Origin of the sequence: Anabaena sp. CCY 0017 (assembly GCF_963920885.1) — a bacterium.
Taxonomy (GTDB): domain Bacteria; phylum Cyanobacteriota; class Cyanobacteriia; order Cyanobacteriales; family Nostocaceae; genus Nodularia.
Window position 1 is genome coordinate 1 of the sequence record NZ_CAWUDG010000026.1, and the last position, 57,671, is coordinate 57,671.

The window sequence follows — 57,671 nt, forward strand, 5'->3', positions numbered from 1 at the left end:
CGATTCTGAAAGTTTCTTGAATGAATTCAGCGATGTAGATTCCATCTCTGGTGGACAAGTTACTATCGCTGGTGGTACCGTCGCTACTGGTGCTACCTATGCTGCCAGCAATCCTTTGTCACTCACCAAGTTAGCTGAAGCCTTTGTAACTGTTTATGCCATTGAACACGTAACTATCTTGGCTAAATCCTTCAGCATCACTGGTGTTTACTAATCACTGTGATTAATTACTTCAAATAAATGGCTCTTTGGGGATGCAAGGCATGATTTGATTACCAATAATCCCCAAGAGCCAGACAGATTCAATGCTCTCGATTTTCACTGAAACAAACAAGTCTTCACAAGTCTTTTAGGAGTACATCATGGCTAATATCACTCTTTCTGAATTACACGCTGCTGGTTCTGAATTGTTCAACGATTCTGAAAGTTTCTTGAATGAATTCAGCGATGTAGATTCCATCTCTGGTGGAGCAGCAGTAGCTGCTACAGGTGCAACCTATGCCGCCAGCAATCCTTTCACCTTAACCAAGTTAGCTGAAGCTTTTGTAACTGTATATGCCATTGAACACGTAACTATCTTGGCTAAATCCTTCAGTATAACTGGTGTTTACTAATCGCTCTAGTTAACAACTCAAATAAATGGCTCTTTGGGGATGCAAGGCATTCTTTGATTACCAATCATCCCCAAGAGCTAGACAGATTCAATGCTCTCGATTTTCACTGAAACAAACAAGTCTTCACAAGTCTTTTAGGAGTACATCATGGCTAATATCACTCTTTCTGAATTACACGCTGCTGGTTCTGAATTGTTCAACGATTCTGAAAGTTTCTTGAATGAATTCAGCGATGTAGATTCCATCTCTGGTGGAGCAGCAGTAGCTGCTACAGGTGCAACCTATGCCGCCAGCAATCCTTTCACCTTAACCAAGTTAGCTGAAGCTTTTGTAACTGTATATGCCATTGAACACGTAACTATCTTGGCTAAATCCTTCAGTATAACTGGTGTTTACTAATCGCTCTAGTTAACAACTCAAATAAATGGCTCTTTGGGGATGCAAGGCATTCTTTGATTACCAATCATCCCCAAGAGCCAGACAGATTCATTAATCGAATGGCACTAATTATCACAAGTCTTTTAGGAGTAATTCATGGCAACTATCACTCTTGATCAACTATATGCTACTGGCTCTGAACTGTTCCACGATTCCGAAAGCTTTCTCAATGAACTGAGTGATGTCGATTCTAGCTCTAAGGATCAATATAACGTTGTCGGCGGCATAATTACATTCACTGCATTAGCTGGAACATTTGTCGGTACTTATGCCATTGGTCATGCTACTTATGTGGCCAAGTCATATAGTCAACCGCATTATGGGTATGGGCGGCGCTTCTAGCTTTGTAGTTAATTATTAATCTTGATGGCTGTCTTGAGATTAAAGGTAAAAAATAAGCAATTTTATTTGAGATAAAACCTCACAATGAAAAGTGAAGTGAAACCAAAAAATTCACAAATAATCTACAATTGCGAACTATTATCTTAATCAGGGTTGTGAATACTAAGACACCCTAATAGCCAGCCAGATTGAAAAATATATGCTGTACTTAGACAATAAAATTGAAACTTAATTAAAATAAACATTTCGACAGTCGCCAAAATTGTTCAATCACCTAAATTAGATGCATTTAATTTGGTAGTTGTGAAAGATTGCGAACAAATAACAGTTTGACCTGAGTCGTGATAGCAGATTAGTTGACTAATGATTGAGAAAATTACTGAAAATAGGGTAATTAACTCATTAATCAATAATTTGTCTAGGAATTAAGTAAATGTCCGTAATTATAATTTCCGAACTACACTCTACGAACTCAGAAAGCTTTTTAGTTGAAATAACAGATATGTATTTTCCATCTATATATGGAGGTAATGAATATGCTTTGGACTATGGTTTCCATCAAATGCTGAACTTTACTTATAGGCTGATGGATTTTATGTTATCAGCATTTGCCATCTACAGTATCGTGTCCCTCGCACAGTCATTTATTACTGTGTCTGAGTTTTACCTTGTACCTAATCAGGTTACCCCGTTCTACTTATTTAATTCAAATTGACATGATGACTAAGAAAATGTTGTGTGCAATCAATGCTTGGATCGGAATCCTCTGGTTCTACAGTTTCTTGATTAACCAACAACAAATTTTCACATTACTGAGGAGTATTTAACGCCATGCCATTTTTATTAAGCTATCAAAATGTTTTTGACTACTTAATTCCTCTAGGACTATGTACTGAGGAAGAACGTTCATCAAGTAATATTGAACTTAAACCTGCAAAAAACTTTAACTTATTACTCAGCTTATCAGAAGATAAAAAACTTCTAGTTAAGCAAGAGCGCCACAACCGAGAAGGAAAAACTGCCGGCGAGTTTGTACAGGAATGGCGAATTCATGAGTTTTTGCAAAGAAACCCAGAACTTAGCTATATAAGTCCTTTGCTTTCAGAAGCAGTACATTTTGATGCTGAGAATTCGATCATTATTTTCAACTATCTCAATAATTACCGAGATGTAGCAGATTTCTACACAAAGGAGAATATCTTTCCTACACAGGTGGCGACAAAAATCGGAACTCTTCTGGCTTTAATTCATCGCGTCAGTGTTCAACGTCCAGAGTATCGGGAGTTCTTTGAAAATTCCGAGAATGCACCGAGCCAAGAAGCACCTAAACTAAATCAGAGAATGGATCGGATTACGCCGGAAATCTTCGGTAGTGTTCCATCTGATGGGTTGAAATTCTTTGCCCTATATCAACGTTACGATAGTTTGGGTCAAGCGATCGCAGAGTTGGGTAGTTCTTACACTCCCTACTGTTTGACTCATAACGACATGAAGCTGAACAACATTCTCATTTCCTTAAATTGGGAAGATGTGAATTTAAATAGCTCCTCCTCAGACCAAAGCATGATTCGTTTAATTGACTGGGAACGCTGTTCTTGGGGAGATCCAGCTAGCGATTTAGGCTCATTACTCGGTAGTTACCTGCAATTGTGGCTATACAGCGTAGTTGTTGGTAAAGGGATGGAAATTGAAGAATCTTTACGCCTAGCTACAACGCCTTTGCAAACACTCCGTCCTTCACTTGCTGCACTAGTTAAGGCTTATTTGGCTGAATTTCCCCAAATCTTAGAAGAGCGTCCTGATTTCTTACAACGAGTAGTGCAGTTTTGTGGTTTAGCCTTAATTCAATCTATTCAAGCCACACTCCAGCATGAAAAAACTTTTGGTAATCCGGGTATTAGTATGCTCCAAGTTGCCAAGAGTTTATTGTGTCGTCCAGACGTATCTATACCAACTATTTTCGGTATGGATGCGTCGGATTTGACTCCCACACAATATTCATCGGTACGCTAAAACCTTTGGGAGACGCGATAAATCGCGTCTCTACAAAACATTTGGAAGCCCCCTCATTGCTTGCGGGGTGGGGTTCTTGTACCTTATAACACCGGGAAGACGTGATCAATCGCGTCTCTACAATTTTTGCAACACACTCTCTTATTTACAGGCAATCTCTTATGCAACTATTAGATTCGCTACAAACACAACTAGCTACTATTCCTGAGCCTTTGCAGACATCAATACAAGACATTATTCATAAGGTTGAAATCGTTTCTCATCATTGTATTAAGCACCCAAATTATAAAAGCGTGGAATTAACTGAGCAAGCAGTTTCCCGCTTTCAAAAATTGCCCTTAGACCTCCAGAATAAGTATTTAGCTTTACAGTTGCGTAGTTTTCTTTATGGTGTCTATTACAACGGTTCATTGAAAGAGGATCTCAATCTCGGCTCAGATGGAGAGTCGAACAATATAGCATTGAACCAGGATTTAGAAAATAATAGCTTTTTAGGTGTAGATATTGGTTTTTATGACCGCTTACACGAAAGCAACAGAGGTGAAGGTTACTTTAGCAACGATTGGCTAGTAATCAAAGAAGAAACAGATGGTGCTTTGGCTGTGCATAAGGGTGGTTTAACTCTGCACATTGAGCGTGATGTTCACTTGCGAGCAGAAGATAAAGCTGTAAATATCGGTAGTTTAGTTTCCATTAAATTGCCCAAGAATGTGGTACAAAATGGGTTCTATATGGCAGTGGGCAATGAAGCTGCTCATGGTGATCAAGAAATAGTACGGATCTACTTTAATTTATCCCCAGATGGTGCGGTTGCTGTCATGGATGGTTTGACTACCCAACTCAATGCTCTGCCACTTTCTTTCACATTTAAAGCACTATATAATCCTACAGATTATGGACGTTGTGATTCAGCAGTGCTTTACTTTGATAAACACAACTATGAAGTTGTTCGCCCAGTATTAGAAAGGGTGTATACAGAAAATCAATCTCATTTTGGCGACTCAGTACCTTTATTTACTAAATTACTTGCGCCGGGGTTAGCTCTGGCTGAAGAACCAAATAGCAAATTTACAGAGCGTGAAAGTTTTGGGATGAACCGATGCCAAATTATTGCTAATGCTCTGCTTGATGTTTGGCAGCAAGATAATGATACGCCAGCAGGTAGGTTAGAATCTATTTTGAAACATTTCTCTATGCTGGAAATTGAATTGCAACGTCCTTATCTCAATTCCCAATCTGAAGATATCTTCACTCCTTTGCAGTTCTGATATTGTATAGAACCTCACCCCAACCCTCTCCTTACTAAGGAGAGGGAGCCGGAATTTTTTGTTTGGGAAGTTCCAAGGAATAAAATACTTAATTTGTCAGGTGGGTTAGTGTGTAGGGTGTGTTGTCGCGTAGCGCAACGCACCATCTTAAATCCTCAGTGCTGATATTGTATAGAACCTCACCCCAACCCTCTCCTTAGTAAGGAGAGGGAGCCAGAATTCTTTGTTTGGGAAGTTCCAAGGAATAAAATACTTAATTTGTCAGGTGGGTTAGGATCTTAGTCGAATGGCACGAAGATAAGCCGAAATCTCCTTGGGGCAGGGTGTTGGGTGTAGTGTTTAATAAAATTGAATTTTAGTACGTTCATGTGTTCAACAACTTCTTAATTCCCCACACCCGACACCCGACACCCGACACCCAAAAGCCTTATAAATAATGGATTTGCCGTTATCTTAGTGCCATTCGATCTTATTCTTTAACCCACGATAAACTTAAGCACTTAACGAAAAACCTCACCCTGCTTTTGCTATGCGAAGGTAAGGAGTGGAATTTTTGGAATGATTGTTGTTCGGTTTTGCATAGTGACATCACCTTTGTAGAGACGTTTCATGAAACGTCTCTACATTGTTTGTCGCAACTATCTATGCTGGTGTTACCAAACTAGCTGATGCTTGAGTATGAGGATGTTCTTGCAGATTGGCGACAATTTCGACAGTGGCTATTTGTTGCTGTAACCAATTGCTAAAAAAGTCTCCCATAATTTGAAATCGCAAGTTATCATCTAATTCTGGTTTAATTATTTCCTCTACAGCAATGATATGCGCTCCTTTGGGTGTAATGATTGGTTTGAGTATTTGCGGGGGATTAGCTGCGAACACTGCGGCGGCAATTTCGGCTCTAAAGTCAATCCGGCGGCGGATTCCTTGATAACCACCTGCGCGACGGGTTTCGGGATTTTGGATGTATTGACGAGCGATTTCTTGGAAGCTGATTTCGCCTTCTTGGAGTGAATAAAATAGTTCTAAAGCCAAATCTTCATCATCTAATACCACTTCATAAGTTACAGCGCCAAAATATCTAGGTTGATGAGCATAAAAGAATGGTTCGATTTTATCTGCAAATAAATGATTAGCTAATTTGGAAGAGGTGAGGTTTATTTTAGCTACTTCTTCTAAGTCATCCAGGGAAAGATGATGTTTTTGTAACCAAGCCCAAGTATCTTCGGCTTTGAGTAATCGGTTAGCTAAACGCAGATTATCTGCTGCTGTTTGCAGTTCTTCTGTGGTGATTTCAATCCCTGCTTTATCGGCAGCTTCCGCAATAATCTTTTGCGTAGCGATCGCCTCTAATATTCCAGGGATTTGACAAGCCATCCTGATATAATAAATAATGTCTTCGGTCGAAATTTTTACAATACCTGACATAAGTAAAAGCCTCCATTTAGCAACTAAATAAAATTAGTGTTTTGAGTCTTGATAGCAAGTATCTTATTCATCATCTTTGCTTGATATATTGTTTAACGTCTCTATCTAATGATAGTTTTAATATTTTAATTAACAGTATTTAAAATTATCAGTTTCTCCTAAACTAATTAATTTAATCAAGAAGATATTACCCTATTTTATAAGGTTTAAAACTTTAAAAACAGGGGTATCTATTAATAAAATATATGTGGTGAATAGGGCTGGTAAAGATGTTGGGTTTCCTTGCGTCAACCCAACCTACATTTGTTTGTCTCCAATTAGTTATCTAAAGTTCTAGACCGCCTTGTTGCAATTTCTTAAAGGGATCTAAGATAAAATCAATGACTCGGCGCTGACGGATAACTACCTCTGCGGTGGCTGTCTGTCCGGGGGTTAAAACAACGCGTTGGTTAGCAGCTTGTACATAAGGCTGATCTAGGGTGATATCTAAATCAAAAGTGTCTATACTGCCTTGGCTACTAGACTGAACTCTGGAGTTAGGTGCAATCCAACTCACACGCCCCTCCATCACGCCATAATCTTGGTAGGGATAGGCATCAAACTTGATTTTAACTGGCATTCCCTCTTCTAAGAAACCACTGTTTTGGCTGGGTATTTGCGCTTTCAGAATTAATTTACTATTCTGAGGCGCAATTTGGGCAACGACTTGTCCTGGATCTACCACAGGCCCTGGTTTGGTGATAGGTAACTCAAAAACTATGCCATCAATAGGCGATCGCACTACTCGTTGTTGTAGCTGAATCTGCAAGGACGAAATCTGACTCTTGGTTTGAGCTATTTCTGACGCTAAACTAGTAATTTGCGTTTCCATGTCTTTGAGTTGTTCCTGGCTTCTCAGCACTGCTAATTTACCAGCTTGGACAACGCTTTGATAGCTGCTTTGCTGTTCTTGCAGGCGTAGTTTTGCTTGCTCAATATCCGCTACAACTTGACTCATAGTCGCCTGATAGCGGCTCATTTCTTCTTTTAAACGCAGTTGCGCTTGGGTAATATCAGATTGCGCTTGTAAATGCAAACGTTGGCTTTCCTCTGCTGTCTTTTCTAGTTCCACAAGTTGGATTTGGGGAATTGCACCCTGTTCGTACAGTTCACGAAAGCGATCAACTTCGGAAACATCTCTATTAAAACGACTACTGACTAACTTCTCAGCCGTCTGGGTAGAATTAATATTCTGTTGAGCTTGTTCAACTAAAGCCTGTCTTTCTAACCTTTGTAAATTAGATGCACTTTGTCTCGCATCCAGGGTTTGCTGCGCCTGATTGACTTGAGACATTTTTTCTAATTCTTGGGCTTGATTTTGTTGTTCTTGGATGTTAATCGCCAACATCAATTGGTTTTGCAGCAGCTTTAATTGCGCTTGGCGATCGCTTAATCCTTGCAATTGTGTTTGTCTTTGTTGCAATTCTTTTTCCATTACATCAGAATCCAACTCCAGCAAAACCTGTCCAGCTTTGACGATTGAGCCTTCTTGGACGTTGACAGCTTTCACAGTTCCCGGAACTGAAATACCTAATTGATGCGTCGCTCCTTTGGGTTCTAAACGCCCTCTAGCGCTGCCGGTTTCATCAATTTTGGTAAGCATTGACCAAGGTAAAATAATAGCGGCAAATGCTACCAGGAAGTACAGCAGGGAACGTGTCCAGAGTCTTGGTAAAGCATCTAGCAGTTCTTCTGTACCATAAAACCAATCATTGGCTTCGTTTTCTACCTGTGTCTGATATTTAACAACAGTACTAGAGTTTTCTACCTGGTTATTTTGGTCTTGCTTTGGTACTGCAAGTACGGATGATAAATGTTGAGATGGATTTGGCATAAGTAATTCAACAGTTTACTTTCCTGGACATGGGAGGTAATTCGTAATTCGTAATTTGTAATTCGTAATTGATTCGTCCCTTGTCTTTTGTTCAATTGAAAATTTCCCAGGTTTTCGACGAAGAGGTAGGGGGAAATCATCCCTTTCTTCTAAGTGGAGCATAGGGGATTGAGATGGAGATTTTTCTTCCCCCCTGCCTCTTCTTCAGGCTGTTTGTACTGTTTGAGCTAGTTGTTGCTGGTTGAGATAAAAGTAATGACCTTTTCTGGCTATTAATTCGTCGTGAGTTCCGCTTTCGACGAGTAAGCCTCGATCTAAAACTAGAATCAGGTCAGCATTACGCACTGTGGACAGGCGATGAGCAATAATTAGGCTGGTGCGCCCTTGGAGTATGGTTTTCAGGTTATTTTGAATGATTCGCTCAGATTCGGAATCTAGGTGGCTGGTGGCTTCGTCTAGGAGTAATAAGCGGGGATTTCCGAGTAACGCACGAGCGATCGCAATTCTTTGGCGTTGTCCACCAGATAACATTCCCCCACCTTCACCAATTTGGGTTTCGTAGCCGGTCGGCATAAGTTTGATAAATTCATCGGCTCCTGCTAATCTTGCAGCTTCAATAATTTCCTCTAAGGTGGCTTCTGGGTGAGCAATGTTGATATTTTCGCGGATTGTCCCGCCGAATAAGAAGGTATCTTGATCGACAACTCCAATTTGAGAACGTAGAGATCGCAAGGAAATACTAGTCACATCTTGGGCATCAATTAATACTTTGCCATCTGTCGGTAGGTATAGTCCTAAGATCAGCTTGGCGAGGGTTGTTTTTCCTGAACCACTACGCCCAACTACCGCTACAGTCTGCTCAGGGAGGATTTCAAAGCTGAGATTTTCTAGGACATTAATATCACTCTCTGGGTGATAGCGGAAAGTCACATTGTCAAATTTAATGTGTCCTTCTAATCTTGGTAAAAACTGCCGGGGGTGATGGTGTAAATCTTCCTCTGGTTCGGCTTCCAAGACATCATTAATTCGTTCACTGGAAATAACTACTTCCTGGAATTGATTCCACAAAATAACTAACCTTTGAAAGGGGCGAATAACGTTGCCCAATAACATATTGAAAGCAACTAACTGCCCAATTGTCAGTTCATTTTGAATGACTAACCATGCCCCAAACCACAGCAAACCTGTAGTTACTAACGTTTCAATACCGGAGCTAAAAAGCTGCATTTTATTACTAATAATCTGCCCGGCAAATGTCTTTTTAATCACATTATTTAATAGCTCTTCCCAATGCCAGCGCACTGTTTGTTCAATTGCCATTGAGCGAATTGAGCTAATACCAGTGAGGGATTGAATCAGATAGCTATTTTCGTTAGCTGTGGCATTAAAAGCCTCACGATTAATGCGACGAAAGAAAGGTGTAGCAACTATTGCTAGGATAAAGAATGGTGGGATAATTGTTAAACTCAGTAAAGCCATTGGTGGACTATACCAAAACATCAATCCCACGTAGATAAACACTGTCAGCAAATCTAAGGTGATGGATAAGGCTTCACCAGTGAGGAATCGCTGAATTTTATAGTTTTCTTGGACGCGGGAAATAATATCACCAACGTAGCGGGATTCAAAGAAGGCTAAAGGTAAGCGGAAGGTGTGTTTAATAAACCCTACCAATAAGGCTACGCTGATGCGGTTGGCTGTATGATCTAGTAGATATTGCCGCAATCCATTGATGACGACACTAAACAAGCCAAAAATCAGCAACCCGAAACCTACGGCGTTTAATGTCAAGGTGCTACGCTGCACAAGTACTCGGTCTAATAGCAACTGAGTTAATAAGGGCGTAACTAATCCAAATATCTGAATTAACACCGAAGCCATGAAGACCTCTAGCAGTACTTTGGAATGGGGTTTGACTAAATCAAACAACTGCCAAAATTGTGTACTGTTTTCCTCGGTTTCTTTCAGCAGGGCTGTGGGTTGTAATAACAATGCGTAACCAGTCCAACCCGCTTTAAAGTCTTCATGGGTGAGAGTGCGTTGACCGAAGGCGGGATCACCCACAATCACTTGTTTTTTGCTGACTTCATAGACAACAATGTAATGTCTACCTTCCCAGTGGGCGATCGCAGGTAAGGTCTGTTGTGCTAATTTATCTAAGCTGGCTTTCACCGGACGGGTAGTAAAACCAATACTTTCCGCCGCAGTTGTTAAACCCCGCAATGATGCGCCGGTGCGATTAATATTAGCTAAGTCTCGCAGTCGGTTAACGCTCAGGCGCTTACCCCAATAGCGGCTAATCATCACCAAGCAAGCGGCTCCACAGTCAGCAGCGCTTTGTTGTTCAAAGAACGGATACCTCTTGGTTAATCGTCCCCACCAATGGCCAGCTTTGACTGTAGGGCTGGGAAAATAGGCTTGTTTTCGCTTTTTTTTGGGTTCTGGATCTGGTGGTGGTAACTGTTTAATCAGACTGGGGGGAATTACTGGTGTAGGCGTGTCTTCTGTAATATCTTGGCGTTCTTGTGATAATTCGGCTAATTGCGGCCAGTATTCTAATGCAAGTGGCCAATCAGCATTTTTGAGGCTGTAAACCTTAGTGGGTTGACTTATGCGCCAATTTTCCTGCTGGGGATATACGTAGATGTTTCCCGGTGTTAATCTGCGCCCATCTGTGTGCTGTAGTTCTCCCTGATGCAGTAGCCAAAGTTTGGTATCTTGGAATAAATTGACTGGAAGTGAGTCACCTTCCACAGTGTGGCGCTCAAATAAAGCCAAAGCTCTGAGTATTTCTTCTACAGACCCATTGTGAGGAATTAGGGACGTTTGACAACATAGTAACAGTAAATCCCACAGTTCGGCACGTTGTTTGAGGCGATCGCGAATACTCGGATGTTTGCGGATTACCTCTTGTAAAGATGCTTGCGGAAAATATGCCAGTTTTAACTTCACAGAAGCTCTAGCCACATAAGGACTAAACTGTTCTTCTGTAAATAAAGTCAGTTCGCCAAATGATGCTCCGGTTGTCAGGGTGGTAATTAAGTTATTCGAGCCATCTAAAAGCCTGACTTTACCCCCCAGAACGATATATATCCCATTCGGTGCGTTTGCTGCTTGCCAAAATTGCTTGGCTACAGGTGGTTCGACAATTTCCACCCCAATTAAACATCTTTCAATTTCTTTGTCTGACAACGGCTCACCCAAGCTATGGATAAGTTGTTGCGCTAAGTATTCCGGGGAAAACGCTGATGCCATTTCCTGACCTCCAAGACAGAATTATTTATTGGTCTGAATGAGATTTAACGACCAATGGAAATTAGGTTCGGAGTTAGATTTCAAGTCACCAATTGTAATCCCAGCATCCATTCGGCTTCGCTCAGGACAAGCCTTGGTTTGGTCAGTTTCTGGAGGGCTGGAACTTTTGCGTTTGGTGGACAGTCCCATTTGTTTAAGTAGGCGATTAATGTGGCGATCGCTAATTTGGATGTTAAATTCGTTGGCGAGATGTTTGCTTAACCATTGAGCAGTCCAATAGGTAAACGCGTAACCATAATCACGAGGGCTATGGCTAACCAATTCTTTCAATCGCTCCAGATATTGGTCATTAACAATTTTCGGTCTCCCGATTGGTCGCTCATTCCATTTGTGGGCTAAACCTGCTTCAGCTAAACCAATCCAATAGCGTGCCATTTCCTGAGAACAACCGATGATTTCACAGATTTGGCTTTGAGATTTACCCACATCGGCTAATAACATAATATTAATCCGCCGCCGATATTCTGGCTGTAAATCAGTTTGTAAGCTTTTTAATAAAGCCTTTTTTTGGAAAGATGTTAAAAACTTACCTTCTTGAAAATTTTGGATGTTGTAATTTTCCAAGGTTTCGCTTTGGCTAAGAGAGTGTGACATATTTATTACCAGTTGTCATTTACTGAAAATGTGGGCAATTTTATCCGTTACAGCTATGTCAAGCCTCAATACATCAGGCTCGTAACTGCAAGCGTAATTAGCCTTTTCCAGCTAATTAAATATTTACGGAATATGGGTATAATGCTTGGTAATTTCCCTCTAGTATCGTGACGAAAATGAGGGCATATACCCGTGTTATCTTGGCTTTTTATCCTCAATGTTTCACCATGCTAATTGGTTGTGCATCGAATGAGAGGTGTCATCAAAAAGCTGCCGACACATCACGGAATTTTTCTATTTTTCCCAGTCAACACATTCTTAGTTAAAAGCTGCGCTCTTGTGGTGTGAGCGATAGATTGCGTGGCGTAGCCATAAATAGTCAGTAAGTAGTAGTAAGCAAACCTGACAAAAAATGAAGCAAGCATAGCTGTTGTTTAATCTCATAAACAGCAATTTCTGGTAAGACACCTAAAACCAGTAAGTATTTTACTGGTTAACCCCAATAACTTGACAAACTTCCCTGAAAATCTGGTGTGTTTCGATTACCAAAATTGTGGTTGAAACGTGTTCCATCACAAAATGGAACTTTAGAGGCAGCTAAGGTCAGGTATGAATACAAATCTACTTCCTAGACTAGCCTAATAGTAGCTAATATCTCATCAGCAGATTTTAATAAATCTGGAATTATCTAGAAAAAAAAGTTAAACGCAAAAGTGACAGTTATTTACTCTGTTGTCTTAACCTACTGTTATTCTTTTAGAAAGTTTCCTACATCTAGTCAAGGGTTTTCACAAAAAAGACGAAATCTTTACTCAATATTAATTATATCTTTATTTAAAATTAATAATCAATTTGGTCTGGATGAAATTTGGATATTTATGAAGTTTTGTTGTACGTGATTTTTGAGCATTAAAGTTTACTTGTTAGTTTCTAGTATCGTGGCAAGCTTAAAGTAGTGTATTAGACTAAATGTAGGTTGGGTTAAGCGCAGCGCAACCCAACGCGACCAATGATGTTGGGTTTCCTTACGTCAACCCAACCTACAATTTTTTTGCGACATTTTTAGCTTGCCACGCCACTACATATACTTAGATTTTTTCCATAATTAAATAGTAGTCATATATATGTCTGACAATACTTAAGTTTTTTCGTCCAAATAATTACAATAAAAAATAAATAATGTCTTTGCATCTATCCTCAGCAAGATAAAAAACAAATGTAAGTTGGGATGAATAAATCATCATGGTTTGTAATTGTGCTTTACTGCTGAATCGCAAATAAGAGCAAATTGGGCGAAATTTTACATTTCATTACATAAGTAATTGGACAAAAATATTTACAGTCATTGCGAGACAAGCGACTCAATCACATCACAGTCCTTATGTCTACCCAAATAAACGCTTTTAGATTGTGGGTACACCAGAGGAGACAAAGTAGGGGACATAAAAAAACTGGAAGCTCGAAATAAATAGCTTCCAGTATTAGCTGTATAAATTGTTGATTTATAAAGCGGAGATAATCCTGTTTGGGAGAACAAGGATTATGTTTTTTGAAAAAAAGCGTAACAGCTATAAAATCTATGCGCCATAACGACGATTGAAACGTTACTTTTTCTTTTTCCACGGCTGCTTATGATGCTAAATATTAGTTTTTTAGGCATATATAACACCAAATGCAGTCAAGAAGCTCTATTCAGTTTCTCCACGTCTAGAGACTCAATAGCCAGCATGAAAATTTAAAATTGCGGGGAGACGCGACTCTAATTTTTTTTTGCTCAGACTTCCTGGAAAAAAAGAACCACCAATAGTAACGCGGGAATCATCAGTCTTGGTTTAGGAGTTATTTACTCCCTGAGATCCTGATTACTTCAGCAACAGCAATCAGTTAGATATGATTCATAATCAGATATTCATTTCATGTTTTTAATTGAATTTTTATTTAATCACCTCTTACTCTAGTAGCTATTTATAATCTATATGATTTTTGTAATTAATATTTGCCATTTTGGCAGTTTTTATTAACCAATTTTCTTGTTATAAACTAGGCTTATTTAAGCACATAAGGTAATGGTAAATTACCCAGTTAACAGGTAACAAAAATTTTAACTCTATCCCTAACTTGAGGAATAGAGCCTTTGATTGTAAACATTTAATGGGGTTAATTAATTATCTACACCGCCACCACGTATTTCATTTGTTTGCTTTCCCACTACTTCCATATAAGCAAAGTCTTTAATTTTACTCAAACAACTAGCTGAACCATTGGTATTAGACCTGCTAGTGTTCATATTTTGATTATGCTGTTGCTGTGTTCTGCTAACTTGAGTGTTATCTTTCAGTAATCGATTATAAGTGCGATAGGGGATGTAGTGTAAAGGATTATAACCAACTATGCGTAGCATTAACACACACGCCCAGGAATACTTACCCGCAAGAATCGCTTCTACTATTTGATCGAATTGTTGAGGATTTACTGCTTTATTGAAGTTACTACTAATTCCAGGAATATTGTGATTCATAGTGTTAGTTATCCTTGATAAGACTAGTCTAAGTGCGTTGTTTTTGATGTAAAACTTGAATTACAGTTTATTGAATAGCAAAAAAAATTTTATTAACAATTACATACAGAAAGTTTTGCGGTTCTCTGCGTCTGTCTTAGTTGCTTGAGTTTGGCTAAGAAAAGCAGAACTAAATAGTAGTAAAAATAAAAATCGTAAATTTTCATGTGTAAACTTCTCCCTTGACTTGAGGTTACAACTGCATTTGACCTGAAGATTCTTTCCATTAGCTGACCTTCAATTAAAAGTCTATGTACTGCTTTATATGAATCCTGGTAGATGCAGCTTTGACCCCTGTTGAATGCTGGAAATGCTAATTAAATTAGTTTTCCCTGATAAATTTATTGTATATTTTAGCTCTAAAGTTCAGAGCATTTGTATAAGAAAATTCAGTTTATTCTCGCAAATAAATAATTATTTATCGGAGAACTTTAGGACTAACTTTATTAAGTATACTACTGTCTACTGTTAATGTCATCGCTTGATTTAGGATAGATATCATTAAATTCACTGAGCTTTTTTATCCCTAATTTTCTATTGCTTAGGTCTATTTTATATCATTTAGTCTCTAATCAGTGAGGGGGTCAAACCCCTCGATTAAAATGCATTTGAGACTTGTTTCTTGAGGAACTTACTAGAAAATTTACCACTAAATAGATGAATAAACAACTGACAATTACAGCAATATAAATAACATCAAAAACCTCATAATATCTGCGGCTTCTGTCCTTATTGAAAATATTTTCTAGCTATTGTTGATATTTCTCTGGTTCTATGTAACCGTAATTGCTGACTAGCAATGGATTGTAGGCTAAGTGCATCTGCAAAAAATCCCGAATCTGATCGTTTATTTTCCTGAAGCTCTAGCAACTCAGCACAAAGAATAATTTGTACTTATTAATGCTTCATGGTATTATTACCCAAAATTTGAGATTTGCAGACACTAGTTAAAATAAAACATCCTCAAAAGGATGTGGAAAAACGTATTATGTAGCAGGTTTGGCCTGAACGCCATTGAGATATTTTAAGAAATCGGCGAAGTTTATTTTGTCGAGTTTGTTACTAAGTTGATCCGGAAGAAAATCACCAATCTGATCATTGCAGTTGGGCTAAGTGACGATAAAAACCAGCTTTTGCCATTAATTCTTGGTGAGTACCTTGTTCAAGCAGCACACCTTTGTTAAAGACGAGTATGCAGTCGGCGTGACGCACACTAGATAGACGGTGAGAGATGATAAAGGTGGTCAGATGTTGACTCATTTGGGCTAAGTTTTGCTGAAATCGTCGTTCTGATTCAGCATCTAGGGCGTTAGTTGCTTCATCCAAAATTAAAATAGCTGGGTTCCTAATCAAGGCGCGAGCGATCGCAATTTTTTGTTTTTGTCCAGCAGAAAGCTTGATACCTGTGGCTCCGATTGGGGTGTTATACCCCAAAGGTAATGCTTCGATAAAGTTGTGTGCTTCTGCTAACTGGGCAGATGCGATCGCCTGTTCTGGACTAAACTCAGAACTGTACAGGGTGATATTTTCTAAGATGCTTCCAGAAAACAGAAAACATTCCTGTGGGACAAAACCCAACTGACTCCGCAACGATTGGGGCGAAACTAGGGAAATATCTTGTCCATCAATCAAAATCTGCCCTGCGTCGGGACGATATAAACCAGCCAGCAAATTCACTAAAGTACTCTTACCGGAGCCACTCTCACCGATAATGCCAATAGTTTGCTGTGGTTTCACCTGAAAAGAGATATTTTGTAAAATCTCGTGATCTTCATCGGGGTTGTAAGCAAAGGAAACATTTTCAAATTGCACTTCCCCCCGAATCGGAGGTATGGCTGGGAGAGGTGTTTGATGAAAATTTTCTTCTGGTTGGGAAGCTAAAACTTCTTCTAACCTTTCTACAGAATCCTGGATCTCTGGGAACTCATCCCACAACTCTAGCAACGCCACAACTGCGATCGCAATATTACTCACCAGCAGATTAAAAGCGACAAATTTCCCCAGCGACATCTGTTGACTAATCACCAGATTTACCCCAAACCATAAAATAGCTGTGATACCCAGATGATGAACCCCACTCTTAATCAGTTGTAAATTACTCGCCAACTTCCGCCCGCGCAACCGCACCTTCAACATCTGCTGAAAACGCTGCTCCCAATGCATCTGCACTGCATATTCGGCTGTTGCGGTTTTGACTGTGACAATACCAGCGATCATTTCGCTGATCGAAGAATTTTGTCCGACTGATTCCTGGGCGATTTCCCGTGAAGCTTTTTTGAGGAATGGACTGGAAACTAGACTGACAATGACAATAAAGAATATCCACAGCAACACCAGTAGAGTTAGTTGCCAATTGTAATAAGCCATTAGCCCCAGATAAATCACCACCATTAAAGGTTCTATAATGCCACTAACAGCTTGACGAGTCAGGAATAATTGAATTTTACTATTTTCCTGAACACGGTTGAGAATGTCTTCAATGGGGCGTGATGCAAAAAACTGTAACGGCAGTTGCAACGTATGATTAATGAAATGACCAATTAAGTTAACGTTGATGCGATTGGCAATATACTCCAAAATGTATTGACGCTGTGTAATTAAGACAGTGCGCCAAATACCTAAACTCAAGAAGCTAATCACGAAAATATTTAAAGTATCAAAATCTTTCAGGGGTATTACTTGGTCGATTACCACCTGGGAAAATAGGGGAGTAGCCAATCCAATTACTTGCACCAATATTGAGGCGAGAATAATTTGACCGAGTAATTTGCGGTAACGTCGCAATGTATCCCAATAACGTTTCAGAGAAACTTTGCTGCTACTCAGGGTATGAAAACGTTTAGTAGGGCTTAAAAGTAAAGCGTAGCCGGTGCAACCATCTGTAAATTCCGCCAGGGATAGCCACCGCTTACCTATAGCTGGATCAGAAATTAAGAGGCGATCGCCTTTAACTTGCCAAACTACAACATAGTTAATTTTTTGCCACTCCGCTATCCAAGGATTTGTATAAGTATCTAATTTATCAAAATTAGCCCGCACTGCTTGGACATCGTATCCCAAGTTATCGGCCGCTGCGGCTAAACCGTGGAGAGATGCACCCATGCGCTCGACTTGGGCTAAATTTCGCACGGTGTAGAGTCCCCAGCGCTTACCCCAATGCTGGCTAATCATTGCCAAACAAGCTGCACCACTATCTGATCCACTTTGTTGGGGAATAAATGGATATTTAGTCCATAACTTAGCGCTGGATTGTGGCTGGTTTCTCCCTTGGGAAACATCAATATCTTCCACTTCTACATCGGGATCATCCTCTGAGTGTTCACTACTCTGGGGAACAGGAAGCGGTATTTGGACGATTGGTGAATTAGTTGATTCTGCTTCTGCTGCCTGATTTTCAGGTACTATAGCTTTTACCGCTTCCCAATCTTCTGTTGACAGGTAGTAAACTAATAAATCCGTTTGGGCAATGCCATCATTAAATGTAACATCGGGATATACCCAGCTATCTCCTACCTGTAATGAGTTGTCAATTTTGCCTCCTGCTAACCAGAAGTGTCCCTGTGCTTGTGCAGTTGCTTCTAGTAAAGATAAACCAGATGTAATCTTTATGGCTATCAGGTATGGTAATAATTCTTCTGGAGTGACACTGGTGAGAGAACACCATTCAGTATATGTTTTAAAAAATATCAGTGCTTGCTGCTGATAAGTTGATAGTTGTAAGTCACTTTCTAAATTAGGTATAGAATGTAACCATTTTCTCAGGTCATCAATAGCTATTTGCGCTACACAACCTGCACTAGTGGCGATCGCTCGATATGGTAAAGTTTGATCACAAAATAAATTTTCTCCCCCAAAAGTTTGCGCGGCGAATAATAATTGTGTAGAGACTTCCCGCCCCAGAGTTACATCAAAACCCCACAAGCGTACTTGTCCCTGACAGATTAAATACAGACAATTGCTGGTATCTTCAATGTCTCCATTCAAATCCTCACCGGCTTGAAACTCTCGAATCACCCAAGCTTGGCTAAAGTCTGACCCCACACTTGTATCCCCTGCGACTATCTGTAAAAGTTGGAGGATAGAGGCTGCTGGAGTAGGAGATTGTTGATTGCTGGTATTGTTGTTCATATCTCCCCGAACTCTGAATGAGCAAAAGGAACGTTAGCGTAGCGGGCGCACAGCGCATACCGCATTCGCGTTAGCGTCTCCCCTTGGGAGAAGGACACAAAGAAAGGAAGGAAATTTTGGAGTTTATCGCAAAGTACTGAGTATAAAGCCAGTTTTTTAAATTTAAGGCTTTGACCTATCAACCCTGTTCTCACTTTTATGAACATCGCTATAGTAAAAATAGAAGTAAGGGTGTTATTAATCACTAAATTATAAAATTTCATCTTTTTAGGCTTTTTTAGACAATAATGGTCAAAATTAGAATTTACCACAAAACCCAAATGCAATGAACGCCAAACTTTTCACCAGATGCTTTTGCATTCTGATGTCAAATCATATTTGATAGAAAGTTTACTAATTATTTGGATGAATAAAATTAGCAACCTTTGTATTTTGGCAAAAAGCAGTTTTACTTTGTAAGTATAGGAAATCTTTTTTTAACCCTAGTTATATGTTCTTTTGGTTCCTGAAACACCCGGAAAATAAAACTGAAAATTGCTAATACCGAGTCTTATGTATTTTTAGCTACAGATTACCCTGAGCAAGCGTTACCAAAATCGTTGCGTCTACACAGTAGGCCTAGAGCGAGTTTCCAGCCCTAAAAACAGAATTTAACTGGAAATCCAGTTCCCCTCCTCGCTTCGGAACTTTCGCTTTAGCGATACGCAATAACTACTTGTTGTTGGCTAATTCCCAATTACCTCACGGAAATTTTTTAAAATCATAGACAAATTATCCTGTCGCCAAACAGCAACGATTTCTAACATCGGACATTTTTCTTGGATTGAGCGATAGACTACACCAGTGCGGGGAGTATTTTGAACGTTAGCCGGAAGTAATGCAATTCCCATTCCACCTGCAACTAAACTGAGAACGGTTGATATCCATGCGGCTTCTTGTCTAATTTTTGGCTTAAAACCTGCATCCATGCACAGTCGATCAATTTGATCACGCAAGCCATAGAGTAGGCTATGTGGTGGTAAGATAAATCTCTCATTTGCCAGTGCTGCTAATGAAATGCTCATTTGTTTTACCAAACGATGCTTTTCCGGTAAAACGATCACCAATGATTCTTGAAGAATCGACATAGAAGTTAAAACATTATCATGACTAATGTTAATATTCTGCAAATTATGTAAATGAAAGAAGCCTACATCAAGTTGTTGTTTTTGCAGTTTTTCAATTTGGTCATAGGAAGCTAGTTCATATAATACGAGTTCCACATTGGGAAATTTTTCATAAAATGCTTTAAGGATGTCGGGTAGTTTGGTGTTAGCGATAGAGGTGTTGATGCCTATATTTAATCGTCCTGTTTCACCCCGACTGGCACGTTGAGCTAATTCAATTGCATTTTCAGTTTGCTCTAAAATTTGACGAGCTGCTTGCAAAAACTCATGTCCAGCGTTTGTTAATGTCAATGGACGATGACCGCGATCAAATAGCTGAAAGCCAATTTTTTTTTCCAACCACTTTATTTGTTTACTCAAAAATCCCTGATCGATTTCCAGATATGCCGCAGCGCTGGTAAATCCCTGTTTCTCACTGACAGCGATCGCATACTTCAAATGACGCAGTTCGAGTTCATCCCAATTCGACCATTTGCGATCGCGCAGTTTCGGGTTATTCATAGGGCTAAAGTGCTTGTGTTTTCAGCATTATGACGTTTTAATCATGGAATGTTGCATAAACAAGATGATTATATCATTGTTTTCTAAGTTATGTTCAGGAGAACACAACCATTTACTACTTAAAAACCAGAAATGAAGCTTAATAGCAAAGTCAATCGGGTATTGATTGCGGCGGGAACACATGGGAATGAGTTCACTGGAGCATACTTGATGAAAAAATATGAACAAGAGCTTAACTTAATTCGCAGATCCAGTTTTGAAACCCATACGCTGTTTGCTAATCCTCAAGCTTTTGCAGCAGTCACAAGATACATTGACAGGGATTTAAATCGCTGCTTTCTGCGTCAAGATTTACAGAATACAACACTTTCTGGTTACGAGGATTTGCAAGCTAAAAAAATTGACCAATTGTTTGGCCCCAATGGTAAAACCCCTATTGACCTGATCTTGGATTTACATAGTACAACTGCCAATATGGGTTTGAGTATCATTATAGATAGTGAAGAACCTTTTATTCTGCAACTAGCTACATACCTTAGTGTCACTAATCCCGCAGTTAAAATTTATAGTTCTGCTGAATCCGGCCGCAGTCTAAATTCGCTGCGATCGCTTGGTAAATTTGGTATGGCGATAGAAGTCGGTCCTGTGGCACAAGGTGTTTTAAATGCCGAATTATTTCTAAAAACTGAAGCCCTAATTTCGGCAATTTTAGATTATTTAGAACAGTATAACCAAGGAAAAATTCCACTTTTACAAAATACTCTCACTCTATATGAATACATAGAATCAATTGATTATCCTAAAAACGAAATTGGAGAAATTCAAGCTTTTATCCATCCTCAGCTTCAGTTTCAAGATTATGAGGCTTTGAATCCTAATGATCCTCTATTCTTAACATTTGATGGTCAGACAATTCCCTATCAAGGAAAGTCAACTGTATATCCAGTTTTTATCAATGAAGCTGCTTATTACGAGAAAGGTATTGCTATGTGTTTTACCGAAAAGAAAATAATTGCTGTTATCTAATCCACAATTAGAGCTTACACAAAAAAACTTTCAAACACTCATTCATTGGCTCTACTTTTCATGCCCTTGCCTGTATTTTGGTCTTAAATATTTCACTTTTAATACTTTAAACAATGATGAATAATCAACAAATTAAGCTTTATCAAAATATTCAAATATTTTCTCTAGATGATCCTGATGCAGTTTTATCATTTACTCATCGATTAGCAAAAGAAAACGGTTGGACAACTGAATATACCCAACGTGTTATTAAAGAATACAAAAAGTTTGTCTTTCTTGCCGTTATCGCTGGGCATCCTGTTAGTCCTTCTGCTAAAGTAGATCAAGTTTGGCATTTGCACTTAACCTACACGCACTCATACTGGGATGATTTTTGTGGACAAATCTTACATAAATCATTGCATCATCATCCTAGTCGTGGCGGTGATAGCGAGCAGGAAAAGCATCACAGGTGGTATAACGAAACGCTGATTAGCTATGAAAAAATATTTAATGAGCGCCCACCGATTGATATTTGGCAGCCATTAAATATCCAATTCGATAACAATGTTCAGTTCACACGAGTAAACACTCGTTCCTACTGGATTATACCCAAACCATCCTTTAGTTTTCTTCGATTGCCTGGGTTGAAATCGATGCTAATAGCACTGTTATCATTTATGCTAGTCCTAGCAATGAGTAGCTTTTTACCAGTGATTGCTAATACTCATAACTATTCAAATCATTTGTATAGCTCTGAACTTGTAATATCTCAGGTGGTTGACAATACTCCACACCCAGATAATACACCAACATCTACCTTTGAGAATAATCAGACTACCGCGGACAAACCTTCAGAGTGGTCTTGGTGGTGGCTTTTATGGATAATAGTCATAATTTTTGCTTTCTTCGGCGGTTGCGGTAATAGTAAAGGTGATGGCAATAATAATAATAATAATAATTGCAATAGTTGTGCTTGTTGCCCCTGAATGTGATGAGTTATATCTGGCATCACCGTCCTAAAAAAGGCTTTTTTGTCCGCTAAAGAATTTCAATGGTCTGAAACGACAATTTCTCCTGAAAACTAGCAGCATAAGCATAGTTATTTGAGGAATTTGAGAGGAGAAAGCAATTCTTTAAAAGTTGACCCCGTGTTAGTTTGAACTTTAGCGGACAATTTCCCCATTTTGGTACTGTGATGCCTACCTAATGTGCCTTTTAGAATCAATAACGAGATAAATAGCCCAAATTGCCATCGCCCGCAGATAGGTACTAGCCCGGAAAGTTCCAGATGCGGTAATCGCTTCCGGTGTGCGGAACTGTAAACCATTGCGGTAAATTTGCTGCACCACAGCGCCTGTTAATTTCAATGCTTCCTCCTGCATCCCCATTTGGACGAGAAAAGCCGCCAATCCAAAGTTAATCCCTGTCCAGACTTCCAAAGGATGGGTAGCATTGGGATTTTCTGGGGAACCATCAGGACGCACACCATTAGCAGCCCCAAACTCACCATCACAGAATTTGAGGAAACAAGCATCATAAACAGTTTGTAAAGCAGACAAGGCGCGATCGCTTGGTACAATATCCGGCAATCCCAATAACCGCGCATAGAATTGTCCACACAATTGATCCGCCATCACCACATCAGAACCACTCTCACTATCTAAGCGGAAATACTGCCCATTCCAGAGCTTTTCTTGATATACAGTACGCGACTGCGCCAACCAAACCCGATACCTCTGTCCTAACTCCTCTGTGTCCTCTGCGCTACGCCACTTGCTCATGGGGGAGACCCCCAAGACCGCAGTGGCTCCTCTGTGGTTCGTTAATAAAATATCACTAATAGCGATCGCCGCTTCTAAAGCCGCCAACCACAACCCCCCACAATAAGCACTCACACCCTGTAACCGCCAATCATCAAAAGTTTGGTCAGGTGCGCCAGAGTTCTCAGGAATCCCATCACCATCTAAATCAAAGGTTTTTAGATAGTTGAGAGTTTGCACAATTCCCGCCCAACAATCTGCCAAAAACTGGACATCATCAGCACCAGTTAGCAGAAAATCTCGGTATACTTGCAAGACAAAATCACTCCCCAAATCCTTCCACAAATTGCAGTCTTGATAGCAGGTATAATTAGTTTTTTCCCAAACGTGTTCATTCGGTGCGCCTAAATCGTGAGGTGTTGCACCTGCGACCTTACGAACTGCGGTGGTGGTATCTGCCCCAATAGTGTAGTAGTAGCCAATTACACGCTGATGGTCGTCACTATGGGGAATTGCCCTAGCAAACGCCCGCATTACCGATTTTTCCAGTTCCGGGAACAGATGTAATAGCCCAAAGGAACCATATAACCGCACATCCAGACTTTCGTACCAACGATAATCTAAGCATTCCAGCACCGCAAATTGTCCAATGGGGTCAAGTTCTGAGGCTGCACTCCAGAGAGTTCCACCGCTTGTGAGGTCATATAGCTCATTAAATAAAGCCATTTTAAACCAGTCGGGTAAATCTTCTCTGTCAATAATCGGCTGTTGCCAATTTTCTATGTTTTTATACCAAGTTTGATATTGAGTCAGGGCAGTAGAGGCGATCGCCTCAGCATGATTACCACCACGACCAAAAAAGTCTGTATATCTGCGGTAATAATTAATTCCGGCGGCAAATTCTGTTACAGGAAAATCCCAAGATAAGACAAAAGGAATGTCTAAAGTTTCCCCTGGTTGGAGAGTAAAACGCAGTGCGATCGCACTCCCGATTTGTGTATTTTCTAACGCCGGAGAAGCATCTTGATAATTAGGTAAAGAACCATCAGCAGCGAAGCTTTCCCACACATCTGATCCAGTACCCGCAGGATTCCAGCGAGTATGATAAAATACTTCTACTTGGGGATGTTTTATAGTCGCAATACACCAACTACCATCGCCTTCCTCTACTGACTGATCATCAACGACCCGGCTACAAATGCAACTAAAATATTCTGTATTTTCAACTATTAAATTGTAATTATCTTGACTATCGCCTAAACGTGGCTGATATTCATAAACCGGACTACCATCATCCCGTATCTGCACTTCTGGAGACTTCAATGCATTAGTAAACCAGCCCACCATATTTTGCCAAGTCAGCATAATACTCAGCGTAATTGGTGCATTTGTGGGGTTATGAGCATTCCAGTTAAACACCGCCACCGGATAACTAGATTCTTGATAATTTTCTGCCCAAATTGGTGAAAACTGCTCACAAGTTAACTGTGCTTGCAAGACATTTTCGTAGACAAACCAACTACGGGGATATAAGGCGTGATAAGTTCCTGTTGACTGTGTGGTTGTAGATGCTGGATACCATTTCCAAGCTGCGAGACTACCATTTTTGGGTGGTTCAGTAGCCAAAGCATAACTTTGAGAAGATGTCCCATCAGATTCAAATACACTAAATTGACAAGCGGGGATATTTTGAAACGTATGTTCACCGCCGTCAATGTGCCAGAGATTAAAGTCTCCTCGTGAAGAACGACCGATACAACCCGCACCAAAGCCCCCTAAAGGCATACCGTGCCAAGGGCCATCATCAATATTACTAGCGTAGCGAACAGTATAGGGCTTGTCCCAGCCTAAGCCAATGGGACGGCTCCAAGTGCAAGAGGGAATTACGGTCGAGTGCGGTTTGGTCATCGCCTGATTTTACAACGTGGGGGGATGTAACTGTCAGCTAGAATCTATCCATATCTAGAAAAAGCTACCAGAATGTACACATAATAGAGTGTATTACCATTGCGTATGATCATCAATACCAAATCCTCATCCGGCAACTTTTAGGCATATTGTCAAATTTCTTTCTTACCTAGTAGATTAGACACTATAAATCATTTGAAAGAAGGTTCTTTTCTGGAAGTATTATCGAGACTGATATTTAATACTGGAGTTTAGAATATGGAATATTTTGAAAACACACAGTCAAACATTGAGGTTTTAGCGAAAGAAACTCTCATTTCCCCAGGATTTTATACAACTAACATCAGAAAATTTTCTAATATTGATACCTTAAGCTTTCAAGAAGCCTTTAATACTGCTGTCGCTAATTTAACAAGCGACTACACTAAAGACAAGTATATACGTGACGAGAGATTTAATCAGTCCTGGGACCACATTCAAGGTGAGGCGCGAGAACTCATAATTAAACTTCTGGAAATGTACTGTGCTGCTGAGTACTCAGGATTCATCCTGTACAAAGAGTTATCATATCAACTTAAGGAAACAAACATCATCCTTTCAGATGGATTTTCCCTGATGTCTCGTGATGAAGCCCGTCACGCTAGCTTTCTAAATAAAGCTCTCTTAGATTTTTATATCAAACCTGGATTAGATTTTCTAAACAAAGAACATAGAAAATATATTTTTCTACCTTTTTCATGGTTTATTTACTCTACCTATCTGTCTGAGAGAATTTCTAGCTGTTATTACATAACTATTTTTGAACATTTAGAGTCTCATCCTGAACACTCCATCTATCCTCTTTTTAGCTTTTATAAATCATGGAGTGAAGATGAGAATCGACATGGAGATTTTTTTGGTACAATTATTAAATCGCAAATACAGCTTTCTAATGGATTAAGGGCAAGATTAGTCTGCAAGTTCTTTTTGCTGTTGATTTTTAGTATGACATACTTCAAGTATAAGAGTAACGATAAACTCCTTGCATTGCTTGGGCTAGATGCTCGTGAATACTATATCTCTACCATAAAAAAGGTCAACAACTCTATCAGAAAAGATTTGCCCATAGTTCTTGATGTTGAAGAATCACGGTTTTTTAAGAAATTAGACATTTGCTTACTGCATATTTCAGAAAATGAAAGAATTAATATTTCAAATCAGAATATGCTATTAAAATTGATCTGCAAAATTCCACATTATTTCAATATTTTCTTAGTTATATCACGTTTATTTATGATGAAATCAATTAATACAAGAGAGAAGAAATTGTCCAAAGTTTAAAACTGCAATTACATGAAGCACTCCTGCTTTCACAAACGCTTGCGCTAACTTTTCTGAATGACAAGTATTTTATGGGGAGGGCGCGTTTATGAACTTGGTGTGGGTGCGAAGCCGATTCCCAAAAAAAAGCTGACGGCTGAAAAACTATCTGCGGCTATTACGTATGTTTTAAACAAGGAGGTACAGCAGACAGCCAAACTATTGGGAGAAATTATTCAAAGCGAAAATGGAGCTAATATGGCAGTTAAGGTGATTACTGACTGTCTTAAACAATGGTGAAGCTTTCCGTTGGATAGCTTTTGGATAGGTTGTAACGAAGGTTTGAGGAATACCAAGAGATTTGGGGATTTTACAGTTTGTAATTACATTTATATGGCAAACTTGTCAAACCGGAGCCTCACAAATGAAGTGTTTTTTAATAGTCTGTCTACTAATACTCTCATTAGTCATGCCCTCAGAGGCACTTGCTCAAACAAAACAGCCCGATAATTTCATATCTGGACTGGGAACACACCACCATGTCGTTACTACCGATAATCCAGAAGCGCAAAAGTTTTTCGATCAGGGCTTAAATTTAATTTACGCTTTTAACCATGATGAAGCAGTACGTTCATTTCAGGAAGCGGCCGCACTAGATCCGCAAATGGCAATGGCATATTGGGGAATTGCCTTGGGTGTAGGTGCGAATATTAACTTAGATATAGATCCTCAACGGGAACAAGTCGCTTATCAAGCTATACAGAAAGCTTTAACACTTTCTCCTCAAGCATCAGTCCCAGAACAAGACTATATCACTGCTTTAGCAAAGCGTTACACGAACAAACCAGATGCAGATTTGGCTCAACTGGCTGTAAATTATGCCGCAGCCATGAAAAACTTAGTTCAGCGCTACCCTGATGATTTAGATGCAGCTACACTTTACGCTGAAAGTCTGATGGATTTACATCCCTGGCAACTTTGGCATAAAGATGGTCAACCAGAGTCAGATACAGCAGAAATTCTTGCTGTTTTAGAATCAGTCATCCAACGTGATCCGAACCACCTTGGAGCGAATCATTACTATATTCATACAGTGGAAGCATCACCGCACCCAGAACGCGCCCTGCAAAGTGCGAAAAGACTAGAAACTCTGGTTCCCGCCGCCGGACATTTAGTACATATGCCTGCCCATATTTATTTTCGTGTGGGAGATTATGAGGGGGCAATGCGGTCAAATCAGCAGGCGATCGCGCAAGATGATATTTATCTGCGTAATCATCAAGTTGAGGGTATTTACCCCCAGATGTACTACAATCACAACGTACATTTTCTGATGGTAGCCAGCAGCATGGCAGGCAGATATGAGGATGCCCTAAAAGCTGCCGATAAATTAGTCACAAATGTTGCCTCTATTGACCCCTATTTACCAATGCTTGAGGGTTTTCTGGGTAATAAAATGCTGGTTCAGGTGCGGTTTAGTGACTGGGATGCCATTTTAAAGACACCACCTCCTGATGCCAAATTACCGACCACAAATGCACTCTGGCATTTTGCTCGTGGTATGGCTAAGGCAGCTACAGGTAACTTAGAAGATGCAGTCAGTGAAAGCCAAGCATTAGTAGCTGCAACAAAAAAACTTCCCGCAGAAGCAACCATTGGATTAACCCCAGCTAATCGGATTTTAGATATTGCTGCAAAAGTGCTAGATGCCAAAATTGCCAGAACCCAGAATGACTACGATTCGGCCATTAAATTACTACAGCAAGCAGTGACAGCAGAAGATGCTCTTGATTACGTAGAACCACCAGACTGGTACTTACCCACAAGGGAAGCATTGGGGAGTGTACTGTTAGCTAAAGGCGATTATGCAGCAGCTGAGAGAATTTTCCGTGAAGATTTAGAGAAATATCCCCATAACGGACGCGCTCTATTTGGCTTACAAGCCAGTTTGCAAGCCCAGGGAAAAGATGACGCTGCAAAACTTGTACAAACCGAATTCGCTACAGCATGGAAAAATTCGGATACTCAGTTACGAGTTGAAAATCTCTAATACTAGGGCGATGACCAAGATTTTCACCCCTTCCCCAGTAGAGGCGGGTTTACAGAATCATTCAAAGTGACTAAACCCGCCCCTACAAGCTTTCCCAGTTCCCAGTCTCTCTTACAGTTGACGGACTAAAGGCTGACCGTCTTTAACTTCGCCCACTAGAACTACATCGGCACAATTGACGAAGATACCATTTTCCAAAACACCAGGAATATTATTCAGTGTTTTCTCTAGGGCAACGGGGTCGTCAATAGAATCAAATCTGACATCTAATACCATATTGCCTTGGTCGGTAATTACTGGACCGGCTTTTTTAACACCCATGCGGAGTTCCGGTTTACCACCGAGTTTTTTAATGGCGTTGGTAACAGGGGTAATTGCCATAGGTATCACTTCTACAGGTACGGCAAAAGAAGAACCCAAACGCTCGACTAACTTACCGCTATCAACCACAACGATAAATTGCTCTGCTAAGTAATCTACTACTTTTTCGCGGGTATGTGCTGCACCACCGCCTTTAATCAAATTCTTTTGGGGGTCAACTTCATCAGCCCCATCAATGGCAATATCAATGTGGTCAACAGCATCTAAGGTAGTCAGAGGTACACCGTATTCTTTCGCCAGCACTTCTGACTGAAAAGAGGTAGGGATACCCACTATATCTTTAAGTTCACCGGATTTGATGCGATCGCCTAAAAACTGAATAGTATAAGCTGTGGTTGATCCTGTACCCAAGCCCACAATCGAGCCTGATTTTACCAGGGCAGCTGCGGCTTTACCAACTTCTTGCTTCATCAACTTTACTGGGTCTGCTGTTGCGCTCATCCCAAAACTCCTGAAATATTGACTAAATGGTCTATCACGGCCGACTATACTACATCCTCGGCAATTCCTAATTCACTCACCCAAAATTTCTCATTATTTCCGCAAAATACCTAATTTATCAGCTACATAACAGCATCAAGGCAGTTAGGTTATAATATTTGTCTGGCTTAAATATCAAATTTAATACCACGTAAAATTATTTTGACCGTCGTTATAATGATTACTTAATTTCAATTGTGGATATCCCGTGATAAATTCTCACTGCCCTACTTTTAGGGTTTGTTCTGTCGTGCTGATCAAACTAACCTGACATTTTCAAATAGGAGTATTTTAGATTTAATCTGAACACTAATAATCTGAAATGTCCCAATAAAGTTAGTTAGTATAGACTATGCAGGCTAAATCAAAAAAGCTCAAGCTTAATCAAATTTGAATTAGCAAAAATTGTCCACCCATATAATTAGTCAGCCATGATTTATTAACTAAAAACCGTTACCCTAGCTCTTTACCTAATAATGGCAACTTTGTCAAGCGAAAATGCGTCAATCAGCCCAAGTCAATATTCTGAGTATCACCCACAAAGGTGAGTCTCTGAGTTGTTTGTAGATGCAGAGTAGCCAAATGAAAATCATGATCAATATGCGAAAGTTGCTAGGTACTTTTTCCTTAGTATTACTACTGCAAAACCTGCCATTAAGTGCTGCTAGAGCGCTGGAACCTACTGAAGAATTGACATCTGAAGCAATTCAACAGGTAATTACAGCTAACTTAATGACAAATTCACCTGATGGAAACTTTTATCCAGAAAGGATGATTAATCGTGCAGAACTAGCTGCAATTTTGGTGAAAGCATTTAAACTTGATCAACGCGAAGCTGTTAAACAACAAGAGGCTAAAATTTTGCCAGATGTTCCCCGTTCTCATTGGGCATTTAATGATATTCAGGCAGTGCTTAAAACTGACATTATGAGAGGATATCGAGGCAATTTATTCTTCCCTAATCAAAGAGTTACTAGGGCAGAAGGTTTAGCGATTTTTGCCCAAGCTTATGGTGTATTTCAATTTGGTGATGACACCGTAAAGGAACTACTTCAGCCGCATCCAGATGCAGCATTAATTCCAGTATGGGCTAGAAGAGCGATCGCGACAGTAGTTGCGGAAGGATTTATTAACACAGATGCCCAAAATAATATTTCCCCATTACGGCCAATGACCCGTGGAGACATGGCTTATCTGTTGAGTCAGTATCTACAAAGACAGCAGCCACAACCAGAAATGCCAATAGTTCCTGGTGTTACCCGTAGCCCTGAATCACTGTAAAGGGAAGCGGATAATTTTAGAAGCATCCCCACCGTGGGAAAATCAAAGAATGTTAGAAGTAGAGTTTAGAGAGGAACACACTATAATATGCATCTGAGTGAAATCACCCATCCTAACCAGTTGCATGGTTTGTCGATCCGACAATTGCAACAAATCGCCCGTCAGATTCGAGACAAGCACCTACAAACCGTAGCCACAAGTGGGGGACATCTCGGCCCTGGTTTGGGAGTTGTAGAGTTAACACTAGGACTTTACCAGACACTGGATTTGGATCGGGATAAAGTCATTTGGGATGTGGGACATCAAGCTTATCCCCACAAACTGCTGACAGGACGCTACAACGACTTTCATACCCTCAGACAAAAAGCTGGAGTTGCTGGTTATCTCAAACGGTGTGAAAGCAAATTCGATCACTTTGGTGCTGGACACGCTTCTACCAGTATTTCCGCAGCCTTGGGTATGGCTTTAGCGGGAGAATTAAAAGGAGAAAAATTTAAATCAGTAGCCGTAATTGGTGATGGTGCTTTAACTGGTGGTATGGCGTTAGAAGCCATCAACCATGCGGGACACTTACCTAAAACAAAACTGCTGGTGGTTCTCAACGACAACGAGATGTCCATCTCTCCCAACGTCGGCGCAATTCCTCGCTACCTGAATAAAATGCGCCTCAGCGCACCCGTGCAGTTTATCAAAGATAATTTTGAAGAACAGTTTAAGCAAATTCCCTTTGTTGGTGAATCTTTGTCTCCCGAACTCGGACGCATCAAAGAAGGAATGAAGCGTTTAGCGGTTCCCAAAGTTGGTGCGGTTTTTGAAGAACTAGGTTTTACTTATATTGGACCAGTGGATGGGCATAATTTAGAAGAATTAATTGCTACATTCAACCAAGCACATGAAATGACAGGGCCAGTTTTGGTTCATGTGATTACAGTTAAAGGTAAAGGCTACGAAATCGCTGAACTAGACAAAGTAGGCTATCATGCCCAAAGCCCATTTAACTTGACCACAGGTAAAGCGGTTCCTTCAAGTAAGCCCAAACCCCCGGCTTACGCCAAAGTCTTTTCCCACACTTTAGTCAAACTTGCCGAACAAAACCCCAAAATTGTGGGTATTACCGCCGCAATGGCTACGGGAACAGGTTTAGATAAACTTCAAGCTAAACTACCCAATCAATATATTGATGTCGGTATTGCGGAGCAACACGCTATCACCCTAGCTGCGGCGATGGCTAGTGAAGGAATGCGCCCTGTAGCGGCTATTTACTCCACTTTCTTGCAAAGGGCTTATGACCAGATAATTCACGATGTTTGTATTCAAAACCTACCTGTATTCTTCTGTTTAGACAGGGCGGGCATTGTTGGTGCTGATGGTCCCACACACCAAGGTATGTATGACATCGCTTATCTGCGCTGTATTCCCAATATGGTGATGATGGCACCCAAGGACGAAGCCGAACTACAACGCATGGTAGTAACTGGCATTAATCATACCAGTGGACCAATTGCCATGCGCTATCCCCGTGGTAACGGTTATGGTGTTCCCCTGATGGAAGAAGGCTGGGAACCTTTAGAAATTGGTAAGGGAGAAATTCTACGTAACGGTGATGATGTGTTACTCATCGGTTACGGGACTATGGTATATCCCAGTATGCAAGTAGCGGAAATTCTCAGCGAACATGGTATTGAAGCCACTGTGATTAATGCCCGTTTTGTCAAGCCTTTGGATACAGAATTAATTTTGCCATTGGCGAAGCAAATCGGCCGGGTTGTCACTTTGGAAGAAGGCTGTGTAATGGGTGGTTTTGGTTCAGCTGTGGCTGAAGCATTACTAGATGCTGATGTTGTGGTTCCAATTAAGCGAATTGGTGTACCCGATGAGTTGGTAGACCATGCGACACCAGATGAATCTAAGGCGGAATTAGGTTTAACTAGTCGTCAAATCGCTGAAAGAGTCATGGCTGCTTTCTTTCAAAAGCAAGCATCTCCTGTTGTCTAGTTAAGACTAGACATCTGTTTATAAATTAGGGGCAATTCATGAATTGTCCCTAAAATTTAAAGACTTATTCATTCAGTAATTTAATTAACTATTGTGAGCAATTCTCAAAGGTTGAACCAATGATCGCTTTGAGAAATCTTTGAGAACCTGTTTGTAAGACGATCTAATCTATTTAAAATATCAGGATAAAGTCACGCCAGTAGGGTGGGTTAGGACTCAAGTCCGTAACCCACCATTATCATTTAGCTTCACGAACGGGAATTCGGAAGAACTCTCGACATGAATTAACACGGTAAGCTGCAAATCTCTCGTGTAAATGGCTTTCAACTACTTCGCAGTCTGATACCAACTCATCATAAATAACAAGAAAAGGAGTTGGAACACCAGTTGTCCATAATTTTCTTGCTCTAATTTCAGAGTCTTTCTCTGTTCGTCCAATTTTCACCTGATCTGGAAAAGATGGATTAAGGAGAACATAGACAAAGCCTTGGGTCATATACGTTTACCTCTGAATTACTACGTTTGACTATCTCATAGAGAAATACGGCTACAGTATTGATTTATTCTATTAATTTTGATCCCGAAACTCCCAGAGTTAATTATGATAAAAAATAATGTTCATCACTTTATAATAACTTTACATCCCATCTTGGTCAAAGTAACATTACTATTAATTTTAATGCCCAACTAGAAAGGAAGTAGTTCCCATTCACTACCCTATGGGTACAGTGAGGGAGGGGACTTGCGCGTTATATTAAAGCGCTCTTAATGTGATCGAACTTTTGAGAAGGTACTAATATTTGAGTCAGTGCAGCTAAGTATAGTGCCTGAATAATAGCTATGAGACTAGATGAGATCGCAACCCAAGGGCAGAATATGACTAACTTATTAATGACTACCCTGATATCAACACCGATTAAAGACCCTGTGCCGGTGTTTTTGATGATTTTGGGGATTATGCTCATTGCTCCCCTGCTATTTGAGAAGATTCGCCTACCGGGAATTGTGGGTTTAATCTTGGCTGGGGTTGTAGTCGGGCCAAATGGGCTGGGATTGTTGGCACGAGATAGCACAATTATCCTACTGGGTACAGTGGGTTTATTATTTCTCATGTTCATGGCGGGACTGGAGACTAGCCTGGATGACATGAAATATAACGCTGATAAGGCGGTAATTTTTGGGCTGGCGACTTTTTGTGTACCTATGGCATTGGGTACTGGAGCTATGATGGCTATTGGCTACGAATTGTTACCCGCTATTCTGGTTGCATCATGTTTTGCCTCCCATACCCTATTAGCATTACCTGTAGCCAGCAAACTGGGTATCATGCGATCGCAAGTGATGACTACCACTCTGGGCGGGACATTAATTACCAATATTTTGGCACTTTTAGTGTTAGCGGTGGTGGTGAGAGCGCATGAAGGTAATTTAACTTTACAGTTTTGGCTATTCTTGATTCCTTCACTGATTATTTATACCTTCCTGATTTTGTGGGGATTACCTCGTTTGGGACGTTGGTTTTTTCAGCGCTTTGGACATGACGAAGGGGCAGAGTTTACCTTTGTTTTAGCTAGTTTGTTTGTGGTTTCCTACGCCGCACAATTAATCCAAATTGAGCCAATTATTGGGGCTTTTTTAGCTGGAGTTGCCATTACCCAACTGATACCGCAACTTAGCCCCTTAATGAATCGGATTCAATTTATTGGCAATACGTTATTTGTGCCGTTTTTCCTGATTTCTGTAGGAATGTTGGTCAATCCCCGCATTCTGTTTCAAGAACCACGAGCGCTTGTAGTATCAGGTGTGATGGTGAGTGCTGCTCTTGGTTCCAAGTTTATCCCGGCTTGGGGCGCGGGTAAATTATTTGGATTCAATTTTGACAATATTATGGTGATGTTTGGGCTATCGGTAGCTCAGGCGGCTTCTACTCTAGCGGCGATTACTGTTGCTTTTAATATTGAGTTAGTTGACCAATTGACTGTAAATGGCACGATCGCCATGATTTTAGTGACCTGTGTTGCTTCTCCTTGGGTGACAGCGCAATGGGGGCAAAAAATGCAGCCAGGAGAAGTCACAACTCAAATCCCGAAGACAGGAACCATAGGCGATCGCGTTTTAGTCCCAGTTGCTAACCCCAGCACTGAAGATAATCTCCTACAATTGGCGATTCTCCTCGCAAAATCGGCTAAAGGAACTCTGCTACCGCTTCACATTTTACTTGAGCAGAATTCCACTATTTCCCCAGAGGATAAAACCAGACAAAAGCAGTTATTATCAACAGCCGAAATGATTGCCCATGCTGCTGTGACTAATGTTACTCCCATTGGTCGCATTGATGAATCTATTGATAAGGGTATTGCCCGTGTCGCCGAAGAAAAACAAGCGAGTGTAATTGTTTGCGGTTGGAAGGGTTACTCTACTTATCAGGAAAATTTATTTGGCGGTGTGATTGATAAGATTGTAAATCGCAGTTCTGTACCAGTTTTAGTCAGTCGATTTCCATTACCAATTGAGCATACAAGGCGTGTGTTTATAGCTTTCACGACCCAACAGACTTATGCTAGTTCTTTTAAAGAAAGTATCCAATTAGCTAAAAGTTTGGCTACAGAACTCAAAGCATCGCTACAATTGTTACACGTAGTACCAGTCAGAGGAGTATCTGTGGAACTTACTGATATTCAGATACCACCCGATACACCAATTCAAAAGGTGCGCGGGAATTTTGTCCGCCAAGTTTCGCGGTTACTTAAAACTAACGACCTGCTGGTGTTAAATGGAACTGTTGAACAAAAAACTCAGTTGTTCTCTCTTCTGGGTCATGCACCGGAGGCGATCGCTCGTAGTCATCCTGAAGTGGCAATGATTATAGCGTATTTTCCGCAGTAGTTTCACGCAGAGGCGCAGAGAGTAAGAGAAGAGTTGAGTTATTTATCTGGTTTTTTATGCTTTATCCTGTTATTTGGCAGAATGATTCGGTTTCTTTGATTGATCAAACTCGTTTACCTAATGAGTATACTTTTGTGCAGATTCACCGTAGTGATGATATGGCACGGGCGATTAAAACTATGATTGTCCGAGGTGCGCCGGCTATTGGTGTGGCTGCTGCTTATGGGATGTATCTGGGGGCGCGGGAAATTGAGACGGAAAATCAGCATGAGTTTTTAGAACGCTTAGAAAAGGTGGCTGAGTTGTTGCGTTCTACTCGCCCCACAGCAGTTAATTTGTTTTGGGCTATTAGCCGGATGATGAAGACTGCTTACGAAAGTTTGGGGACTGTAGCAGAAATTAAACAGAAGCTTTTGCAAACAGCCGAAGCGATTAATGCTGAAGATGTGCAAACCTGTCAGGCTATTGGTGATCATGGTTTGACAGTGTTACCTAGCACTCCTGAAAAGCTGACGATTCTAACTCACTGCAATGCTGGGGCGTTGGCTACTGCTGGTTACGGTACAGCATTGGGTGTTGTCCGTTCTGCTTGGAGAGAAGGACGTTTAGAACGTGTATTTGCTGATGAAACTCGTCCGCGTTTGCAGGGGGCAAAACTTACGGCTTGGGAATGTGTTCAAGAAGGTATTCCCGTTACGGTAATTACTGATAGTATGGCTGCCCATTGTATGAAACAGGGTTTAATTCATGCTGTAGTTGTGGGTGCTGACCGCATTGCTGCTAATGGCGATACTGCGAATAAAATCGGAACTTATAGTGTAGCGATCGCAGCTCAAGCCCATCATATCCCTTTCTTCGTTGCAGCTCCTTTTTCTACCGTCGATTTTGCCTTAGCTGATGGTAGTCAGATTCCCATTGAGGAACGTAACCCAGAGGAAATTTACCAAGTTGGCGAGACTATGCTGACACCTTCGGGTGTGGATTTCTACAATCCCGCATTTGATGTGACTCCGGCTGAGTTAATTACAGCCATAATCACTGAAAATGGGGCATTTGTTCCTGGTGATTTGGCAACATCTCAGCCTCAGCCATTGAGTAATGCTGAAACACGATAAATCAAGTTTGTACACAACAGGACTTACGCAACAATTACCAAAAATCTTGATTTATCGAACCGCCAAGCCGCCAAGAACGCCAAGAAAACGTAGATTATGCGTAAGTCCTACACAAGACGCGATCAATCGCGTCTGTACAAGAAATTTTTGTTACTTTTTTACCTATTCAGTCCGAAATTATGGACGTTAACACTGTAGTTGGCTTATATCGGAAATGACACGAGTAATATTTAGATTTTCCAAAAAACATATATGAACAAGTTAATCCCCACAATTGCCTTAATTGTTTCTTCAATCTTGATTACAAGTTGCGGTAGTTTGCCCACTGATACTGTCAATGAAACTACAAGTAATACTGTTGAAACAATTCAAACGGAATCTAAACAAGAGACTGCAACAACTTCTAATGAAACTACACCTTCCCAGGTAGATACTAGAATTAAACAAAAAACAACAGAAGCAGGAAATAGAAATTCCAGTAATAATCCAACTCAAGCAGTTGCTAATAATCAACTCAAAGTTGGTACAGTTAAAGAATTAGTCACAGGTGATATTATCTGCTACGCCACCATAGTAGATGAACAGGGTAAAGAACATCGTGTAGGTGCATCCTTTGAAATTTGTGCAGAATCAGAAAAATATTTAAATCAGAAAGTACGTCTATCGTATGAAATCGCATCATTAAATGATTGCGAAAGTATTGAACCGTGCGGTAAAAGTCGTGAAGAATCAATAATTTCTCAAATGGAAATTTTGGGAGAAAAAACACCAACTAAACCCCAAGCTAGTAATTCATCTACTTACAGTAATGGTAAATGGACAATCACCATTGGTAATAGCGACTCTTGGTCAGGGGTAAACAATACCGGAAATGTGACTTATAAAGGATGTGATGCTCAAGGCAAATGTATCAACTTAACAGGTGGTAAAGTTAGCTGTCGGCGTGGTGAATGTGTGATGGGTTGGGTGAATGGAGATTATCGATATATTTGGTCACAAGTGATTATAGAAGATGGGAATGGTCCCTCTACCCTCATAGTCAAGCAAGGCGACAAAGAAATCCTGAATGCGACAGGATTTAAACTTGTACCTTCTAGCTAAATTTTATCACCAAGCCATTATGCGGGCGAGATTCTGTCACCAGTAGCAGTATCAAACACAAACAACTGATTTAAATCAAGTTGCAAAGACAAGCGATCGCCTGGACGCGGACGAATATCAGCAGCTGTCTGAATATTTAACACCGCCATTGAACCCGGTAAACTCGCCCGAATCAAGGTTTCTCTTCCCAAAGGTTCTACTACCTTAACTTCTACAAATAATGGTTCTGATTGCTCATTATTGAGGGCAGAGTCAACGTTAATCGTGATATGTTCAGGACGAATCCCCAAATCAAAACTTTGACCTTGGCGTAACTGCACCTTTTCCTTCACAACGGCTGGAACAGCTAACGACTGTCCACCAACATCAAAAACATTATTTTTGTAGATAGCTGGCAAAATATTCATAGGGGGATTACCCAAAAAAGTTGCCACCATGTGGTTAGCAGGAAGGGCATAAATACTTTGAGGATCACCAATTTGCTGAATCCTACCCCGATCTAACACCACAATCTTATCAGCCAAAGTCATTGCTTCAACTTGATCGTGGGTGACATAGATCGTGGTAATGCCTAACTGTTGATGTAACTGCTTTAACTCCGCCCTAGTATCATCTCGCAACTGGGCATCTAAATTAGACAAAGGTTCATCAAGTAAAAATACTTGTGGTTCACGGGCGATCGCTCGTCCTAATGCTACCCGTTGTTGCTGTCCCCCAGAAAGTTGTTTGGGTTTGCGGTCTAGTAGATGTTCTAAAGAAAGCGATCGCGCCACATTCACCACTCGTTCTTGAATAATCTTGGGGTCAACTTTCCGCATTTTTAAGCCAAAGGCGATATTTTCCGCCACCGTCATGTGGGGATACAAGGCGTAGTTCTGGAATACCATCGCTATATCCCTTTGTCTAGCGGGGATATTATTTACCAAGCGATCGCCGATAAATAGATTACCAGATGTAGCAGATTCCAACCCAGCGATCGTGCGTAAAATTGTAGACTTACCACAACCAGACGGCCCCACTAACACCCAAAATTCTCCATCGGGAATCTCAAAGGTAATATCCTCGATAGCAGTGACGTTGTTGAATCTACGTCTAATGTCTTCTAAATGAACTTTTGCCATAAGCCGATACAATTTAACTTTGAATTTCTGCGGATGAAGACGAATCAACTCCTTTCACAGTATCATTGCCACGCTTCTTTCATATTTTCGTACTTTTAGCCCAAGCCGGATGAGACAATAACGCCGCCATGACCCGCACCCCTCGCAGTTGATTAGACAGGGGTAAATGACCTTTAGGGGCGCTTAAATCCCAAGTAAATTGGTTAGGGTATCGCGTCCAGTTATTACCGCTTTTCCAGCCGATTTTAGTCCATAAACTTTCCCAGTTTTTGCCTAAACTCAACCAAATTTCTCGCTGTACCGAAAAGCCAAATTTACCTTCTGAGTGGACTAACCAGAGGTTGTTGATAGTTTGTAAGTCAACAATGGGCGCATTTCCCACTTCCGTAAAATACAACCATTTTCTCTGCACAGCCATTGGCCCCGCCAGTTCACACATTTTTTGGATACTCACGAGGTCAGCAGCTTGGAAGTCTTGGACAGCGAGTAATTGTTGCAAAGGATTGTAATCAATCCCACACTCTGATTTTAGAGGTACAATTCCTTCAGGAAAACAGTCAAGCAGGAAATCTTGAACTTGAGGTGCATCAGAGTTGTAAAGGACTTGGTAAGCTTTACCATCAATCCAAGTTGCTGGTTCTTCGCGTCGTTTTTGTAAAAATTCCATCAACACATCGAATCCCTCATTACCCAAGTTAGCCAACTGTGGGATGATTTGTTGTTGGACTTGAAGAGACCCAGCAATTAACGATTGTCGCAGGGAGTCGATGTCAGCAGTGCCTGATAAAATCATTGGGTCTGTCATGCCATTAATCTGTTAGCGTTCAGTGAAAAAGTGGTTGGCTATCGTGTGTTCTCTGAGGTGAAGCACTAGTAGCGAAAAGTAGTTTACTATTTTTGATTGCACTACGCGCAGTGCCGGAGGCAATTGTACAAAATCGCAATGGCTATGGCTACACCACCACGCAAGCTATGACTAAATTTCATAGCTTACAGAAGAAGCAATGAAGAAAGGGTTCATTTCCCCCTGCCTCTTCGTTCACCCCAAAAACTGTATAAGGGGAATAAGGGGAAAATCTGCGCCTGGTGACTTGGTGAACAAAAGACACAGTAAAATTAGCCAGCCTGTCAAAGCAAGATTGTTTGGCGGGTGGCGTATCGTTCAGGAATGTTTGAAGTATGTACGACAAGATTAACCCCCCCACAACTGGAACAAAAATCACCTTTAAAAATGGTGAACCGATTGTGCCTGATAATCCAATTATCCCTTTTATTCGGGGCGATGGCACAGGTATAGATATTTGGCCTGCTACCCAAAAGGTGCTAGATGCGGCGGTAGCCAAGGCATACAAGGGAAAACGTCAAATTAGTTGGTTTAAGGTTTACGCTGGTGATGAAGCTTGTGAATTATACGGAACTTACCAGTATTTACCCCAGGATACATTAACCGCTATCAAAGAGTATGGTATCGCGATTAAAGGACCTTTAACTACCCCCGTAGGTGGTGGAATTCGTTCTTTAAACGTAGCGCTACGGCAAATTTTTGATTTATATGCCTGTGTGCGTCCTTGTCGGTATTATGCCGGGACACCCTCACCCCACAAAAACCCAGAAAAACTCGATGTAATTGTTTATCGGGAAAATACGGAAGATATTTATTTGGGGATTGAGTGGAAACAGGGTAGTGAAATAGGCGATCGCTTAATTAAAATTCTCAATGAGGAACTGATTCCCGCCACCCCAGAACATGGCAAAAAGCAAATTCCCCTAGATTCAGGGATTGGTATCAAACCTATCAGTAAAACAGGTTCTCAACGCTTAGTACGTAGGGCGATGAAACACGCTTTGTTATTGCCTAAAGCCAAGCAACAGGTAACACTGGTGCATAAGGGCAATATTATGAAGTATACCGAAGGTGCATTCCGTGATTGGGGTTATGAATTAGTTACCAGTGAATTTCGCGCTGAATGCGTCACCGAACGGGAATCTTGGATTTTAAGCAATAAGGACAAAAATCCTGATATTTCCGCCGCAGACAACGCCCGTGAGGTTGATCCAGGTTATGATTCCCTGACACCAGAGAAACAAGCGCAAATTGTCCAGGAAGTTGAAACCGTTCTCAGCACAATTTGGGAAACCCACGGTAACGGTCAATGGAAGGAAAAAATCATGGTCAATGACCGGATTGCTGATAGTATTTTCCAACAAATCCAAACCAGACCGGATGAGTATTCGATTCTGGCCACAATGAACTTAAACGGCGATTACTTGTCTGATGCGGCTGCGGCCATTGTCGGCGGTTTAGGAATGGGTCCAGGGGCAAATATCGGCGATATCTGTGCCATATTTGAAGCTACCCACGGGACTGCACCCAAACACGCCGGTTTGGATCGAATTAATCCCGGTTCTGTAATTCTTTCCGGTGTGATGATGCTGGAATTTATGGGTTGGCAAGAAGCTGCCGATTTGGTAAAACAAGGTTTAGGGGATGCGATCGCTAACAGTCAAGTTACTTACGATTTAGCCCGATTGCTAGAACCACCAGTAGAACCCTTAAAATGTTCTGAATTTGCCGACGCAATAATTCAACATTTTGGTTAACTCTGGTTAACTGTAGGGTGGGTTAGCGATAGCGTAACCCACCATCATCCTAAATATGCATAGCTATTTCCAAATTTCTCCTCCTGGTAACTGACTCAAATAATCATCCATAATTGCTGGTAATTCCTTAGCTGAATAACTATAAGTTAAAGCTAGAAATCTAATTGCTGTAGTTGCAATCTCGTTTTTATCAAGTTTTGCGGATAATTGCGTGCGAGTATATTTACCATTCATCACTTCCAAACTAGCATCAGCGATCGCATCTTCAATCACTTCTTCCTCAATCAAATTTGCCCATTCAGCTTGATTAACATAATAGGATTTATTATTTTCTTTGAGATTCACCTCTTGAATTTCTCGAATGGAATTGCGAATCGAAGCAATCCATGAATTTGTTAATCGTTGTTCCACTTGATTTTTAATTAAATGGAACAACAAAATCTTAAGATAAGATTTAATTTGCCGCAGAATCGCCTTTTTACTCATCCCCTCTAACTCGTCAACAATAGCCAAAGCATCTGCGTAATTTCCTTGTAAAATGCTATTTCTAAGGTCAGTTAATTCCTGTGTCATGGCTTACCATCTCCCGGCTTTCCAATCTTCACCACCCGGTAACTGAGTTAAACTTTCTGCGACAATTGCAGGTAATTCCTTGGCGGAATAGGAATAAGTAAGAGCTAAAAAGTGCAAAGCATTTTCGATTAACTTGGTTCTATCTATAATTTTAGCCACTTGAAATTGACTGTATTTCCCATTCATCACCTCCACACTAGCATCAGCGATCGCATCTTCAATGACTTCTTCCTCCATCAAAGTTTCCCATTCATCTTGATTGACATAATAGGATTTTTTATTTTCTTTGAGGTTCACCTCTTGAATTTCGCGTATGGAATTGCGAATAGAAGCTACCCAAGAATTTGTTAATCGCTGTTCTACTTGATTTTGTATTAAATGGATCAATAAAATCTTAAGATAAGATTTAATTTGCCGCAGAATCGCCTTTTTACTCATCCCCTCTAACTCGTCAACAATAGCCAAAGCATCTGCGTAATTTCCTTGTAAAATGCTATTTCTGAGGTCAGTTAGTTCTTGTGTCATTTTTCTTAACATCCATAAAATTATTACTCAAACCTATAGTTATGGCGATTTTCGGATTTTATTTATTGTAGGCGATCGCACAATTAAGAGTTTTCCCGGAATCGCAGCGATCCATGTTGATGCTACATATTAGATAGATGCAGATCATCAGGGAGTAAGCATATACCATGTCGCAACCGAAAAAAGAGCCAAAGGGGTGTGGATGCGCGAATATTCCCATATCAGTAATTTTATTGCTTTTAGGAGGTAGTTGGTGGTTGTTGAGCCAAAAAGGTAATCGAGACATGATCACCAATCTTGTGACAAACCTTTTATCTCAGCATCAACAAATAGCCATCCCGATTTTGAATCCAAGTCCCACCCCTATTTTAACTCCTACTCCCACACCCACAACCATTCCCACCCCCACAAACACAGTAAAACCCGAAACGAAACCAGAACCAGCTTCACCACCAATAACACCTCAGCAAAAAACAGCATTACCTCAAACGCCTTGGGAGAAAAAAGCAATTAGAGGGATTTATTTCAGCCGTTACCATATTACTAATAACGCTAACGAACAAACCATTCGCCAACGAGTGCGTTTATATCGTTCTCAGGGCTTTAATACAATCATTCATGGCGTTTGGGGTAATGGTTGTACAATGTATAACAGCGATGTCATGCAAACAAAATTAGGGTTTAAAAGTTGTCCTAATAAGTTTCAAGATAAATGGTTAGATTGGCTGATTGATGAAGCACATAAGCAAGATATGGAAGTTCATGCGTACTTTGAAAAAGGAATTAAAATCGATAAAAATAGTCCTATTTTTGATTTGGCGATCGCGCGCCGATGGGTAGTTCCTGGTGTGGATAGAACTTACTCCAATATTGAACATTATGTTTTAGATGTAGAGATACCCGAAGTTGCTAATTTCTTTAAAAATATCTCAGTAGAATTTGTCACCAAATATCCCCAAATTGATGCAGTGCAATGGGATGATTATTTAGGCTATCATGCTGAACTACCAGGACAAGTAGACCGTACCGCTAATTTAACAAAGTTTGTCCAACAAATGGTGAGTGGAATTAAACAAGCTAACCCCAAAGTTAGTTTTGATATTTCCCATCATAACCCTTATTGGGCTAAAAGATATTTTGCAGCAGATTGGCCAAACTGGAACGTTGATAGAGTGTTTATTCAAGTTTATAATGATGAAAATTACCAAGAAGAATTAAAATATGTGAGAGATGTGGATGGAATTGGCATTAGTGACAATCAATTTCATCGTTTAGGAGACATAATTAATAACAAAGATATTAAAAGTGTTTTAGTATTTCCCATAAATGGAAAACCCGAAACAACTGCTGCTAATTTGCACAATTTAGTACAATCAATCACTCAGAAACCAGAACTTTAGCAGTCCCAAATCATTCGTTAAGACCTCTCTTTGTAATCTCTCTGTGTCCTCTGTGTCTCTGTGGTTCCATTAAATAATCTATAAAATATCATTATTCCTGCTCCCTCTCCTTAGTAAGGAGAGGGTTGGGGTGAGGTTTTATATTTATTAATATACATTGAATGTTACTTAAGGCAATTTTAAATTTAATTCTTGCAAAGTTTGGTCATCTGGATTAATTGTAATTGTCTGAGGTTCCGCAGATTGACCATTGATCTGTAACTGATATGTACCTAACGGTAATTGTTCTAAATAGAAAATACCAGCACTATTAGTAATAGATATCACCGATGAATTTTTATCAGGATTAATCGCCTCAACTTTAGCACCAGCAATGGGGTTTCCTGCTGAGTCCTTCACAGTTCCAGCTAAAGTATAGGATGCAACAAAAGGTATAGAAAAAGTTGTATAACTACCTGCAACTACTTCTATAGCAGTAGAAACTTGAGCAGGTTTCCAGTCAATAGGATATCCAGCCGGATCTAAATCAATTCTGTAAATACCAGGTGCAAGCTTTAACAAAACACCTTGTTTTGTTATATTTGAGAAGGTAGGATTAAATTTTTTATTATTGAGAAGTAATAATAGCTCAATATCTTGAGTGTAAATCTCTTCGTTATTATCTCGAATGCCATTATTGTTCTTATCTAAAAAGGGTTGAATAAAAATTCCCCCTTCACTGCGTAACCGTTCAAATCGAGTATCTGCGGGGCTAAAATTAGGGCTAAAATTGGCTGCTGAACCTAGTTCAATCCGATAGGAAGCTGTATCTGAAGTGGTAGAAACTCCATCGTAACGCAAACGTAGAGACAAACCCGGAATCGCAACAGTAGAAACAGAAGCTAACAAACCGCTACCTTGGGAACCAATACCATAACCTAAATCAAAATCCCAAACAGAACGTCTATCGCTTTGGCGATATGGTGATTGATACTTCCATTTTAAGGTTAATAAATTATTAGTGCTGTTGTTAGAATTAGTACTTTCGTAACCTAAGTTTAAAGACTCATTCCCAGGTAAATTAAAAATAGAACCATCATATATTAATCCTAATGCTGTATTAGTTACATTGGATCTAGCGGAAAAATTCCATTTACGCCAACGAGCATTAGATGATAAATCTAATTGTCCTTTGTTATCTATTTTGAGGCTAGAGAAAGTAAATATATTGCTAAAATTCCGGTTAAAGTTAATGCCAGCATTGATAAAATTATTTGAGTTATTTCCAGTGCTATTTATATTTATACCTGGTGCAGCACTCCAATTTAAATTAAAGCTTTGAAAATTTTCATTACTGGATAAATTTAAATTTAATTTAGGAGAGGGTTTAAATTCTATATTAGCATTATATTTAAAGTTTTCTGGTGTTTGTAAAGCAGATAAAGCTAGTTTGAGGGGAAAGTTATTAGGTTGATAAAATATATCTACTAATCCTAATAAATGTCGATCATAAACAATTCCGGCTCCCAAAGTCAAAGAATCTGAAACACCATGACGATAAGCAATTCCACCGCGAACATCGGTTAAGTCGCCAAAAAAGTCATTAATTCGGGTTTGTCTGCTTAAACCACCAGATACAATCAGGCTGGATGTTCCTTTAGTCAATTGTCCAGGAAGGTTGAGAAATATCGGTTCTTGCTCAATTGGAATATTGGCTAATTGTCCATTAGCATAGAGTAAAATTCGATAATTTACCCCACTACCACTAATGGGAATATTATCAAAGCGATAAACTCCTGAAGAATCAACTAATACATCTGCAAAAATTCTTCTGTCATTTCCAGAAACTAGCTGTACTAGAGTTCCTGGTGCTGCTGCTCCTTCAATAATACGGTTAATTGTGTTACTTTGCAAACGTTGAGAGGGAGTAAATCCTCCACCATTGAGATTATCTGCTTTAAAGCCAAATCTTTTAATGGCTGTAAAACCCCAATAATCGCCGCTACCTTGATTTTGCCAAAAACTCGGTTGAGAACCAATTACATAATCATTAAAATCACCTTGTTTTAAATATTGTCCTTCTTGAAGTTGCCAACTGGTATTATCAAGTAAATCTGGTTGATTAATCCGAGAAAACCAACTTCCTCCGAATATTGTCCCAATGGCTGTGAAGTTACCTTGAGAAGTTAATTGATTACTACTTTCTCTACCATTAATATTGATTTGTTGTCCTATAGTTGATAAGGTAAAATTAGGAGCGTTAACAATGGGTAATCCTTCTAAAATTACTGGTATTTCTTGCAGAGTATTCTGTCTACCTCGAAAATTTAACCACGGGGGTTTAAAGATAATTGCATAAGCTGCAATATCAAATTCGGCTTTAACTTCTAATAATTCCTCAATTTTAGCAATAGATATAACTAAGCCCAATTCTGGGTCTGGAGTTAATTCATTGGGCTGAATGCGTTTAATTAAACCCACTCCTCTGAGTTCTAATTCCCCATCAGCTAGAGTAGTAATATTCAGGTTTAAGGCTCTAGTTAAATCTTGCCAAGAAACTAACCAATCAGCGAAATTAACTGCTTTTTCTCCATCTTCGTAACCTCGCACAAAGGAAGATTGTAAAATATTGCGCTTACCAACATTAATTCCTATTGGTAAAATAATAAATTTGGGTAATTTTATTTCTAGTGGGGGAGAAACATTAACTTCGGCAATAGTAGGATTAATGCTATTATCAGTTGAACTGAAAGACGGGTTTTGATTTGCTTCTGGTTGTGGAGAAGAATGTAAAGCTTTAGCTTCGGAAATACTAGGATTAACACTATTATCAGTTGAACTGAAAGACGGGTTTTGATTTGCTTCTGGTTGTGGAGAAGAATGTAAAGCTTTAACTTCGGCAATAATAGGATTAACACTATTACTAGTGGAACTGAAAGACGGGTTTTGATTTACTTCTGGTTGTGGAGAAGAATGTAAAGCTTTAACTTCGGCAATAGTAGGATTAACACTATTACTAGTTGAAGTTAAAGCCAGTTGTTGATATGAATTCCAAAGGATAGAAGTTATGATCACACAGCAAACATAAACAGAAATTTTTGATTATCTTCTTGGAGTCTGAGAAGGTTTGGTTTCCGTATTGATATCTTCTTGAGAAACACTGAAATTCACATTAAAAGGTAAAATTCCACCTTTGTTAGGAAAATCCCATTTCAGTTGTCCCGAAAATTGATATGTACCTGGTGTCAGGGTTTTTCCTTGAGGAGGATAGGCGATTCTGATATATCTATCACCTTCAGCAATAATGGTAGTTTCTTCTAACTTCCCAGAATTAACAGGTTTACCATTTTGGCTTAAATTCCATTCAGTTTTGGCACGGGTTGTGGCTTTACCTGTATTATTAACTAGCAATCTAATCTCTTTTGCTTTAGCATCATAAAAAGCATTCTCTACTTTCAGAATAGGAGCAAGTTCACCATTTCTAACAAAGATAGTTGAAACTATCGTGACAGCAAGACTAACCTCATTTTCTGCGGTAGAATCATTATTTTCTGTAAGCTCTTCAATGGAGAACATTGCCCTATATTCGCCCTGGGGTAAACTAGGAAGCAGCCTAGCATTGAAACGAATTGAACGTGTTTCTCCGGGTGCAATGACTAATTCACGGGGAGAAAATACTAAATAGGGTGTTAAATCATTGGGGCTAGACTCTAAAACCTTGAGTCCTTCCCGGCTATAAGTGAAGGGTGCAACCGAAACTCTGGCTCGAAATGGTTTATCAGAAGCGTTAGAAACATCAATAACTCCTCTCGCTTGTCCTGATTCGGCTTGGCGTTCAATTACTAAAGGCGTGACAGATAACTGTTGACTATAGGCTGGTATGGGGGTGAAACCAACACCAAAAAAACACAATAAAGGTAGGATATTCGGTAATTTTTTCAACATTTAAGCTCTTAATTTTTTCAAAAATCACTGCGGAGTTTAAAAAATATTTACTCGGTATTCGTAACTTCCAGAGTGATTGAGTCTTCTCTTAACTACTAGCATTGTAGAAAGGTTGTTAAATCTGAATTAAGAGTATTTATACTTTTTAAAACAGGCGCTTATGCAACCTTCCTACAATATTTCCAACTCTCAAAGATTTATAACTTTAAGTTACTGGGGAGCTAAAGCAACGTTTACACGGATTTTGTAGTATCCACTATTTAGTGCAATACCGCTAAAAGTGTTGGTAACAGCTAGTTCAACCGCGTAGTCTTTATCAGTAATAGGGCCTAGCTGAAGTTCACTTACTGTGCCAATTGGGTTGATAATGAAGTTTGAGCCCACTCCATTAGGTGAAAGATCCCCGTTAACAACTGGAATTCCACCATCTAGAACTCGCGCAGTTATAAAATCAATGTTCTCAGTGTATGTTCCGGTTGATAGAACAGTACCATTGTCAGTAATGGAGGTGATGGTAAATGTTGTACCGTCAGTACAACTAACATTGATATTTCCCGGTAAAATAGTATTAAGACTAGTTCCGCTTAAGTTCTTCTCCAATCTTCCGTTTTCGGTAGAGTTGATGATGCAAGCAGGTCCTATCTCTCCACTAAAATCAACGTTAGCATTCTGGGCTTGGGCTTTGGGGCTAAAAGCCAAAGCACTGAGAACAGCAAAACCGCTAACTAAAGCAAGACGACGCAAATTCATCATTTTTGGTATCCAAAACTAGTTTTTTTATTCCTACATTAATTAGACGTTTCCCAAAGACAAATTGTGAATTATTTAACTGCACAAATTTCTGAGACTGTTCACTGAGATCACTACAGCATTATTCTGTTGTCAAACAGAAAATAAAATGGTAGGTAGATGCGTTCCCCCTAGGGTAGGGTAACAAAACCTAATACCAACAATCCTTGGTTTCGTTGGGTTACTCTTCGAGAAAGCTACGCCTACGCAAAGCCTCAAACAGCAGTAGTGGCAGGTATGGCTACGCCACGCAAGCTATCACAGATATCATGGACTATTTTTGCCAAAAGACTTGTAAATAAAATGAAATGAATATAAATTAATATGCAATTAATGATTGTGGGCTGGGCATTTTTCACGCCCTGAAAATTGAACCATTCTACAAGATTAGATAATCTATGTTTTCCTATTATCCAAAATTTCCCAACATCCAATAAAGGTAGATACTCTTCATTGACATCAGAGATTTTATCAATTTCTTCAACCTCCCCATCACATTGACTATCCACCACAACAACCCGCAAAATCACAGCCGCTTCTTCCTGATGCAAAATTCGTCCTGGTTCTAACTCATCAGATAACGTTAAAGTTTCACCAGTAGGGGCTTCTGTTAGCAGAGTCTTCTGAAATATCTTCTTTTTTAGAGACTGGGAAAAAGCCTGAGATTTACACTCGTATAAATCTGTAGAGTATCTATCTTCTACCCCAAGAAAATCCTGCTCATATCGCTGTTTCAAAATCGCCCGTGCTTGGGAAATTCGCTTACGGACGTTATCGTAAGAAATATTCAGTTTTTCCGCAATTTCCTTATATGATAGTTCTTCCTCAAAGTGCAGAATAAAACTTTCTCGCAGTCTAGGGGATAACTCATCAATAGCAAGACAAAAAAAATTTTTCAGTTCTTGTTGTGTAACAACAAGAACTGGGTTTTCTTCCAGACTAGCTAATTCCTGTTCATATTCAAAACCTTTTGCTTCCAAACTTTCAACTTGTTTTGCACCCCGATGATGTTCTCTATGGATATCTACACAAAGATTATGAGTTAGTTTAGTTATCCAAGCTTTAAAGTTTTTAACTTCCACAGTAGAATCATGTAGCTTTTCCCAGGCTTTGAGCATGGCACGACTGAGGGCATCTTCACCATCAGCAGCGTTACCCATCCATTTTACGCAACAACGGTACAAATAGTTTTGATATTCTTGCCATAAATTCCAAAAGCTTGAGCTGAGGTCTTGATGCTCAACGCTGGATAAGCAATTATTAGAAGAGTGCATATAAATAGAATTTGTTAGCTTTGATACTAACATCATAATAATCAATGCATTTTATTTAGGTATCCGTAAGAACACTATTTTCTTGAAAATTTACGCAATCTTTACCAATATAAAGAAATATCTATAGGACTCATATTTGATTTATGAAACACACGTAGGGTGTGTTATGGAGGAGAGTACGGCACCAAGACCCAGAAGACGGTGCGTTAGGCTAAAGCCATAACACACCCTACTACGGGCTGACTTTTCACGGCATCTGGAAAACGCCATTTTAAGCTTTTCTCAAAACCTAATTTTTACGTTAGCTATTTTCATTAACTTAGAGCTATTGAGAATTTACCTGTGGAAAAAGTCCTGTTGTTTCGCGGTTTGAGGACTTACCGTGAAAAGTCAGTACTACCGGAGGCGATCGCACAATTAGAAGTTTTTTAGGATTACCATAAATATTTGCAATTATTCATGAAATAATCTATAAAATATCATGATTCCTGCTCCCTCTCCTTGGAAAGGAGAGGGTTGGGGTGAGGTTTTATGACAAAGGGTTTTGCGTTGGTATACCTACAGCACGAGGAAAACTAGCTGGAGTATTAACTACTTTTCGCAAGTACAAACAATGACGAACGCTATTAGTTAAAGGAGTTGTAAATTGTTCTACGGATTCAATTACACCACCTAATTGGTTAACCGCATTTTGCAAAGATTTAGTTTCCTCTTCTGTCCAATTACCACGATAAATTACAGATAAACCACCCTGTTTAAGTAATGGTAAAGTGTATTCAGCACAGACAGCCGCATTACTAACAGCACGAATTAAAGCCACATCATATCTTTTGCGATGCTGGGGATGATGACCTATTTCTTCTGCTCTGCCAATGCAAGTTTTAGCATTGCTAAGAGTTAATTGAGTCAAGCTTTCGTCAATAAAATTAATTTTCTTTCTGGTTGAATCTAGCAGAGTCATTTTACAATTAAGCATGGTAATTGCCACGGGAATTCCTGGAAAACCCGCACCTGTACCAATATCAATTACAGCCGCATTTTCTGAGAGAAATGGAATAAACTGCCCTTTTGGTGCAATTCCTCGTAAAGAATCCCAAAGATGTTTTTCCCAAAATTCTTGGGGGTCGGTAATGCGGGTTAAATTTAACTTTTGATTACCTAATACAATTAATTCATACAGCTGCTGAAATTTTTGCTGCTGTTGTTCGTTGGGTTGCCAATTTAGGGTTTGCTGCCATATTTTTGCCATTTCTGGCAATAATGGAATTGTGGAATTAGTCATTATTTATTGGTCATTGGTCAACAGTTATCCTTCTCAAACAGCTTTTTCGGCTTCTTTCGCTTTTAGTATTGCCGGGTCTACTGATTGTAATTCACCGTGGTTCAGTGTCCAACATTGGTCTGCGATCGCCAGCATATCTCCAGCATCATGAGTCACTACCAACAGCGTCCAATCTTTTTTGAGTTTCGCTAATAAGTTTACCAATTGCCGACGCATTGACCAATCTAACCCGGCTGTGGGTTCATCTAATAACAGTACATTTGGCTGACGAATTAATTGCACAGCCAAAGCCAAACGCCTTTGCTGTCCACCACTCAAAGCATGAGGTGCTGCGGAAAGCGATAAATGCTCTAATCCTACTTCGCTTAATGCTCCCCTGACTCGCTCTGAACCTAACTCAGGATGCCCTAAACGCAATTCGTCTAAAATAGTACCACCGCAAAAGTGCCTTTCTGGGAACTGAAATAATAACCCCGCTAATTGTTGTAGCTGTTCTGGGATAAGTTCTTGTTCCCGCCAGAACAGTGAACCTGAAGTTGGTTCGGCTAGTCCAGACAAAATTTCTAATAAGGTACTTTTACCGGAACCACTCGGACCAATAATCATACCTAGCCGATGGGGTGCTAATTCCAGATTAATTGATTTCAGAATCGCGGTGGGGCTGGCTGCGGGGTGATACGTTATATTTCTGAGATAAAGCATTTGTTAGGACTATTAAAAAATTGGCGGATTACTCCTAAGAGTAACTAGAAAATGATCAAAAGCTTTGTCACAATGTCTCTACAGATTTTGAATTTCAGTCTGAATTTCCGGGAAATTACAAGTTTTTTTGGCGAAAACCGGATACAAACTGCAAAAAACCACCCTGATCCTTTTATACATTGTGGCAGACTTCACCTTTAACAAAGGTGACAAAAATGGGAACATGGCACAATAACCGCAGTCAACCTGTGTAGAATATTCAGGTTCAGGCTAAAACCGACACAAATTATAGTTAACTTTCTTGAGCATTCAAGTAACAGATACAACAATTTTAACCACCATTTTTTGAAGGGTGACAATGACTAAACGGTTTTATACTCCTCAATATATAGGGTTTGCGAAACTCTCAAAGCTGGCTCAGAATACTTTTGCAGCTGCAATCGCACTTAATTTTTGGGTTAGCCCCTCTCTAGCTGGTGATCCATTCCGTACTAACCAGCCTCGTAATATTGGCGACAATACCGAAGCAGCTTTTAAAGCAGTTTTTCAACAGGGTAATTATCCAGCAGCCGAAAGTTACCTCCAAAAAGCCACCTCAAGTGAATCAAATGAACCTTTAGCTTATGCGATGAAGGCATCCTTAGCTTATGCAAATAAAGATTTTGCTACACTCGGTACTTACAGCAAGAAAACTCTAGAAACCGGACAAAAATTGATTGCTACAGACGAATTACGTGGCAATATATACACTGCTGTCGGACATTTTTTTGAAGGCGCAACAATTATTGCTCGTGATGGTACACTTAGAGGTGCGCCCCAAGCCCTAACTCGGCTGAGACAAGTTTATCAATATTTAGACAGAGCCGAAGCGATCGCACCTCAAGATCCAGAGCTAAATTTGCTCAAAGGCTACATGGATTTGATGCTATCTGTCAATTTACCCTTTGCTAATCCCGATGATGCGATCGCTCGGTTAAAAGCAAATGCTGGGCCGAAATACTTAGCAGATAGGGGTATAGCCCTAGCCTATCGCGATTTAAAGCAGTATTCTCAGGCTTTAGAATATGTAAACAGTGCTTTAAAAACCACATCTGATCACCCAGAATTATATTATCTCAAAGCTCAAATCCTCAGAAAACAGGGACAACAAGCTAAAAGTCGCTCCATTATCCAAGACGCGGTGGTTAATTTCGACAAAGCCTTGACGAAAAGATCCCAACTTCCCGCCGATTTAGTCAGACAAATTGAACGTGAACGCAACAATACCTTTAACCAACTGAATAGTTTAGTTGAATAGCCTGATTGTAGAGACGCGATAAATCGCGTCTTTCTTGTATTCTTGCTGATATGCTTATTCTCAGGACAATAATTTAGATATTCCCGCACCATGCAAATTCAGTTCCGTGAAATTAACCCTTTTGATGTGTGGATTTGGCTAAAATTCACGACAGTTCCTTCTGGACGTGAAAAGCAATACATCGAAGAAGTTTTTAATTCCTGGTTCTATTTGGGTAAACTAGGCGCATTTAATGCGGAAAATCTCCAAGTCCAAGAAACTGGACTAGAAATCAGCTACATGAATTATGACCCAGAAGGGTATGATAAAAGCTTATTGGCACTCATGCACAACATGGGCGAATTGGAGTATGAAGGACAGTGGGCGCGTTGTTGGTTTGACATGGGAACTGCTGATGCGATCGCATTGGATATTTTAATCAATGCTCTCAAACAGTTAAATCAGGAATATGTCGCCATAGAGGAATTATACATCGGTGGCGAAAATGAAGATTGGCCTGTAGAGGATAGTGACAACCCCAATCACGCTATATACGATGACAATTAACTGGATTACCTCAACCTAAAAACACACCTTTTTCAGATTCCCGGAGATTTTTAGATGAGCAAACTAGGAAAAATTCGGGTATTAGCTTTAGGATTGATCCGGGATGGTGAACGCATTTTTGTTTCTGAAGGCTACGATTCCCTCAAACAAGAAACTTACTATCGAGCTTTAGGTGGCGGAGTTGACTTTGGCGAAACTAGCCAAGCTGCTTTAAAAAGAGAATTTCAAGAAGAAATTCAAGCAGACTTAACAAATATTAACTATGTAGGTTGCATAGAAAGTATATTTATTTGTAACGGTAAGCAAGGACACGAAATCATTCAACTTTATGAATGTGATTTCGTTGATTCCAAATTCTATCAACTAGAAAGCTTAATATTTTCTGAATCAAAAAACCATCAACATAAAGCACTATGGGTAGATATTGCTGACTTTAAATCTGGTAAATTAAGATTAGTTCCCGAAGATTTTTTCGCCTACTTATAAAGTATTAATTCAGTAACCCAATAATTTTTACGAACTACGAACTACGAATTACGAATTACAAATTACTCATATCTATCCCGCTTTGATTTAATCACTTTAATCACATCATCATGTTGTTGACCCTCAATGATGTCCTTTAAATGTATTTTTCCTTCAATATATTGAATATGAATCCGCCATCCTGATATTTTATCTATATCGGCTCTGTAAATTGCTTGTTTAATACCTGTAACTTTATGGAGCCTGGTTTTAGGAAAACTTCTAGTTCTATGACACTCATTATCTTCTAGTTCGGCTAAAGCTTGAAGAAAATTCAGTTTTAAATCTTCTGGTAAAATCTTGATAGCTTCATGAATCACACCATACTCATCTAAAAGAGGCTTGATTTGTGCCATTAGCTAGAATGAACCTCAATATCTTGATTTTCTACCGTGAAATCTTGGTAAAGAGTTTCTGCAACTGAATTATATGCTTTTGGTGCATCTTCAGGCTTGACGGCTCTAAATAAAGTGATTACAGTCCGATCAAAAATGGGATCATCATCAATGGTAAGAATAATTCTAATTTTGTCATTAATTCTCAGAGAATATATGGAAGAATCATAATTTTCATTAAGTCTAATATTTCTTAATTGCGTGCTATTTTTATAAAATAAATTTGTATCTGTTGACAGTAACTCAACATATCGATTTAGTTTCTTAATAATCTTAAATTTTTCTGTATTACTAAATTGCTCTAAATCTTGTTCAAAATCTTTTGTAGATTCAATCAGTATATCCATAGCAATTGCTCCTGGGATTAAATCCCCAACTTACTTTAATTTAACGTAGAGAATGAATAAATAAATAAAACCTCACCCCAACCCTCTCCTTATTAAGGAGAAGGAGCCGGAATTCAAAACGATGAATCCCCAACTTCTCAAAGAAGCCAGGGATATGGGTATGAAGTTAATTGATACTCAATCTTCAGAAAGATTACGACAAAGGACGGTAAACGCGATAGTCGAGTTCAGGGAAAATGTTATCCATTAATTCCACCTTTTCTAACCAACCACTATCGACCTTACCGACTTTAACATCTTCATAGAGCTTATTAAACCGCATCAAGTGCGATCGCGTTCTTCTCACAGCATAAGGAACCATTGTACCCGTCCGCATAATAAAAGCCCAGTCAGAAGATTGCGCTAGTAAAAGTTCCCGCGCCGCTTGGTTCAGTGCTTTCTCCTGCAAATCATCTTCAGCTTCTAAGTGCGAAATTTCAATCATGCGTTCAGTCGCTTTGTGTAAATGTGGATAAATCCAAGCATTTGTTTCATTTAACCAATACTCATGGAAACCCTTATAACCCCAACTAGACTGCGAAGGGCGACAAACTTGCTGAGTTGGTTCTGTCCGCAAATAATCCGCCAGATGAGCCATTTGATATGTTCCTTGGTCATGCCATGATTTCCGGAACAGGTAATCAATAAACCAAGGGCCTTCATACCACCAGTGACCAAATAACTCAGCATCATAAGGCGACACAATAATGGGCGGGCGACCCATAATACCGTTTAAATGCTCTACTTGGCGTTCCCGGTTATACATAAAGTTAGCAGCGTGTTCAGCCGCCTTTTCCCTTGCCCAATAAGGATCATAGAGAGCTTTATCAGAAAGTCCTAAACCACGTCCAGTAATTTTGTGATACTTAATGCCCGTGTTTTTGCGCTGACCATTGGGCATGATGTAGGGCTTAATATACTCATATTCTGCTTCCCAGCCCAAATCTTTGTAAAATTCCCGATATTCTGCCGCACCGGGATAGCCCACCTCAGAAGACCATACCTGCTGCGAAGATTCATGATCTCGACCAAAAGCCGCAACACCAGGTTCTGTAAAAATCGGCGCGTAAGTACCAAAGCGGGGGCGAGGACGGGCGTATAAAATCCCATGTCCATCAGTGAGGAAATAGCGTAAACCAGCATCCGCCAGCATTCTCTCCACACCTTCATAGTAAGCGCATTCTGGCAACCAAATACCTCTGGGTGCTTGGCCAAAGTTTTGCTCATAGTGTTCACAAGCTACCTGAATTTGCGCCCACACAGCTTGTGGATACATTTTCATCAGTGGTAAATAGCCGTGAGTAGCACCACAAGTGATAATTTCTAAATTATTGCTATCTTGAAATTTCTTAAAACCTGTGATTAAGTCACCTTTGTAGTGTTCCCATATCTGACGCGCTTCGTTAAACTCAGTAGCGTAATGTTCGGCTAAATAACGAAGATGCCCATTTTTGACATTACGCTCAATTTCCAGTTCTATCAGTTCTTCTAATTGGGTTAAGTGCGCGTCATAGCGTTCTTGCAGTAGGGGGTCACGGAGCATTGACACTAGCGGCGGTGTCATACTCATGGTGATTTTGAAGTCGATACCGTCTCGCTTTAAGCCCTCAAATACTTTTAATAAAGGAATGTATGTTTCGGTGATGGCTTCATAAAGCCATTCTTCTTCCAACACATAGTCACTTTCTGGGTGACGAACAAAGGGCAGATGTGCATGAAGTACAAGCGCGACGTAGCCGATAGCCATAGTGATTTTAGGGTAGTACTTTTAAGTGTAAGAACGAGGGTTGGGCGAAATTAACAGTATTTTAAGACTTTATGGGGTGCGTGACTGTAGTTTTCTACTTGGCTATATTGTTAAGATATTTAACTAGGTTTTTTCCAGATTGTTGACCACTCATGTACGGGCGGGTTTACTAAGGATTTCGACAAACCACAGACTTACTGCTTAAACCCGCCCCTACCCACTCAGCACTCATGTACGGGCTAAACGCCCCGCTAACAGCACTCAGCACTCCTCACTCAGCACTCAACACTCAGCACTCAGCACTCAGCACTCAGCACTCTAATCTTCGGGTTCTCTATACAATTGTTCTAATTCTTGCACCTGTGTTTTCCGAGAAACACGACGATATTTTTTACTTTCTAACTTCGGTTCGTACTGTTGCTTACCCTTACCTTTGCTTTTGATTTTCATCGTTGATTCGGGGTCGGCTTGTTCGTGCATTTGAGTTTGATGTGCGATCGCTTGATCTAAAAATTCTAAGTAATGTTCGTATCTTTCCCAGTCACCTTGCACCACACAATCAGGCTCGTCTCTATGCAGACAGTCACTAAAACGACAGCTAGCCACTGCTAAACGTTGTCTGGCTTCTGGAAAATAATAAATTAATTCTTCGGGGCTACAATCCAAGTCAGGTTGATTAAAGCCGGGAGTATCGGCCAGCAAACCACCCCCAGGTAATTCAAATAATTCTGTATGGCGCGTTGTATGGCGACCTCGTGCTAATTTGCCAGAGACTTCTCCCACTCGCAGGTTAAGAGTGGGTATCAGCACGTTAATCAGGCTAGATTTTCCCACGCCAGAAGGCCCAGCAATGACAGTAATTTTATTATTTAGATGGTTAAGTAATTCGTCAATATTAATGCCGTTTTGGACGCTCATAAATAGGGGTTTATAGCCCCAACCTAATAGGCGATCGCTTATTTTCTGTTGTTCCTCTGGTGAGACTAAATCACTTTTATTCAGGCATAAAAGCACATCTACGTCAGTAGACTCAGCCTTTACCAGAAATCGACTTAATTGATAAGGTTCCAGAGGTGGATCTGTCAC

The 57,671-nt window shown here is 40.0% G+C and carries 44 protein-coding genes and 1 pseudogene (1 of these 45 running past the window's edge); 21 read left to right on the forward strand and 24 right to left on the reverse strand.

Going from position 1 to position 57,671, the window contains the following annotated elements; genetic code table 11:
* From ACM0OW_RS21645 to ACM0OW_RS21670, 6 genes are all read left to right on the forward strand, one after another.
* Positions 1-214, forward strand: a 214-nt coding sequence (locus tag ACM0OW_RS21645) for a hypothetical protein (RefSeq protein ID WP_414552232.1), incomplete at its 5' end; no start/stop codon positions are given.
* 148 nt (positions 215-362) lie between these two features.
* Positions 363-614 (forward strand): hypothetical protein, encoded by a 252-nt coding sequence (locus tag ACM0OW_RS21650; RefSeq protein ID WP_414552234.1) that lies wholly within the window; start codon positions 363-365, stop codon positions 612-614.
* Between the two features lie 147 nt (positions 615-761).
* On the forward strand, positions 762-1,013 hold the full coding sequence (locus ACM0OW_RS21655) for a hypothetical protein (protein WP_414552234.1): 252 nt from the start codon (positions 762-764) through the stop codon (positions 1,011-1,013).
* 135 nt (positions 1,014-1,148) lie between these two features.
* Positions 1,149-1,394 carry a hypothetical protein gene (locus tag ACM0OW_RS21660; protein WP_414552236.1) on the forward strand — a complete coding sequence of 82 codons (246 nt, stop codon included), beginning with the start codon at positions 1,149-1,151 and terminating at the stop codon, positions 1,392-1,394.
* 831 nt (positions 1,395-2,225) lie between these two features.
* Positions 2,226-3,407 carry a phosphotransferase gene (locus ACM0OW_RS21665; protein WP_414552237.1) on the forward strand — a complete coding sequence of 394 codons (1,182 nt, stop codon included), beginning with the start codon at positions 2,226-2,228 and terminating at the stop codon, positions 3,405-3,407.
* A 161-nt stretch (positions 3,408-3,568) separates the two neighbouring features.
* Positions 3,569-4,675, forward strand: coding sequence for a T3SS effector HopA1 family protein (locus ACM0OW_RS21670; protein WP_414552239.1), 1,107 nt, complete (start codon positions 3,569-3,571; stop codon positions 4,673-4,675).
* A 642-nt stretch (positions 4,676-5,317) separates the two neighbouring features.
* On the opposite strand, the gene ACM0OW_RS21675 is transcribed toward ACM0OW_RS21670, so the two are convergent.
* The 7 genes and pseudogenes from ACM0OW_RS21675 to ACM0OW_RS21705 form a co-directional block, all read right to left on the reverse strand.
* A complete protein-coding gene (locus ACM0OW_RS21675; RefSeq protein WP_414552241.1) occupies positions 5,318-6,100 on the reverse strand; it encodes a peptidylprolyl isomerase in 783 nt (260 codons plus the stop codon).
* Between the two features lie 325 nt (positions 6,101-6,425).
* Complete coding sequence (locus ACM0OW_RS21680; RefSeq protein ID WP_414552243.1) at positions 6,426-7,973, reverse strand: HlyD family efflux transporter periplasmic adaptor subunit; 1,548 nt, start codon at positions 7,971-7,973, stop codon at positions 6,426-6,428.
* A gap of 204 nt (positions 7,974-8,177) precedes the next feature.
* Positions 8,178-11,228, reverse strand: a complete 3,051-nt coding sequence (locus ACM0OW_RS21685) for a peptidase domain-containing ABC transporter (RefSeq protein ID WP_414552245.1) — start codon at positions 11,226-11,228, stop codon at positions 8,178-8,180.
* A 21-nt stretch (positions 11,229-11,249) separates the two neighbouring features.
* A complete protein-coding gene (locus ACM0OW_RS21690) occupies positions 11,250-11,882 on the reverse strand; it encodes a helix-turn-helix domain-containing protein (protein WP_414552247.1) in 633 nt (210 codons plus the stop codon).
* 2,167 nt (positions 11,883-14,049) lie between these two features.
* Positions 14,050-14,400 (reverse strand): annotated as a pseudogene (locus ACM0OW_RS21695) (HetP family heterocyst commitment protein); the annotation flags it as partial.
* Positions 14,401-15,534: 1,134 nt separating this feature from the next.
* Positions 15,535-18,567 carry an ABC transporter transmembrane domain-containing protein gene (locus ACM0OW_RS21700; RefSeq protein ID WP_414552248.1) on the reverse strand — a complete coding sequence of 1,011 codons (3,033 nt, stop codon included), beginning with the start codon at positions 18,565-18,567 and terminating at the stop codon, positions 15,535-15,537.
* 725 nt (positions 18,568-19,292) lie between these two features.
* Entirely contained in the window at positions 19,293-20,234 is a 942-nt protein-coding gene (locus tag ACM0OW_RS21705) for a LysR family transcriptional regulator (protein ID WP_414552250.1), read from the reverse strand.
* 132 nt (positions 20,235-20,366) lie between these two features.
* Here ACM0OW_RS21705 and ACM0OW_RS21710 point away from each other — a divergent pair, with 132 nt between their 5' ends.
* Positions 20,367-21,260 (forward strand): aspartoacylase, encoded by an 894-nt coding sequence (locus ACM0OW_RS21710; RefSeq protein ID WP_414552252.1) that lies wholly within the window; start codon positions 20,367-20,369, stop codon positions 21,258-21,260.
* Between the two features lie 113 nt (positions 21,261-21,373).
* The gene (locus tag ACM0OW_RS21715) at positions 21,374-22,228 is read left to right on the forward strand and encodes a glycine-rich domain-containing protein (protein ID WP_414552254.1); all 855 of its coding nucleotides are present in this window, start codon (positions 21,374-21,376) and stop codon (positions 22,226-22,228) included.
* Positions 22,229-22,441: 213 nt separating this feature from the next.
* On the opposite strand, the gene ACM0OW_RS21720 is transcribed toward ACM0OW_RS21715, so the two are convergent.
* On the reverse strand, positions 22,442-24,910 hold the full coding sequence (locus ACM0OW_RS21720) for a GH116 family glycosyl hydrolase (RefSeq protein WP_414552257.1): 2,469 nt from the start codon (positions 24,908-24,910) through the stop codon (positions 22,442-22,444).
* A 258-nt stretch (positions 24,911-25,168) separates the two neighbouring features.
* Here ACM0OW_RS21720 and acsF point away from each other — a divergent pair, with 258 nt between their 5' ends.
* The 3 genes from acsF to ACM0OW_RS21735 all read left to right on the forward strand — a co-directional run bounded on the left by acsF (position 25,169) and on the right by ACM0OW_RS21735 (position 28,259).
* Positions 25,169-26,230 carry a magnesium-protoporphyrin IX monomethyl ester (oxidative) cyclase gene (gene acsF, locus ACM0OW_RS21725; protein WP_414552259.1) on the forward strand — a complete coding sequence of 354 codons (1,062 nt, stop codon included), beginning with the start codon at positions 25,169-25,171 and terminating at the stop codon, positions 26,228-26,230.
* Between the two features lie 57 nt (positions 26,231-26,287).
* Positions 26,288-26,509, forward strand: a complete 222-nt coding sequence (locus ACM0OW_RS21730; protein ID WP_414552261.1) for a hypothetical protein — start codon at positions 26,288-26,290, stop codon at positions 26,507-26,509.
* A gap of 169 nt (positions 26,510-26,678) precedes the next feature.
* Entirely contained in the window at positions 26,679-28,259 is a 1,581-nt protein-coding gene (locus ACM0OW_RS21735) for a tetratricopeptide repeat protein (RefSeq protein WP_414552263.1), read from the forward strand.
* A gap of 111 nt (positions 28,260-28,370) precedes the next feature.
* Here the strand turns inward: ACM0OW_RS21735 and rpiA are convergent, their stop codons facing one another.
* The gene (gene rpiA, locus ACM0OW_RS21740; RefSeq protein ID WP_414552265.1) at positions 28,371-29,081 is read right to left on the reverse strand and encodes a ribose-5-phosphate isomerase RpiA; all 711 of its coding nucleotides are present in this window, start codon (positions 29,079-29,081) and stop codon (positions 28,371-28,373) included.
* A gap of 639 nt (positions 29,082-29,720) precedes the next feature.
* Between rpiA and ACM0OW_RS21745 the strand changes: the two genes are divergently transcribed.
* A complete protein-coding gene (locus tag ACM0OW_RS21745) occupies positions 29,721-30,401 on the forward strand; it encodes an S-layer homology domain-containing protein (protein ID WP_414552319.1) in 681 nt (226 codons plus the stop codon).
* 87 nt (positions 30,402-30,488) lie between these two features.
* Positions 30,489-32,396: a 1-deoxy-D-xylulose-5-phosphate synthase gene (gene dxs, locus ACM0OW_RS21750; protein ID WP_414552267.1), complete on the forward strand. Its 1,908-nt coding sequence runs from the start codon at positions 30,489-30,491 to the stop codon at positions 32,394-32,396.
* A gap of 238 nt (positions 32,397-32,634) precedes the next feature.
* Here dxs and ACM0OW_RS21755 read toward each other — a convergent pair whose 3' ends face one another.
* Positions 32,635-32,892: a GIY-YIG nuclease family protein gene (locus tag ACM0OW_RS21755; protein ID WP_414552269.1), complete on the reverse strand. Its 258-nt coding sequence runs from the start codon at positions 32,890-32,892 to the stop codon at positions 32,635-32,637.
* A 380-nt stretch (positions 32,893-33,272) separates the two neighbouring features.
* On the opposite strand from ACM0OW_RS21755, the gene ACM0OW_RS21760 reads away from it, so the two are divergent.
* The 3 genes from ACM0OW_RS21760 (at position 33,273) to ACM0OW_RS21770 (ending at position 37,498) form a co-directional block, all read left to right on the forward strand.
* Entirely contained in the window at positions 33,273-35,282 is a 2,010-nt protein-coding gene (locus ACM0OW_RS21760) for a cation:proton antiporter (RefSeq protein WP_414552271.1), read from the forward strand.
* Positions 35,283-35,338: 56 nt separating this feature from the next.
* Positions 35,339-36,397: an S-methyl-5-thioribose-1-phosphate isomerase gene (mtnA, locus tag ACM0OW_RS21765; protein WP_414552273.1), complete on the forward strand. Its 1,059-nt coding sequence runs from the start codon at positions 35,339-35,341 to the stop codon at positions 36,395-36,397.
* A 252-nt stretch (positions 36,398-36,649) separates the two neighbouring features.
* Positions 36,650-37,498: a hypothetical protein gene (locus ACM0OW_RS21770; RefSeq protein ID WP_414552275.1), complete on the forward strand. Its 849-nt coding sequence runs from the start codon at positions 36,650-36,652 to the stop codon at positions 37,496-37,498.
* A 17-nt stretch (positions 37,499-37,515) separates the two neighbouring features.
* Here ACM0OW_RS21770 and ACM0OW_RS21775 read toward each other — a convergent pair whose 3' ends face one another.
* Together ACM0OW_RS21775 and ACM0OW_RS21780 are read right to left on the reverse strand one after the other, a co-directional pair.
* Complete coding sequence (locus tag ACM0OW_RS21775) at positions 37,516-38,619, reverse strand: ABC transporter ATP-binding protein (RefSeq protein ID WP_414552277.1); 1,104 nt, start codon at positions 38,617-38,619, stop codon at positions 37,516-37,518.
* 79 nt (positions 38,620-38,698) lie between these two features.
* Positions 38,699-39,424, reverse strand: a complete 726-nt coding sequence (locus ACM0OW_RS21780; RefSeq protein WP_414552279.1) for a GUN4 N-terminal ARM-like repeat domain-containing protein — start codon at positions 39,422-39,424, stop codon at positions 38,699-38,701.
* Positions 39,425-39,798: 374 nt separating this feature from the next.
* Between ACM0OW_RS21780 and ACM0OW_RS21785 the strand changes: the two genes are divergently transcribed.
* Entirely contained in the window at positions 39,799-41,220 is a 1,422-nt protein-coding gene (locus tag ACM0OW_RS21785; RefSeq protein ID WP_414552281.1) for an NADP-dependent isocitrate dehydrogenase, read from the forward strand.
* A gap of 63 nt (positions 41,221-41,283) precedes the next feature.
* On the opposite strand, the gene ACM0OW_RS21790 is transcribed toward ACM0OW_RS21785, so the two are convergent.
* Positions 41,284-41,793 carry a DUF29 family protein gene (locus ACM0OW_RS21790; RefSeq protein WP_414552283.1) on the reverse strand — a complete coding sequence of 170 codons (510 nt, stop codon included), beginning with the start codon at positions 41,791-41,793 and terminating at the stop codon, positions 41,284-41,286.
* A gap of 3 nt (positions 41,794-41,796) precedes the next feature.
* On the reverse strand, positions 41,797-42,318 hold the full coding sequence (locus ACM0OW_RS21795) for a DUF29 family protein (protein WP_414552285.1): 522 nt from the start codon (positions 42,316-42,318) through the stop codon (positions 41,797-41,799).
* A gap of 167 nt (positions 42,319-42,485) precedes the next feature.
* Between ACM0OW_RS21795 and ACM0OW_RS21800 the strand changes: the two genes are divergently transcribed.
* Positions 42,486-43,718 carry a family 10 glycosylhydrolase gene (locus ACM0OW_RS21800; protein ID WP_414552287.1) on the forward strand — a complete coding sequence of 411 codons (1,233 nt, stop codon included), beginning with the start codon at positions 42,486-42,488 and terminating at the stop codon, positions 43,716-43,718.
* 168 nt (positions 43,719-43,886) lie between these two features.
* On the opposite strand, the gene ACM0OW_RS21805 is transcribed toward ACM0OW_RS21800, so the two are convergent.
* The 6 genes from ACM0OW_RS21805 to ACM0OW_RS21830 form a co-directional block, all read right to left on the reverse strand.
* Complete coding sequence (locus ACM0OW_RS21805; protein ID WP_414552289.1) at positions 43,887-46,772, reverse strand: carboxypeptidase-like regulatory domain-containing protein; 2,886 nt, start codon at positions 46,770-46,772, stop codon at positions 43,887-43,889.
* 27 nt (positions 46,773-46,799) lie between these two features.
* Positions 46,800-47,642 carry a P pilus assembly protein, chaperone PapD gene (locus ACM0OW_RS21810; protein ID WP_414552291.1) on the reverse strand — a complete coding sequence of 281 codons (843 nt, stop codon included), beginning with the start codon at positions 47,640-47,642 and terminating at the stop codon, positions 46,800-46,802.
* A 210-nt stretch (positions 47,643-47,852) separates the two neighbouring features.
* The gene (locus ACM0OW_RS21815; RefSeq protein WP_414552293.1) at positions 47,853-48,395 is read right to left on the reverse strand and encodes a hypothetical protein; all 543 of its coding nucleotides are present in this window, start codon (positions 48,393-48,395) and stop codon (positions 47,853-47,855) included.
* A 251-nt stretch (positions 48,396-48,646) separates the two neighbouring features.
* The gene (locus ACM0OW_RS21820) at positions 48,647-49,705 is read right to left on the reverse strand and encodes a sigma-70 family RNA polymerase sigma factor (RefSeq protein WP_414552295.1); all 1,059 of its coding nucleotides are present in this window, start codon (positions 49,703-49,705) and stop codon (positions 48,647-48,649) included.
* Positions 49,706-50,234: 529 nt separating this feature from the next.
* Positions 50,235-50,987, reverse strand: coding sequence for a 16S rRNA (guanine(527)-N(7))-methyltransferase RsmG (gene rsmG, locus ACM0OW_RS21825; RefSeq protein ID WP_414552297.1), 753 nt, complete (start codon positions 50,985-50,987; stop codon positions 50,235-50,237).
* A 33-nt stretch (positions 50,988-51,020) separates the two neighbouring features.
* Positions 51,021-51,689 carry an ABC transporter ATP-binding protein gene (locus ACM0OW_RS21830; protein WP_414552299.1) on the reverse strand — a complete coding sequence of 223 codons (669 nt, stop codon included), beginning with the start codon at positions 51,687-51,689 and terminating at the stop codon, positions 51,021-51,023.
* 358 nt (positions 51,690-52,047) lie between these two features.
* Between ACM0OW_RS21830 and ACM0OW_RS21835 the strand changes: the two genes are divergently transcribed.
* The 3 genes from ACM0OW_RS21835 to ACM0OW_RS21845 all read left to right on the forward strand — a co-directional run bounded on the left by ACM0OW_RS21835 (position 52,048) and on the right by ACM0OW_RS21845 (position 54,018).
* On the forward strand, positions 52,048-52,986 hold the full coding sequence (locus ACM0OW_RS21835) for a Sll0314/Alr1548 family TPR repeat-containing protein (protein ID WP_414552301.1): 939 nt from the start codon (positions 52,048-52,050) through the stop codon (positions 52,984-52,986).
* Between the two features lie 90 nt (positions 52,987-53,076).
* On the forward strand, positions 53,077-53,532 hold the full coding sequence (locus tag ACM0OW_RS21840) for a DUF3531 family protein (protein WP_414552303.1): 456 nt from the start codon (positions 53,077-53,079) through the stop codon (positions 53,530-53,532).
* A 54-nt stretch (positions 53,533-53,586) separates the two neighbouring features.
* The gene (locus ACM0OW_RS21845) at positions 53,587-54,018 is read left to right on the forward strand and encodes an NUDIX hydrolase (RefSeq protein WP_414552305.1); all 432 of its coding nucleotides are present in this window, start codon (positions 53,587-53,589) and stop codon (positions 54,016-54,018) included.
* A gap of 62 nt (positions 54,019-54,080) precedes the next feature.
* Here the strand turns inward: ACM0OW_RS21845 and ACM0OW_RS21850 are convergent, their stop codons facing one another.
* The 4 genes from ACM0OW_RS21850 to rsgA form a co-directional block, all read right to left on the reverse strand.
* A complete protein-coding gene (locus tag ACM0OW_RS21850; RefSeq protein ID WP_414552307.1) occupies positions 54,081-54,413 on the reverse strand; it encodes a hypothetical protein in 333 nt (110 codons plus the stop codon).
* Positions 54,413-54,799, reverse strand: coding sequence for a hypothetical protein (locus ACM0OW_RS21855; protein ID WP_414552309.1), 387 nt, complete (start codon positions 54,797-54,799; stop codon positions 54,413-54,415). The genes ACM0OW_RS21850 and ACM0OW_RS21855 overlap by 1 nt, the downstream gene beginning before the upstream one ends.
* Positions 54,800-54,992: 193 nt before the next feature.
* Complete coding sequence (locus ACM0OW_RS21860; RefSeq protein WP_414552311.1) at positions 54,993-56,585, reverse strand: glycoside hydrolase family 57 protein; 1,593 nt, start codon at positions 56,583-56,585, stop codon at positions 54,993-54,995.
* A 318-nt stretch (positions 56,586-56,903) separates the two neighbouring features.
* Positions 56,904-57,671 carry the 3' portion of a small ribosomal subunit biogenesis GTPase RsgA gene (gene rsgA, locus ACM0OW_RS21865; protein ID WP_414552313.1) on the reverse strand. Its footprint extends 333 nt past the window's final position, so only the last 768 of its 1,101 coding nucleotides appear in the window; its start codon lies beyond the right edge, outside the window — the gene reads right to left on this strand; it ends in the stop codon at positions 56,904-56,906.

Excerpts from the sequence above, each read along its gene's own strand:
- ACM0OW_RS21650 (WP_414552234.1), top strand. The coding sequence starts at position 363 with ATGGCTAATATCACTCTTTCTGAATTACACGCTGCTGGTTCTGAATTG.
- ACM0OW_RS21655 (WP_414552234.1), top strand. The coding sequence starts at position 762 with ATGGCTAATATCACTCTTTCTGAATTACACGCTGCTGGTTCTGAATTG.
- ACM0OW_RS21660 (WP_414552236.1), top strand. The coding sequence starts at position 1,149 with ATGGCAACTATCACTCTTGATCAACTATATGCTACTGGCTCTGAACTG.
- ACM0OW_RS21665 (WP_414552237.1), top strand. The coding sequence starts at position 2,226 with ATGCCATTTTTATTAAGCTATCAAAATGTTTTTGACTACTTAATTCCT.
- ACM0OW_RS21670 (WP_414552239.1), top strand. The coding sequence starts at position 3,569 with ATGCAACTATTAGATTCGCTACAAACACAACTAGCTACTATTCCTGAG.
- ACM0OW_RS21675 (WP_414552241.1), bottom strand. The coding sequence starts at position 6,100 with ATGTCAGGTATTGTAAAAATTTCGACCGAAGACATTATTTATTATATC.
- ACM0OW_RS21680 (WP_414552243.1), bottom strand. The coding sequence starts at position 7,973 with ATGCCAAATCCATCTCAACATTTATCATCCGTACTTGCAGTACCAAAG.
- ACM0OW_RS21685 (WP_414552245.1), bottom strand. The coding sequence starts at position 11,228 with ATGGCATCAGCGTTTTCCCCGGAATACTTAGCGCAACAACTTATCCAT.
- ACM0OW_RS21690 (WP_414552247.1), bottom strand. The coding sequence starts at position 11,882 with ATGTCACACTCTCTTAGCCAAAGCGAAACCTTGGAAAATTACAACATC.
- ACM0OW_RS21700 (WP_414552248.1), bottom strand. The coding sequence starts at position 18,567 with ATGAACAACAATACCAGCAATCAACAATCTCCTACTCCAGCAGCCTCT.
- ACM0OW_RS21705 (WP_414552250.1), bottom strand. The coding sequence starts at position 20,234 with ATGAATAACCCGAAACTGCGCGATCGCAAATGGTCGAATTGGGATGAA.
- ACM0OW_RS21710 (WP_414552252.1), top strand. The coding sequence starts at position 20,367 with ATGAAGCTTAATAGCAAAGTCAATCGGGTATTGATTGCGGCGGGAACA.
- ACM0OW_RS21715 (WP_414552254.1), top strand. The coding sequence starts at position 21,374 with ATGATGAATAATCAACAAATTAAGCTTTATCAAAATATTCAAATATTT.
- ACM0OW_RS21720 (WP_414552257.1), bottom strand. The coding sequence starts at position 24,910 with ATGACCAAACCGCACTCGACCGTAATTCCCTCTTGCACTTGGAGCCGT.
- acsF (WP_414552259.1), top strand. The coding sequence starts at position 25,169 with ATGGAATATTTTGAAAACACACAGTCAAACATTGAGGTTTTAGCGAAA.
- ACM0OW_RS21730 (WP_414552261.1), top strand. The coding sequence starts at position 26,288 with ATGACAAGTATTTTATGGGGAGGGCGCGTTTATGAACTTGGTGTGGGT.
- ACM0OW_RS21735 (WP_414552263.1), top strand. The coding sequence starts at position 26,679 with ATGCCCTCAGAGGCACTTGCTCAAACAAAACAGCCCGATAATTTCATA.
- rpiA (WP_414552265.1), bottom strand. The coding sequence starts at position 29,081 with ATGAGCGCAACAGCAGACCCAGTAAAGTTGATGAAGCAAGAAGTTGGT.
- ACM0OW_RS21745 (WP_414552319.1), top strand. The coding sequence starts at position 29,721 with ATGCGAAAGTTGCTAGGTACTTTTTCCTTAGTATTACTACTGCAAAAC.
- dxs (WP_414552267.1), top strand. The coding sequence starts at position 30,489 with ATGCATCTGAGTGAAATCACCCATCCTAACCAGTTGCATGGTTTGTCG.
- ACM0OW_RS21755 (WP_414552269.1), bottom strand. The coding sequence starts at position 32,892 with ATGACCCAAGGCTTTGTCTATGTTCTCCTTAATCCATCTTTTCCAGAT.
- ACM0OW_RS21760 (WP_414552271.1), top strand. The coding sequence starts at position 33,273 with ATGACTAACTTATTAATGACTACCCTGATATCAACACCGATTAAAGAC.
- mtnA (WP_414552273.1), top strand. The coding sequence starts at position 35,339 with ATGCTTTATCCTGTTATTTGGCAGAATGATTCGGTTTCTTTGATTGAT.
- ACM0OW_RS21770 (WP_414552275.1), top strand. The coding sequence starts at position 36,650 with ATGAACAAGTTAATCCCCACAATTGCCTTAATTGTTTCTTCAATCTTG.
- ACM0OW_RS21775 (WP_414552277.1), bottom strand. The coding sequence starts at position 38,619 with ATGGCAAAAGTTCATTTAGAAGACATTAGACGTAGATTCAACAACGTC.
- ACM0OW_RS21780 (WP_414552279.1), bottom strand. The coding sequence starts at position 39,424 with ATGACAGACCCAATGATTTTATCAGGCACTGCTGACATCGACTCCCTG.
- ACM0OW_RS21785 (WP_414552281.1), top strand. The coding sequence starts at position 39,799 with ATGTACGACAAGATTAACCCCCCCACAACTGGAACAAAAATCACCTTT.
- ACM0OW_RS21790 (WP_414552283.1), bottom strand. The coding sequence starts at position 41,793 with ATGACACAGGAATTAACTGACCTTAGAAATAGCATTTTACAAGGAAAT.
- ACM0OW_RS21795 (WP_414552285.1), bottom strand. The coding sequence starts at position 42,318 with ATGACACAAGAACTAACTGACCTCAGAAATAGCATTTTACAAGGAAAT.
- ACM0OW_RS21800 (WP_414552287.1), top strand. The coding sequence starts at position 42,486 with ATGTCGCAACCGAAAAAAGAGCCAAAGGGGTGTGGATGCGCGAATATT.
- ACM0OW_RS21810 (WP_414552291.1), bottom strand. The coding sequence starts at position 47,642 with ATGTTGAAAAAATTACCGAATATCCTACCTTTATTGTGTTTTTTTGGT.
- ACM0OW_RS21815 (WP_414552293.1), bottom strand. The coding sequence starts at position 48,395 with ATGATGAATTTGCGTCGTCTTGCTTTAGTTAGCGGTTTTGCTGTTCTC.
- ACM0OW_RS21820 (WP_414552295.1), bottom strand. The coding sequence starts at position 49,705 with ATGCACTCTTCTAATAATTGCTTATCCAGCGTTGAGCATCAAGACCTC.
- rsmG (WP_414552297.1), bottom strand. The coding sequence starts at position 50,987 with ATGACTAATTCCACAATTCCATTATTGCCAGAAATGGCAAAAATATGG.
- ACM0OW_RS21830 (WP_414552299.1), bottom strand. The coding sequence starts at position 51,689 with ATGCTTTATCTCAGAAATATAACGTATCACCCCGCAGCCAGCCCCACC.
- ACM0OW_RS21835 (WP_414552301.1), top strand. The coding sequence starts at position 52,048 with ATGACTAAACGGTTTTATACTCCTCAATATATAGGGTTTGCGAAACTC.
- ACM0OW_RS21840 (WP_414552303.1), top strand. The coding sequence starts at position 53,077 with ATGCAAATTCAGTTCCGTGAAATTAACCCTTTTGATGTGTGGATTTGG.
- ACM0OW_RS21845 (WP_414552305.1), top strand. The coding sequence starts at position 53,587 with ATGAGCAAACTAGGAAAAATTCGGGTATTAGCTTTAGGATTGATCCGG.
- ACM0OW_RS21850 (WP_414552307.1), bottom strand. The coding sequence starts at position 54,413 with ATGGCACAAATCAAGCCTCTTTTAGATGAGTATGGTGTGATTCATGAA.
- ACM0OW_RS21855 (WP_414552309.1), bottom strand. The coding sequence starts at position 54,799 with ATGGATATACTGATTGAATCTACAAAAGATTTTGAACAAGATTTAGAG.
- ACM0OW_RS21860 (WP_414552311.1), bottom strand. The coding sequence starts at position 56,585 with ATGGCTATCGGCTACGTCGCGCTTGTACTTCATGCACATCTGCCCTTT.